Here is a 57,671-nt window from a genome sequence, read left to right on the forward strand (position 1 = left end):
CGCAACGTCGCGGCGCAAGGCCCGCGCTCCGCCCCAGACGATATTTCGCGCGACCCCGATTCCGATGGATGCGCGGACCGGCACATGATCAATCACCGGCTCCGTCGCCATGTGGCCCGGTGACAGGCGGCGGAAGCGATCTATGCGATAGAGTTCGGTCTGGATCGATTGCTCGAGGACGAGGCCTTCTGTCGCCGCCAACGTCTCCGAGATCGTTTGGCCACCGAATGTGTTCCATTCGAAGCCCGTCCTTTCGGGATTGTCCCGTAGCACGAATGCGTGTGCGCTGATGAAACTGCCGCCAGGCGCCAGCGCCTCGGCGACTTTTTTGGTGAAGCGCTGCAACTCGGCCAGATCATCGAGATAGTAGAGCACTTCCGAACAGAAGATCAGATCCATCTCGCCCGGGAGCGTGTCGGCCATGAAATCCAGTACGCCGAATTCAACATTCGGTTGATCGCTGCATCGCGCGCGCGCCCGCTCGACCGCTATCGCGGAGATATCAGTTGCAGTCAAATGACCCACTCGCGGCGCGAGCTGCCGCGTGAAATGGCCCTCTGCGCAAGCGAGCTCAAGCGCCTGTCCAATGGGGCCGGCAGGCAGAATTTCGAGCTGCCGCTCATATTTTTCCTGCTCGTAGGTCGAGGTGTAGTTCCAGGGATCCTCTGTCGCAAAATAGCTGTTCCAGAACGCCGTACGATCCTTGTCGTGTCCATCCGAGGCCGGTGAACGGCGCGGCGCCGGAAGAGGCTGCGTGGCTTCGGCGCTCGACAGAACCAGTTCCCGCGCTTCCGAGACCAATCGCGCGAGTTTGCCGAAGTGACTGTCCGGATCAGGCCGGCGTTCCGCCGTGGTCGACAGTGCCTCGGCTGCAAGCGTGTCTGACGTGCCGGCGCCGTCGTCCTTTTGCGGTGCCAAATTCAGGATCAGTTCAATCCAATGTCCCCTTGTCACGTTCCCGAGTACGCCGAACTGAACGACAGCTTCGACCTGGCCATCCATCATCAGGTAGGCATAGATTTGATCGATTCCTTCCGGAAGCTCGGTTGAGGTTGGATTTCGGGCGTCGACGCGAATTCCGAGTGTCCGCGCCAGCCTGCGAGGTGCGGCAAGATCGTCGGCATCGAGAAGCATTTGCTCGAGATGATACTGGACGCGACGAGCCGCGACCGGATCGCCCCAGACCTTGCCGAGTTCGATGATCAACGCGGTGAGGGCGCCGCCAAACCTGTCCCACCGGGCAGCCAAATGCGCTGGCACCGACAGGCTTCCCACCATCAGGCCATCGAAGGCTACCTTGGCGATCTCATGCGCCCATTTACGTCCTGCCGGGAGCGCGCGCAGGGATTGCGGATTGATCGAACTGCCGCCGCTGCCGCAATCCGATGCAGTGTTCCACAACGCGAACCACGCGAGTGCTTCCGAAGCGGATCGCCCGGTCGCCTCGGTCGCTCCATTGGCGTGAGCCAATCCTGGGCGTTTGACCCTGGGATCAGGAGAAAAGCCGCGGGCGATCACGATTCCCGCATCCGCCAGCATCTGCGTCGAATTGCGGCTGAGCGCGTTGGGGCTGGCCCGATGGAAAGCGAGCGGCTCGTCGACCATCACCCAATTTTTGCCGAGGCGTGCGACGCGCTGCCATAGATCCCAGTCTTCGCAGGTACGCAGCGACGCATCGAAACCGCCCAACTCGACGATTGTTTCCCGGTCGACCAGCACCGCGTGAGTGGCGATGGCACATCGGCGGGCGAACGTTTCGAAGGGCTGGATCGCGACCTCGGGAGCGATGCTCGACGGGGTGAATGCACCATCGGGCATCACGCGCCGTGAACCGCAATAGGCGGCCACTGCATCGGGAGCGGTTTTCAGTGCGGTCAGCATTTTCGCAAGGAAGCTGGCATCCACCCAGTCGTCGGCATCCAGGAACATCAGCCACTGGCCGCACGCCGTCGAAATCCCGTCATTACGCGCGCCGGCGGGGCTATGCGCGCAAGAACTCAACGTCCGAAATCGGGCATCTCGTTCCACATAACCGGCGATGATCGCGGGGGTGCTGTCCGTGGAGGCGTCGTCGACGATGATCGCCTCCCAGTCCAAGACCTCCTGCTCGAGAAGGCAATCGAGCGCGCGCGCCAGCGTTGCCTCCGTGTTGTGCGCAGGAATTACGACTGAAACCAATGGATTATGCGCCACGCGATCTTACCCGCGCCTGGACGTCGGTACCACAACGCTTACGGTAGCTTTGTCCTGGATCATCGAGTTTCGCTTTCTTTCGCCGGGAGATACGGCATCGGACGGCAGCACTGCTCTGTCAAGATCGGGGGGCATTAGAGGCAGCAGGAAGACTTGAAGACATGCTTGAATGGCAAGCGCTCATGCCCGACGGCTTAGATCTGAGGTCGGTGCGCCGGCGCATTTCCGCTCGCACATTCGTTCACCGCTCCGGGAGGGTCATCTAGCCCCGCGGCATTCCGCTGAAAATCAAGCCTGACCTGGCTTGCAGACGGGTTGTCCTGAGACGGGCGCCGCATGGCAGTCCTTTCCAAGGTCCTGTCGATTCATTAAAAGTAGACATCGCTAATGTAATGGCCGCAGGCCGCCTTGCGGCAATAACAGCCGTTCAACCTGGATTCTCGAACAGCCATTCTCTGTCCTAGAGAAGACCTTCCTTCTAGCGTTGGGTCCGCGTTGGAAGGTGACGGTTACAGTATGCGGGCCGATGCCAGAAAGTATCTGCACATCTAGATCAGCGGATTGCAATTAATCTAATGAAAAATCATAATTTATTCCATTCAAAGTATATATAGATTTTAGACGTGCTTTCGATAGTACGTTTCAGTGAATGATCAATTGGATTTGCCGACTGCTTCAGCTATCAAAGAAATACAAGAGCGAAATCATCGAAGATTGCGCAGCTGTTGCTAGTTCAGAGATCGAACAAGAGGCGCGCGAATCGGCTCGAGCCAAAGAGGATTTCGGCTTGTGGGCCGGGTATTTGTCTGACATAATCCCCGTTTCCGGGTTTTCCACTGGCAATTGGGGCATAGTGATGGCTAAGGAATCTTCGAGTACCGCGTCTTCAGCAAATAAAGCGGACGCAAATCTGATCGGTAATGCAGAGGGAAATGGACTGAGCTTCATGGCGGGCCAAGCTCGCGAGAGCGGAGCCCCGGGCGACGCTGTAGGTGTCGACAAGATACGGGATCTGCTGTTCGGCAACCAGATGCAGGACTACGATCGCCGCTTTTCCAAGCTTGAAGAACGGGTCTTGCAGCGCTTCAAGGATGTTGAATCCGAGGCCAAGCGCAATCTTGAAATGTACGAATCAAATGCGAAGAAGCAGGTCGATTCGCTCGCGACGCAATTGCGGAACGAAAAAGATGCGCGAGCCGAGGGCGACAAGGAGATCGACCGGAATCTTCGCGAGCAAAATCAGGCACTTGAAAAGCAGGTGCGCGCATTGTCGGATCAAGTCAGCGAGCTCGAGCGCGATGTTGCAGACCGGATCAATCGAAACGATCATTTGCTGCGTGAGGAAATCAAGCAAAGGATCGAAAGCGTTCAGATGCTGATAGAGAAGGTGTTTTCCGATCTCAGCAACGTCAAGACCGACCGCAATCTTTTGGCCGGCCTGTTTGTCGAGGTCGCAAAATGTCTCAATCAGGATCCCGTCGGCAGCAAGACCAACTCGGAGCGTGGCTGGAAAGTGAGTTGATCGGAACTTGACGTCAACCGTCGACCCAATCAGCCTTCCAAAAAAAGCAGCTTCGAACGATACAGGGATTGATCGCGAGGCTCTCGCTAAGCTTTTGGTCGAAATAGCCCGGAACGTCGATCCGGACTATCGGGCGCAATTCGAGTCGGTTCCAACCGCCGACCCTCGCATGGAAGCGCTGCGCCAGTTGCTGGTCGGCCGCGAGATTTCGGAGCTCTCACGCGTCACGGATCTGCTGGACGAACCGGCGCAGCTTGCGACGGCGGTGGGCGGCGTTCTCCCCAGTGCGGCCGCCCAAGCGCCGCATGCGCAACTCGGCGAGGCCCTCGCACCGGCCGTCGAGCGGGCCGTGCAACGCTCGATCCAGAAGAGCCCGCGTACTCTGACGGATATATTGTATCCGGTGTTTCTGCCGGCAATTCGCAAGTCGATCGGAGAAAAGATCGACCAGACCTTTCAGTCGCTAAATGAAACTCTACGACATATATTCACTTGGCATGGTCTCAAGTGGAGAGTGGAAGCTTGGAGAACCGGTGCCAGCTTCTCGGAAGTCGTTCTGAAGCATTCTCTCGTCTATCGCGTAGAGCATGTTTTTCTCATCAACCGCAATTCCGGGCTCTTGATAGCGCATGTTACGGCCGATAACGCAACCAGCGAGGATCCTCAGCTCATTTCCTCGATGCTCAGCGCAATTCAAGATTTTGTGAAGGATTCATTCAACGAGAAAGAACAGAGCGGCCTGGACACGATCCGCTTTGGCGAGCTTCGTCTCTGGTCGGAAGTCGGACCGCTTGCGACGCTGGTTGCGGTGATCCGGGGAAATCCGCCGGAGGGACTGCATGAAATATTTCGCGACGTATTGCTTCGCATCCATGACCAAAGCTCGGAGGCTTTAGAGCAGTTTGACGGGGACACCTCGCAGCTGTTCGGCGTAGAGGCGCAGCTGCAGACCTGCGTTGAGCTGAAGCAGGAGGATACAAACCAGGGATTTCCGTGGCTGGTGGTGGCTCTGGTTGCGCTGATTTTGATTCTGGGGGGTGCCTGGTTCTTTCTTTCCTGGCAAACCGGGCAGCGCTGGCAGGCCTATGTGTCGCGCTTGGTGGCCGAGCCAGGCATCATCGTTGCCGAGCAAAATATAAGCGGTGGCCAATTCTATATTGCCGGCCTCCGCGATCCGCTTGCCGCCGACCCGCAAGCGCTGTTGTCGGGAACCGAGGTCGATCCCGCGCGCGTGCATGCGCAGTGGCAGTTCTATGAGAGTCTCGAGCCTCAGTTCGTGTTGAAGCGGCTGACGGCGTCGCTGGTGCCGCCAGAGTCGGTGCGGCTTTCGGTGGTCAATGATCGCATCGTTGCCGAGGGCGAGGCCACTGGCACCTGGATCGACCAGGCGCGCGCAGCGGCTCGACGGCTTTCGGCAGGCGGACCGGAATTCGACATCTCCAAGGTTCGTGATGTGAGCCCCGAAGCACGCGCGGCGGAGCGCTGGCAAGCCTATGTGTCGCGCTTGGCGGCCGAGCCGGGCATCATCGTTGCCGAGCAAAATATACGCGACGGCCAATTCTACGTTTCCGGCCTGAGAGACCCGCTTGCCGCCGACCCACAGTCGCTGCTGTCCGGAACGCAGGTCGATCCCGCCCGCGTTCATTCGCAGTGGCAATCCTATCAGAGCCTTGAGCCGGAGTTCGTGTTGAAGCGGCTGACGGCGTCGCTCTATCCGCCGAAATCGGTTCAGCTTTCGATCGTCGAGAATCGCATCGTTGCCGAGGGCGAGGCTCCCGGCGCCTGGATCGACCGGGCGCAGGCCGCCGCCCGGCAGCTTTCAGCAGGCGGGCCGGTATTCGATATTTCCAGGGTCCGTGACCCCGAAGAACGCGCGGCGGAGCACTGGCAGGCCTACGTGTCGCGACTGGGCACCCAGCCGGGCATCATCGTTGCCGAACAAAGGATACGCGACGGCGAATTCTACATTTCCGGCCTGAGAGACCCGCTTGGCGCCGACCCGCAGTCGCTGTTGTCGGGAACCGAGGTCGATCCCGCACTGGTTCATTCGCAGTGGCAATTCTATCAGAGCCTTGAACCGGAGTTCGTGTTGAAGCGGCTGACGGCGTCGCTCTATCCGCCGAAATCGGTTCGGTTTTCGATCGTCGAGAATCGCATCGTTGCCGAGGGTGAGGCTCCCGATACCTGGATAGATCGAGCGCGCGCAGCGGCCCGACAGCTTTCGGTAGGCGGACCGGAATTCGACATCTCCAAGGTTCGTGATGTGAGTCCCGAAGCGCGCGAGGCGGAGCATTGGCAGTATTATGTGGCGCGACTTGAGGCCCAATCGGGAATCATCGTCGCCCAACAACGGACGAGCGGCGGACAATTCTACATTTCCGGCCTGAGAGACCCGCTTGCCGCCGACCCGCAAGCTCTGCTGTCCGGAACGCAGGTTGATCCTGCCCGCGTTCATTCACAGTGGCAATTCTATCAGAGCCTTGATCCGAAGTTCGTGGTGAAGCGGCTGACGGCGTCGCTGTCCCCGCCGAAATCGGTTCAGCTTTCGATCATCCAGGGTCGCATCGTCGCCGTGGGTGAGGCTCCTGCCGGCTGGATCAGCCGGGCGCAAGCCGCCTCCGAACAGCTTTCGGCGGACGGAGTGGTTCTGGATGTCTCGCAGCTGCGTGAGCTGAACCTTGCAGAACTTAATTCTTTGAGAGACGCCATCCAGACGACCGATATTTTCTTCTCTTCCGGCAAAGTCGTGCCGGGACCGGAGCAGCTGCCGGTTCTCGACAGGTTGGCGGATCAGATAAAGGAATTCGCCCAAAATGCCCGCAAGTCAGGCGTAACAGCGCGGTTCATGTTGACCGGCCATTCGGACACCACGGGCCGTGAGACGGCCAACGCATCGATCAGCGCCGCCCGCGCCGAGACAGTTCGTGCGCTTCTCAACAAGCGCGGCGTCGCTCCAGAACTGCTGCAGGTTCGGGGCGCGGGCACTTTTGAGCCGCTGGTGCCTGAAAATAGTCAGGCCGGGAGCTCCACCAATCGCCGGGTTTCGATTACTGTGAATCTGGACTAGTGGAGCCCAAGATGTTGCAAAAGAAAATCTGCATGCTGGGCGGGTTCTCTGTCGGGAAGACGAGTCTGGTGCGCAGGTATGTGCAGAGCATCTTTTCAGAAACCTACCTGACCACGGTGGGCGTGAAGATCGACAAGAAGAATGTCGTGCTCCCGGACAAAACCGTGGATCTGATTTTGTGGGATTTAGCCGGTGAAGACGATATCGGCTCATTCCGTGTCAGCTATGTGCGAGGTGCAACCGGGCTTGTGCTTGTCGTCGATGGTACGCGCGCCGCCACTCTTGCCGTGGCGCTCACGCTGCGCGAACGGGTCGAGGCCGAATTCGGCGCCATGCCGTTTGTATTGCTGTTCAACAAATCCGATCTGGCCGATCGGTGGGCAATATCGGATAGTGAGATTGACGAACTGAGGCAACGTGGATGGCAAATCTATCTAACAAGTGCGCTTTCGGGTGAACATGTTGATGATGCATTTCGTCAACTTGCTTTAATGGTCACCAAATAGATCATGCATGGATTGCCAAAAGAGGTTGGAAACTGGATTTTCAATTTCTTCTACAGCGGGCATTCTGTCGCATATCTGAAAATCGACACTCAGCTTTGCATCGCTGCGAAGGGCGGCAATGTTGAGCATTACGGGCTCTCATCGCTTCGCATCGGCGAGCCTGTTGCCGAGCAGCTTGAATTCATGGAAGGATTGCTGCCTTGCCCGGAGCTTCCGTTTCACATTGCCATGATCGAACTGCCCAGCGGGTGTGTCGCCGACCTTCATTTTTTTGCTGACGATGCCTGCGTGTGGCTGCTCTTTCTTGACGCCACTGCCGAACGCGACAATAGGCAGCGGCTTCAACAAAAGGCTTATGAAATGACACTCCTGCAAGAGAGGGAGCGTCAACTCAACGAGAAATTACAATCGACGAACGAGGCATTGAGGAAGAGCCAGGAGGGATTGGCGCGTGAATACCAGCGCGCCGAAGCCCTGCTCCTCAACATTCTTCCGGCGTCGATCGCGGAGCGGTTGAAAGCGCACAAAAAAATTGCTGACAACCACGCGGAAGTGAGTGTGCTTTTTGCCGACATAGTCGGTTTTACGGAACGAGCGCGGAGCGTCGGAGCCGTGACGACGCTCGCTATTTTAAATTACTTCTTCAAGGCCGCGGATCGGCTCTCGGAACGATATGGCTGCGAAAAGATCAAGACAATCGGCGATTGTGTGATGGTGGTCGCCGGCCTGCCCACCGCGCGATCCGACCATGCAAAGGCCCTCACACGCTATGCACTCGAGCTGCGCAAGGCGGTTAGGCGCGAACGCTTCGCAGGAGAACCGCTGAGACTCAGAATCGGAATTCACTCAGGCCCAATCGTCGCGGGCGTCATAGGCAAGAGGCGGTTCGCCTATGACCTGTGGGGCGAGACCGTTAATCTCGCCTCGCGTATTCAAACGTCCGCGGAGCCCGATGAAATCCGCATTTCGGATGCAACTCGCCAAATGCTTGGGCCAAATTTTGCTTGCGACCCACTCGAGGAAACGGAATTGCGTGGTGCAGGCCGCGTGCGAATGTGGCGGCTCCCGGCCTGATTGCCGCTTAGCAATGCCGACCCCTGGAGCCCACGCATCTCAAGCCCATATTCCGACAGTCTATTGGGCGACTTGGGACACGGCTGACATCAGCTCCTGCGGGTTTGGCGCCCCAAACATGTAACGCCCACCCTCTGGAACCTCCGTGAAGCTCCAGCGGACGATCCCCTGCCTGTCCAGCAGGAACTGACCGATCAGTTGTCCGTGTCCGGTTGCCATCATCTGCTCGTCGGCTTCGGTGACTTCGTAATGGTCCTTGTTGTTGAGGATTTCGCTGGCGGAAAAAGGATCCATAGGACCGGGCAACTCGCCTGGCACGTCGACCCGCATATCCTGTGCCGCTGCCATCGAGACCCTGTACGGCCAGTTCGTCTCGTCTTGGGTGAATTCGAGATTGGGCAGTCCAAAAGCACGATGTGAAGCGCGTTCCGGGTCGGAGGCCGCCAGCAGATTCGGCATCGGATGGTAGCGGAAATAGAGACGCGCCCGTTCGATCGGCGTGTTGACCACCGTCAGGCTCTCCACGCCCTTTTCGCGCAGTTCCGGATCAAGCCGCGCCTGGGCGGCGATGTGGCGCCGGCAAAACGCACAATGCAGACCTCGAAACAGGCCGACCAGAACCGGTCTTTGTCCGCGGAAGTCGTCGAGCGCGATCTTGCCTTCCTGGGTAATGGCATCGAGTACCACGTTCGGCGCACGGTCGCCCGGTTGAAGCGGCACCAAGTCACTAGGCGCGGACATTTCCAACCTCCAACCCCGGCTAGTCGAGAAAAGGCAGCACCACAAGCGCTTCCGGGTCGAGCCCGTGCTGGGCGCATATACCCTGCGCCAGGGAAAAGTAGCGTTCGGCCTCGGCCAGATTGTCGAGGTCGAGATTAAGCGTTGCGAGACCATCATAGCACGGAAACAGCAATTGGGGTTCGCCCGTTTCGCGGGCGACGTCCAGTGCTTCGTGGAACAAGCCGACCGCCAGTTCCGGACGGCCGTTGCACTGGTGGATCTGCCCAAGCACGATCAACGGCACCGGCAGGTGCTCGCGCTGGTCGAGCGCCCGGTCGATCTCGATGGCCTTCTCGGCAGCAGGCACGCCCTCCGTTGGACAGCGATCCGTGAAAGTACAACAAGCGACCGCCAGATTGGCGAGGAGGCGCGCCTGAAAACCCTGATCGCCAATATGGCGCGCCACCTCCAGACCGCGCCGGCAGACCTCCATCGCCTTTGCCGGATCGATGGTCGTGTAAAGCACGCCGAGATTGGTGTAGCCGCGACACGCCGCGCCCAGCAGACCGGCGGCCTCGGCCAATTCAATGCTACGCTCGACCTGACCCACGGCTTCACGGTTTCGGCCGAGGCGGGCCAGCGCAACGGCCTTGGTGTTAAGTGCCTCGGCGGTCACGAGGGTGGCGTCATCGGAGACCTGTTCCGTTGTCAGACTGCGTACGCAATCGAGCGCCGCGTCCGCCCATCTTGCCGCGAGAGCGTGATCTCCGCTCCGGAATGCCTGCCGGCCGCGTTCCTGCCAGAGATGCGCCTGCTCGATCGGGGCATCCGCTCCATCAAGGAGCGCCGCCGCTTCAGCATAGCGGGATTCCGCTTTGTCCCGCTTGCCGACGTCCCAGAGCAGCCGACCGATCTTGCGCAAAACGCGCGCCGACGCGACGCGGTCTGCTGACCCGCGGTACGCCTGCAACACCGCCTCGTAGTGGCGGTGCGCGATCTCGCGGCGGCCTGCCGGGCCGCTCAAATCGGCAATGCGCTCTGCAATTGCCAGTTTGAGCGGTGTTTGCCCGGTCGCGCCCAACGCGGTCAGGGCTCGGTCGTAGAAACGAAGGGCGTCGTCATTGGCGTATATCATGCGAGCGCGATCTCCCGCCGCCTGAAGGTAATGCGCGCCCTTCTCCCGCTCGGCGCTCTGTGCGAAATGATGACCGAGCACGGCCAAATCCTCGAGCCGTTCCGGCTTGTCGCCGCACAGTTGCTCCAGGGCGACACCGACACGGCCGTGGATGTCGGTCCGGCGTTGCAGGAGCAGGTTCTGGTAGATCACGTCCTGCAGCAATGTTTGCGTAAAGCGGTAGCTTTGCGACGAGACCGAGCCTGATCCGGCAACTTCTTCGATGATCTCCGCATCGCAAAGCAGTTCGCAGCCGGCCTCCAGCCGGCCGGGATCGGCCGTCACGGTTTTCAGAAGCGTGGCATCGAAGCGCGGGCCGATTACCGCGGCTTCCTGGGCTAACCGGCGCACCTCCTGGGGCAGCCGGTCGACACGAGCAAGCAACATTGCCTGGATGGTGGCGGGAATGCCGGTTGCGACTTCGCCCGCCACCGTCCGCCATCGCTGGCCTTCGCGCATCAATACACCGCGATCGATAAGGCCGCGAACGATCTCCTCGATAAAAAGCGGGTTGCCGCCGGCGCGCTCAAGGATCTGGTCGAGAAGCCCGCCCGCGGAGTTTACCCAGCTATCGCCGAAAAGTGCTGCCACCATGCTACGTCCGTCATGGCTGCTGAGCGGCGAAAGCCTGAGCGCTGTGTGACTGACCCGGCTTGAGTCGAGCTGATCGTTGTCCGGCGCCGGACGATGCGTGACCAGCAGCATCAACCGCGTGCGCTCCAGCCTGTCCATCACGAAACGCAGTGCCTCGAGCGATACGGCGTCGGCCCAGTGCAGGTCTTCGACGACGATCAGCAGCGGCGACAACGCAAGCCGCCGTTCGATGATTGTGCGGACCGCGTAGAGAATTTGCCGCCGCAACTGCTCGGGCTCGACATGCTGCAAGGTGGCATCGGGGTCGCCAAGGCCGAGCACATGATAGAGCAAAGGCATCAGCCGCTTCGCCTCGTCGCCCTGCAGGCCGAGATCGGTCAGCAAGGCTGCGAGCTTCCCCCGCATTTCGTCCCCATTGTCGTTTTGCATCATCCCGGCAGCGCTGCGCACCACTGCGCCCAGGGCGCCAAATGATTGTTCGCCCAGCGGTGAGCACGTGGCCTGTCGCACGGCGACGTTGCGAAAACGATCGTCGTCGCCGACCCGGGTGACGAACTCCCTCACCAGCCGCGATTTCCCGATACCGGCTTCTCCGACGAGGCGGACAAGTTGGGCCGAGCCGCCGCACGCCTGGTCGAGGCTCGCCAGCATTCTGTTGAGTTCCGCATCACGGCCTATTATCGGCGCACTGAGGCCGAGCGCCTCGAGCCCACGCGCCGCACGCGGCGCCGCAAGCGGTGCATCGAGTCGATGGACGAGAACACTGCCAGCCTTGCCGCGAAGCACGACATCACCCATCGACTCGTAAGAGAAGGCATGTCGGGTCAGCCTGTGCGTGAGCTCGCCCACCAGCACCTCACCGGGTGCGGCCAGCGATTGCAGGCGTTGCGCCGTATTCACCGTGTCGCCGGTCACCGAATAGGATTTGGCGGCGCCGATGCCCAATCCTCCAGTAACGACCGGACCAGTGTTTATGCCGATGTGGAGTAGGAGAGGCGAGCCGGAGTAGGGGGTGCTTTCGCCCAGCCGCGCCGTCCGGGCGATCATGTCGAGAGCGGCGCGAAGCGCACGTTCCGGATCGTCCTCATGCGCGACCGGCGCACCGAACAAGGCGAGCAGTGCATCGCCGATGAATTTGTCGACGAAACCACCAAAGTTTCGCACGGCCGCCGTCAATTCCTTGAACAGTTCGTTCTGCAGCGTTTGCATGACCTCGGGGTCGAGCTGCTCGCTGAGTGTCGTGAAGCCGCAGAGGTCGGCGAACAGGACCGTGACCGTCCGGCGATCGGCGTCAGAGACAGAATGCGGCCCTTCTTCGCTTTCGATGTTCGGCGCCGCAGTTCGAGAAGGTGGCACAAAGGTCCGGCTTGGTTTCGGAGCAGGCCGTTCGACGGATTTTGCGGACGCACCGACGCTTGCCCCGCATTTCGGACAGAACTCGAAATCAGGTGCGCAGACATAGCCGCAACTGGCACATGACACGGGCTGGCGCCGGCCACACTTCGGACAGAAGGCGTAACCGCCCTCAATCTCGAAACCGCAGCCTGAGCAGTCCATGGAACAAGACCTCACTAGGGGCCGTGACGGCATGATCTCGCCACGCATTTCACGGCCAGGGCAATCACAAGGATGAACCGATAGCTCTCAACCGGCAAGCGGCAGCGCAAATAGCCATCGAGAGATCGGATGGTTCCTGCGGCAGAGCGCTGCCGAGCCGGGCGGTTGCGCGGCCGTCGTTTGCGAAAGTTCCCTCTACCCGCTGTCTTCCTGCTATCTTGGAGATAAGGAGACCGACGCATGAGCGAGAACCGCAAGCTGGCCGCAATCCTGGCTGCAGATGTGGTCGGATACAGCCGGCTCGCGAGCGCGGACGAAGAGCGTACCTTGGCGAGGTTGCGGACGCTGCGCAGCGACCTGATCGATCCCACCATCGCAGTCCACAACGGGCGGGTGATCAAGCGCACCGGCGACGGGGCGCTGGTTGAGTTCCGCAGTGTGGTGGATGCCGTGCGCTGCGCCGTTGAGATCCAGAACGGCATGGTTGAGCGCAATGCCGGCGTGCCGCAGGACCGCCGCATCGAGTTCAGGATCGGCATCCATCTGGGGGATGTGGTCGAAGAAAGCGACGGCGACCTGATGGGCGACGGCGTCAACATCGCCTCGCGTCTGGAGGGTGTCGCGGCGCCCGGCGCTATTTGCCTGTCCGAGGATGCCTATCGCCAGGTCAAGGCGAGGCTCGACCTCTCGGTCAGCGATCTCGGCAGCACACAGCTTAAGAACATCGCCGAGCCGGTCCGGGTCTATTCGCTGCAGGTCGGCGCGGGGGCCAAGGCGGCCGCGACCCCGGAAACCGCGACGAGCCGGCCGGCTGCGGCAGTGCCGCCGAAGCTGTCGATCGCCGTGCTACCGTTTGCCAACATGAGCGGTGACGCCGAACAGGACTACTTCGCCGACGGCATCTCCGAAGACATCATCACGGCGCTGTCAAAACTGTCGCAACTCTTCGTCATCGCACGCAATTCGTCGTTCACCTTCAAGGGCCAGAACGTCCATGTGCAGGAGGTGGGCGCGAAACTCGGCGTGCGGCATGTGCTCGAAGGCAGCGTACGCAAGTCGGGCAACAGGGTGCGGATCACCGCGCAGCTCATCGATGCAATTTCAGGCGGCCATCTTTGGGCGGAGCGGTTCGATCGCGACCTGACCGACATATTCGCCGTGCAGGACGACGTGACGCAGCAGATCGTCGGTGCGCTGGCGCTCAACCTGACAGACGATGCCCGGCAACGGCTGGCGCCGGAGCACCCGCGCAACACCGAGGCGTATGACTGTTTCCTGCGCGGCCGGGAGCTGTGGCACCGGCTGACGAAGGAGACGAACGTCGCAGCCCGCAATCTCTTGCAACGTGCCACCGAACTGGACCCGAACTTTGCCTCTGCCCACGCTTTCCTCGCCCTCACGCACGGCGTCGATTACCTGAACAGGTGGGGAGCGTCGCCGCCGGAATCGATGGCGCAAGCCGAAGAGGCCGCAACGCGGGCGGTAACGCTGGATGACAACGATCCCTGGGCGCACTGGGCGCTGGCGATAGCCAAGCTGTACACACGACGGCACGATGAGGCCATCGACGAGGTCGAGCGCGCACTGGTCCTCAATCCGAACTTCGCCGAAGCGCACGTCTGCCGCGGCGAAACGCTGTACTATTCAGGCAAATCCGAGGAGGCCCTCGAGAGTTTCGCCCGGGGAAAGTCCTTGAACCCGTACTTTGCGGATGTGCTTCTGCACTTCCAGGCTTTGGCGTTGTTTCAACTGGGACGATACAACGAGGCCGTTGACCTCCTGCTGCAACGGCTGGCTCGCAACGCTGTGACCGACGTCTCTCGCGCGCTCCTGGCCGCCAGCTACGGCCATCTGGGCCGTTTGGAGGAGGCCCGCGCGGCATGGCAGGACATGCTTCGCGTCAATCCCGACTTTTCGCTGGAATACCGTCGCAAAGTCTTGCCTTACAAGAACCCTGCCGATTTCGAACTCATGGTCGACGGGCTCCGCAAGGCCGGTTTGGTGCAATGACCGGGTAGCGGCCCGATCAGAGGCCGGAGGCCCGGCCGATCTTGCACCATCGGGCGTTTTCGCGCACCAGTTTCAGGTCGTCGGTGGTCTCGGCAAATGTCCGCGAACGGTATTGCCGGAGCAAGTCCGCGAAGGGCGCCCCTTCCGGGAGGCCGGCAAGCTGCTCGCGGACCGAGATCTTTTCATCGATGACCCGAGTGCCCCAGGCATTTTCCCGAACCTGCAGCTCCGCAGCCAGATCGCGCTCTTCCGGCGCGTTTTCATCCAGCGCAGCCAGCAGGATCGAGTGGAAAAGCGCTACATAGCCAATCTGTCTCAAGCCGCCCACGACCCGCACGCGCGGCAATATGGCAAGGACGAGGAACGTCAGGAACAAGTCCGGCAGCAGCGCACCGTCCAGCAGCGCCTGCTTGAGATGCGGCCGCTCGAACGGGATGGAAAGACCATGCGGCCTGTCAGGCTCGATCAGCTGCCCGTTCTCGAGGACGAGCTTGCGCACGCGCTCCTCGCGGATGCCCCAGAAATAGGCGGTGGCATTGGGCAGGAATCTGCCAAATGGGCTCGATGCGGCCTCTTGCAAGGCATGCTCGAGACGCCGGCGCCTTGCGGGCTCGAAGAGCAGCCTGGAAAGAAGGCCGCCGTCATGGTCTAGATGCCGCGCCATGGCAGCAGCGGCGAGCCGGTCATCGATCAAAACCGGCAGGGCCATGCCGGAACGATCCCAACCGGCGACCAGATCCTCGTTGAGTTCTGTCAGCGCATCGGCGGCGGTTGCAAACACCTTGTCGTGGCTGGCGAGCAGTGTGCCCAGCCAGCGGCTGGCATCCGTTTCGTCGCACACCGCTTCGAGGGCGCGCCTGTTGAGGGTGACGGGACCGGCCGCGCAAACGCTTTTGCGGCACAGTTTGTGGCGCCCCATGCCAAACAGGTTGACCTTGTCGTCGCCGACATCGAGCCAGCCCGGCCCCTCCCGGCCAATTGTCTCCATGGTCATCGTCGTTCCCATGAAGCCGAAGAAGGCCGACAGCCCGTTTTCGACCGCGCCGAACCAGGCAAGCAGGAGGGCATCGAAGGTGATCCGGTCCATCAGAAGCAGGCAGTGCAGGCCGGACTGAATTACCGGTCTGTGCTCGAACTCTTCGAGGATATTGCCGATCTCCTCAGGCTGCATGATCGCACCGAGGCGCTGATGCAGGACTTCGCGCAGGATCGAGCGGGCAGCGATCGCCGGGCCGGATGCAGGCCTTGCTACCGGCCGCCACAGATGGCGGGCGTAATCGGAAACCGATGCATTCCAGTTCTGCTCGATGTCACGCACGACTTCCGGGCAGAGCAGCGACAGCACAGCCAGAATTTCCACCGGAGGCGTAGGGGCTGGGGCGAAGACGGCGGTCATCAGAACCGCAGCCGGGCCATGCTCAGAAGGTCGTGATACTGCCCGTCGGTAAAGCCGGCCTTCACATGCCGGCCTTCGACCTCGAAGCCGTGGCTGGTGTAGAGGCGGATGGCCGGCTCGTTGTCGGCATAGACGGTCAATTCGACCCGCTTCAGCGCGCGCCAATTGTCGGCAACGTCAAGCAGCGCGCCAAGTATGGCAGAGCCGATGCCCTTGCCGACAAAGGCATCGTCAAGGCCGATATTGATCTCGCCTATATGCGAACGGCGCGGCGAACCCTGGACAACCAGGTTGCCATGGCCGACGATCCTGCCGTCCAACTCGGCAACGATCCAGGTGGTTTCCTGGCCGCACTTGGCGATGCGCCGCTCCACCTGCTCCACCATCTCGAATGGCATCCTGAGCGTGCCCCAGCGGAAACCCGGCATGTTGAAGATAGCGCAAAGCGCCTCCGCATCGCTTGGCCGCACGGCTCGAAGCTGCGGCCGGATTTTCTCGGATGGCGAGGTCGTGCTGGTCATGGCGTTCCCGGCTACAGCAATTCCAGGAAAAGTGTGAGCGGTTTTCCGCCCGGAATTGCGTCAGAACCAAGGATAGAGCAATTCGCCGTTTCCTTGAAACGGTGAAGTGCTCGAACCCAATCGGCCCGGCACGATGCGCCGGACGTCACCTGAAAATCCAGCTATCTCTGCAGCCTATGATGCCGATTGCAAGCCAAAATACCGGGAGGCGGCGTAGAGTTTGAAGGCGCCGCTGATGCCGATCCAGCCGAAAAGCGCGAGCCAGCACAATGTAGCGGTCGCACTCCAGTCGATCCGGTGCACCGCAGCGTCGGTGATGACGAGGCCAAGGATGGCAAGCAGGCCGACCAGAAACTGCGCCAGGCCAAGCACCAGCAGTTCCTCGCGCGGCGCGTTTTTCCAGACGAGATAGGCGCCGCCGGCGCCGGCGAGGAAGATGGCGCTGTAGACCTGGGCGTGGAAGGGATCGACCGGCCATGGCCAGGTGCTGCTGACCCTTTGAGGGAATAGCAACATGCCGATGCCATAGAGGCCAAGGATCGCGGCTTCCGCCAACATGTAGCCGCGCCATGTGGGGTTAGGGGTCACGCCTTTTGCTGGGGGATAGGCCCTGGTCCGCCAAAGGAACAGCCCGGATACCGCCGCCGAGGCAAGATAGACCAGGAACCAGAGCCAGGCCGCTTTTCGCTCGAAGTTGAAATAGCCGAGATTGATCAACGAAACCGCCGACACGATGACGGTGAAGATGAAGGCCATGACGAGGACGAGCCTGCCGGGCGACCAGCGATTCCAGACCAGCAGCGCTGCCATCACCGCCATTTCGGCGGTGTAGAAGCCGCCGAGGAAGCGGGCACTGAACGGCGTGACAGGCCAAGGCCACCGCGGCTTGACCAGCTCAGGCGCGAAAAACAGGCCGGCGCCGACGATCAGGACGATGATGACCCCCGCCGAGAAAAGGCGCAGGGCGGCGGGAAATGGCGGGTTGTCGGGTGTCGGCACAGGAGAAAACCCCAAAGATGAACGCCTATCGACCATCATAGTGCCGCTTGCGGCCGGAGAAAATCCGCCGAATGGAAATTGAACCATCACCAGGCTTGCCTATTCGAATGGTCCGTTTCGAAGTAAAATGCAGCACTCGCACCAAGGGCAGTCCGATCAACACGCCTGGGAGGCACATTTTCTGGAGCCAGCAGGATGAATGAAGCTCAGGATCTGTTCTCGCTTCTGCGGCAATCGACCGATGTCGATCCACTGGTAATCGACGCGATCAAGCGAACCGTCGCGGACGGCAACGACCGCGAACTTTGCCGCATCAATGCGCCAGCCTTCGCCAGCAAGCATGGCCTCGACGAGGAGCGCACCATCAGCGCATTTCTCCATGCGGCGCGGGTGGGCATCTTCGATGTTTCCTGGAATGTTCTGTGCCCAGGCTGTGGCGGCGTGCTCGACACCAACGCCACGCTGAAAACCCTGCAGAAAGATGAATACACCTGCGCGCTGTGCTCCGAGGGCTATTCGCCAACCCTCGACGAGATGGTCGAGGTGACATTCACCGTCAGTCCGCGCATACGCAGGATTGCCGCCCACAATCCACACGAACTGCCGCTGGTGGAATATTTCCGCCAGATCTACTGGGCTTCGGGTGTTGATGTGCCGGATGAGGATTTCGCGAAAAAGTTGGAAGCGTTTTCGCTGGAAGATATCGAGCTTGCGCCCGGTGAAAAGGCGCTTCTGCCCATACAGCTTCCGTCCGAATTCATCATCGTCTTTGAGCCGGTCACCCATTCAGCGCAGTTCATCGACGTGAAGGGCGAACCAACAAAGGAGCGCCGAAGCCTCTCTTTGGTCTTCGACCGCGACCATGTCCAGAACCAAACGCTGGAGATGCAACCCGGCCCGTTGCGCATTTCCCTGGAAAACAGGACCGACACCCGCGTGCTGCCGACGGTTTTCATCGCCGGCCAGGCCTTGCACGATTTCCTGGGTAAACGCCGGCCCTTCCTCACCGCCAAGCGCCTGCTCACCAACCAGACGTTCCGCGATCTCTATCGCACGGATACGCTCGACATCAACCAGCGCCTGAAAATCACCAGCCTGACCTTCCTGTTCACCGACCTGCGCGGTTCGACCGCCCTTTACGAACGGGTGGGCGACCTTGCGGCCTTCGATCTCGTGCGCGCGCATTTCCAGGTTCTGCACGAGATCGTCGCGGCGGAGGCAGGCGCGGTGGTCAAGACGATCGGTGATGCGGTGATGGCAACCTTCGCGACGCCTGATCGTGCGATTGCCGCAGCCCTCCGGATGCGCGATGCCATGCGTGCGCTCAATGAAAAAAGCGGTCGCGAGGACCTGCTGCTCAAGATCGGCGTCCATGCCGGCCCTTGCATCGCCGTGTCCATGAACGAGCGGCAGGACTATTTTGGCCAGACGGTCAACATTGCCTCACGGGTACAGAACCTGGCCAACGCACAGGCGATCTTCGCCACCCATTCGGTGGTCGACGACAATCTCACCGCCGATCTGTTACGCAGGAGCGCGCTGACGCCCGTGCCCCACGAAGTCTCGCTGCGCGGCATTGAGCGGGAGATCGCGGTGTATACAATCCCCTGAGGAATTCCAGGAAAACTGTGAAACGGTTTTCCCGGGAAAAGCACGAATTGCGTTAAAACAAAGAGCTGGAGCAGCGTTTCCGTGAAGCGCTCTCGGCCGCTCACACGCGCTTGCAGAGGAAATAACGATCGGCGGGCTCCGACGTCGGCGCCGGGAGGCGTTGCAGCAGCGGGTGATTGAGCGGCGTGCCACTGACCGCGAAGCCGCCGACGCGAAGCAGGCTCGCGATCAGATCGGGAAGCCAGGTAGCGGTCACAGCATCGCGATCATCATAGCCGGTGCCGATGTCGGCATGAACAAGGGCGGCTTCGATGCCAATGAACTTGCGGCCCGTCTCGCGTATTTCGCCGAGCACGAGGTTTTCGGCGTCGGGAATTGAGCTGGCATGTGCGCCGACTTCGCGGTCGAACACCACGATCCGACGCCCGGGCAGGCGCTCGCGCAGATGGTGGAACGTCCGGCCATTGCCGAGGCCGAGCTCGAGCACAAGCCCCTCCATCTTCGCCACCTCGGCGCAGACGTGATCGAGAATGTCACGCTGTGCGGTCATTCTGCTGATGAAATTCTCGAGACGACTCATATGCTTTTGTGTGTCCTAACCAGATCAAGAGATAGGCAATGCCCGCGACAAGAACTGTTCACGAGTGCATCCCGAAGGCGACGCGCTGAGCTCGATTGCGTGTCGGCACGTATAGGGGCGGATGATGAACACTGCAACAACCGTACGGAGGCCGGCAGTGATACCGGGTGGCCGGCGGCTGGGCGCGCGGCGGAATAGCGATCTCACTTGTAGGGGTCCGCGGCGTCCCGCAAACCGTCGCCGAGGAAGTTGAACGCCAAGATGACGAGAATGACGGGGAGCATCGGCAAAAGCAGCCATGGATAGAACGCGATCACGCTGACGCTGCGCGCCTCGGTCAGCAGGATGCCCCAGCTGGTTGTCGGTGGCCTCAGGCCCAGCCCAAGGAAGCTCAGCGCCGTCTCGCCCAGGATCATGCCGGGTATGGAGATCGTCGCCGTCGCGATCAGATGCGACATGAAACCTGGGATGAGGTGCCGCCCGATGATGCGGCTGCTGCTGGCGCCCATCAATTGCGCGGCCAGAACGTAATCCTCCTCGCGCAAGGCCAGAAGCTTTGATCGCACTGCCCGCGCCAGTCCGGTCCAGTGGATCAGCCCGAGGATGATGGTGATGCCGAAATAAATCAGGATTGGACTCCAGGTTATCGGCATGATCGCCGCCAGAGCCAGCCATAGCGGAATACTGGGGATCGATTGCAGAACTTCGATGATCCGTTGGACGATCAGGTCGAAGACACCGCCGTGGTAGCCAGCCAGTCCGCCTATGACAATGCCGAGCAGGAAGCTGAAACTGATGCCGACAAGGCCGATTGTCAGTGAAATGCGTGCGCCATAGATGATACGCGAGAACACATCGCGCCCCAGCCTGTCGGTGCCGGCCAGAAAGAGCTGGCCGTTTTCAGCAGGACACACAAAATGCCTGTCACCTTCGACCAGGCCCCAGAACCGGTAACGGTCGCCCTTGCAAAAGAAACGAATCCGCTGAACATCATCCTGGTTGTCGATGTAGTTCCGCTTGAGTGTGTCCATATCCAGCGTCATCTGGCGGCCATAGACGAAGGGCCCGACAAGCTGGCCGTTGTGGAACAGGTGCACCTGCTGCGGCGGCGAATAGATGTAGTCCATGTTGCGCGTGTGCAGATTGTAGGGCGCCAGGAACTCGCAGATCAGGATCCCGAAATAGAGCGCTGCCAGAAATATGCCGGATACAAGGGCAAGCCGGTGCCGTCGGAATTTCCACCACATCAGGCGCAACTGCGACGCCTGAAAGACCTTCGACTGCTCCGCCGTCATGGCTTCGACTGATTGCAGGTCAAAGGGCGCGATGGAAACGTAGTGTTGCAGTGGGGCACCCGGAGCGGGCAGGGGCGATTGCTTGTTCATTTGGTGCTGCCGCCCTGCAAACGAATTCGTGGATCAAGCAGCGCCAGCGCCAGGTCGGAAATCAGGACACCGATCACCGTCAGGAAGGCGAGGAACATCAGGAACGAACCCGCCAGATACATGTCCTGGCTCTGCAGCGCCTTGATCAGCATCGGCCCGGTCGTTTCCAAGGACAGCACGATCGCGGTGATTTCGGCACCGGAGATGATGGCCGGCAGGATCGAGCCGATATCGGAAATGAAGAAATTGAGCGCCATGCGCAGCGGATATTTGACCAGTGCCTTGAAGGGATGAAGGCCTTTGGCGCGCGCTGTCACGACATATTGCTTGTGCAACTCGTCGAGCAGATTGGCGCGCAGCCGTCGGATCATGCTTGCCGTGCCCCCGGTGCCGATGATCAAGACCGGGATCCAGAGATGGGCGAGGATCGACTTCGCCTTGGCCCAGCTCATCGGCTCACTGAGATATTGCGGGTCCATGAGATGGCCGATGGAGGTGCCGAACCAGATATTGGCGAAATACATCAGGATCAGCGCCAGCATGAAATTCGGAATGGCAAGGCCGAGAAGGCCGAAGAGAGTAAGGCCGTAGTCGCCCCAACTGTATTGATGCGTGGCTGAGTACATGCCGATGGGAAAGGCGATGAGCCAAGTGAAGATGATCGTGACGAAGGAAACCAGCACGGTCAGCCACATTCGGTCCCCGACGACGTCGCGAACCGGCAGCTCATACTCGAAGGAATAGCCGAAATCGCCGTGCAGCATCCCGCCGACCCAGTAGAAGTAGCGAATGACGGGCGGCTGGTCGAAACCATATTCCTTCCGCATCATTTTGATGCGATCGGAATCGACCGCTTCGCCCTGGGCCCGAAGCTCGGCGACATAGCTGTCGAAATAGTCACCCGGTGGAAGTTCGATGATGGTGAACACCAGCGCCGATATGACCAGCAGCGTTGGAACCATCACAGCGATGCGCCAGACAATATATCGAAGCACGCTCAGGAGCCTCCAAGCCAGAATGTATCCGGCATGTAGACACCGAAATAGGCGGTCGGGTCATAGCCGAAGAGTGCCTTGTCAGGCAGATTGCGCAGCCGCGAGGACACCAGAATCGGCTGAAGTGTTTCGTTCACCGTACCGATCGAGAACACCTGATCGGTGTAGATCGACAGCATTGAATTCCAGATTTCGGCGCGCTCCGTGGCTTCGGTCGATGCGTTCCAGCGCTTGAGCAAAGCCATCAACTCGACCACTTCAGGAAGATCGGGCGCCTCACCCATCTTGCCATGGGACAGATAGTAGGCGCCCCAGAGCGGCCATTGCAGTTGGTCGTCGATGGTGGGGGCCAGCTGGTATGGGTTCATGTCTGCGGTCGGCACGCCATTGTCGATGCCCGACGACATCGACATCATGATCTCGCCGCCAAGAGCGCGGCTGCGGAAGATGTCGCGCTGCGAAGTCCGGATGAACAGGGCGATGCCGATCTTGCGCCAGTGATCGGTGATGAGTTCGAGCGCGTCGGTCTCCAGCGTGCTTTCGCCGGCCGTTTCCACGATGATCTGCGCCGGGCGCCCATCGGGAAGTAACCGCAGGCCGTCATCGTCACGTGTCTGAAGCCCGACCTCGTCCAGCAGGGCATTGGCCTGGTCGGGATCATGGGCGACCCAGGCCTTCGCGAATTCCGGCCGGTAGAGCGGGCTCTCCGGCAGGATCGTATCGGCGCTTTCCCGCGCCAATCCGTAGAACACGGCCATATTGATCTCGCGCCGGTCCACAGCGAGCGAAAGTGCGCGGCGCACGCGCACGTCACGCAAAAGGCCACGCCACACCGGGTCGGCACAATTCAGATTGGGCAGCACCGCCAGCCGCGAACCCTGTATGCGTTTCCACAGATGCATCTTCACGGGGTAACGCTTCTCCGCATCCTTCAGGAAAGAGTAATCGGCGAAGTCAATTCCCATGCATTGCAGGTCGCTCTCGCCCGCACCGGTCTTGGCGGAAATGATCGCCGACGAGCTGACATTCATAATGAACCGGTCGACATAGGGCAGTTGCCGGCCATTCTCGTCTATTCGATGAAAGAACGGGTTGCGCTCGAAGATGAACTGCTCAGCCGGCGGCTTGGTCCGGTTCTGCCAGGGATCGAGCGTCGGCAGCTCCGGATTCTCCGGGCGATACTGCCGCGACATGCGGATATGCAGGAGCGTCCATTTCTTTGCCCGGTTCTCCGTCATCAGGCCGGCGAGCCGGAATGGATCCTGGTATTTCTTGTGGAACTGCTTGAGATAGGCGGCCGGCAAAACAAGCGGTGTCGGCGAGGCGGCAGCGAGCTTGGGCAGGAAGTCGGGATTTGGCGCATCCCAACTGTAGCGGACAGTCAACGGATCGACGATCTCGAAACGTGGCGGCTTGCCGTCCGCCAGCAGGGCAGGGGCGAGCCCGCCTTGCGTAAGCTCATCGTTCAGCCAGACATCTTCCCAGCAATAACGAAAATCCTCCGGCGTCAACAGGCTGCCGTCGGACCATTTATGCCCTTCCCGAATCTTGAACGTGAAGACGCGATCATCCGCTACGTCGAAGCTTTCGAGAATGTCGGCTTGCAAGTTAAGCTTTTCGTCATAGCCGACCAGACGGGCATATCCGTAGATCGTCATCATCCGGATATCTTTCTGGCTGCCGATGATGGTACGCAGCGTGCCGCCATACTGGCCGGGTTGCCGGCCCATCGCGGCGAGGTTCAATACGCGCGGGCTCTTGGGCAGGCGCTCTGCGAGTGCCGGCAGCGCCCTGGCTTTCAGCTCCGGCTGAAGAAAATCCGGCTCCAGATCGCCAGCGCGCGACGTGCCCGGCAGAAGTGCCGAAGCCATGAGACCAAGGAGGGTGCGACGGCTGATCAATGGCGCAACTCACTGACATCGGCCGAACGCCGGGCCAGCACGAGGTGGCCGCCGCCAAGATCGATCGGCGACAGCACATCCTCGTCGCCCTCGTCGCGGAATTGCGGTCCCCATGCGCTGGCGTCGGAAGCGCCGCCGAGCTTCAGCGTCTTGAAATCCATCGGCCGGTCGAGATCGGGGAATGGGACCGCGGCGACCAGTGAGCGCGTGTAGGGGTGGATCGGTTTCCTGAGCAGAATTTCGCGCGGCGCAAGCTCGACGATACGTCCGCCGCACATCACCGCGATGCGATCCGCCATATAGTCTACCACCGCCAGATTGTGGGATATGAACAGGTAAGTCAGGCCCAGTTCCTTCTGCAGGTCCTTCAGGAGGTTCAGGATCTGCGCCTGGACAGAGACGTCGAGCGCCGAAACCGGCTCGTCGCAGATCAGGAGTTCCGGCCCCAGGGCCAACGCGCGCGCGATGCCGATACGCTGACGCTGCCCGCCGGAGAAACTGTGCGGATAACGCTTGATGAAGCGCGGATCGAGCCCGATCGCCTGCATAAGGCTCTTGACCGTGGCTAGTCGGGACGCGGCATTGCCCCGTTGATGGATTTCCAACGGCTCGCTCAAGATGTTTTCCACCGTCATGCGAGGTGAAAGCGACGAAACCGGATCTTGAAAGATCATCTGGATTTTCGCGCGCAGCAGGCGCAGGGCGTCTCTGTCGCCTCCCAAGACGTCGATCGGTCCATCGCGGCCATTGAAGATCACCGAGCCGCCGTTAGGCGTGACAGCCCGCATGAGGATCTTGCTGACGGTGGTTTTGCCGGAGCCGCTTTCGCCGACCAGACCCAGGCACTCACCCCGCCTGATGTCGAAGCTCACGCCGTCCACGGCGCGAACAGAGGTTTGATGATCCCCGCCGAACCAACCAGACTTGCGGATGGTGAAGGTCTTTGTCAGGTCCCTGACCGACAGCAGGATGTCGCTCGGCCCCTTCGATGCCGGCGCCGTCTGCTTGCCAAGCAGGTTCTCGACATTCACCGGCACCTCGCGCAGCGCCTTCAGCCTTTCGCCAGGCTTCAGGTCGAAATGCGGAACGGCTGCCATCAGGCCCTTCAGGTAAGGGTGACTTGGCCGGCGGAATATTGCCTCGACAGGTCCCGCTTCCATGATCTCGCCATGGTAAATGACCACCACCTCGTCGGCAACATTGGCGACCACGCCGAGGTCGTGCGTGATCAGCAGCATCGCCATGTTCAGCTTGGTCTGAAGCTCGCGTAGCAATTGCAGGATTTGTGCCTGGATGGTGACGTCCAACGCCGTCGTCGGCTCGTCGGCGATCAACAAAGCGGGCCGGCAGATCAGCGCCATGGCGATCATGGCGCGCTGACGCAATCCTCCCGAAAGTTCAAACGGATACATGTCATAGGCGCGCTTGGGATTGGGAAAGCCGACAAGGCTGAGCATTTCCTCAGTCCGCGCCTTTCGCTCCGCCCGCGCCATGGGCGTATGAATCTGCAGGGATTCGCTGACCTGGTTGCCGATCGTGTGCAGCGGCGACAGCGATGTCATAGGCTCCTGAAAGATCTTGCCGATGCGGCTGCCTCTCAACGCCCGGATTTCGGGCCCGTCACGCGGCATCTGCAGGATATCCTGCGTCGTGCCGGGCTTTTCAGGATCGGAAAACAGGATACGGCCGCGAACATGTGCTGTGTTCGGCAAAATGCCCATTACTGCCTGGCTGAGAACCGATTTTCCGGAACCGGACTCGCCCACAAGCGCGGTAACCTTGCCGGGCAGGACGCGGAGATTTGCACGTCTGACGGCATGCAACGGTCCCCCGATAATGGCAAAAGAGATGCCAACATCCTCGATCCGCAGCAGATCAACGCCTGCATTCATTCTCACACCAGCCCCACCCTGGGGCCTGCCAGGCGGCAGGCCCTGGAAGCAAGACTACCGCATTGCCAGCCTAGAGCAACTTGGATTCGAACGATCGCCAGCGGCGGAACCAGCGACCGGACTGCTTACCAAGGCGTTCGGATCAGATTGGGGCTGGCTACTGGAGCTTCCTGCGGTCGCCCGCCGACAGCCGTGCGGCATCGCGATGAAGCAGCATGACCTGCTCGGCCTCCGATCTCCGGTCGTAAATCGGCTCCAGCGCACCGTCTTCATCGAGTGCGAGAGCGCCCGACAGATCGGGTGAAAGCACCGTCAGCTTCTGCTTGATCCCGGCCAGTTCCTCGCTGCCGAGCGTCAGCCAGCTGTTGGCGCCGCAATAGCTGGCGAAGTCCTTGCTGGCGAGAACGCGGTGCGGATATTTCTTGGTCAGGGTCTGGAGGCGCTGGACCTCGTTTACAGCCGAGCCGAAGACAGAGAATGTGAGCCGGTCGGTAAGCCCGACATTGCCGAACATCACGTTGCCGACATGCAGGCCTATGCCAAATTTTATGTCGGACAAGCCTTTTTCCTTCCTTCGCAGATTGAGATCCATCATGCGCGCAGTGGCCTTGTGCGCTGCCGCCAGAGCAGACTGGCAGGCGATCTCGGACTGCGAGCGATGCCTTTCGCAAGGGTAGACGGCAATGAAGCCATCACCGATGAAACTCATGATCTGCCCGCCTTTGCGATTGAAAGGTGCTGCAATGGCATCGAAAAACTGGTTCAGCGTATCGATGTAGATTTCGCGGCCGGAAGTTTCGGCAAGCTTTGTCGACCCGCGCATATCGGCCATGACCAGTGCGGCCCGGATCGTGTCGCCCTCGCCGCGTTTGATCTGGCCGTCCAGCACGCGTCTCCCGGCGTCGCCGCCGAGATAAGTGGTCATCATGTTGTCGGCCAACTTGGTGAGCACCGCCATTTTGGTTGCGATGGCGAGATGGTTTTGGATACGCAGCAGCGCCGAAATCATGCTGTCGCTGAAACCTGAAGCACTGTCGGTGGACCAGGACCCGATCATGCCCTGACTGGTATTGCCGTTGAAGGGATGGACGAAAGCCATGTAATCGGTCACGCCCATGAGCCTGAGTTCATCGAAAACAGGAAATTCCGACGGGACCGCCGGGTCGAGCCGACGCCGCAGATGGTCGAGCTTGTTGCTGAGCAGATGGTAGTATGGGCTGGTTAGGAACCTGTCAGAATGAACGCCGTCCTGTTTGCGGAAGCCTTCCACCTCCATGCCTTGGCCGCGAATCCAGGTGAAACCAAGCGCGTCATAAAGCGGATGAAGCATCGAAAAGCTCAAATGCACCCGCTTCAGCGGCAGGCCGGCAGCAGCCAGCCGCTCGCAAAACCCCTTTACCAATGTTTCCAAGTCGTTGCCGGCCAAAGCCGATTGGGTCAGCCAATCGGCAACCTTGTCCATGAGAATGGTCGAAATTTCTGTTTGCGCTGTGCTCATGCTACCTCGAAACCCGTCGAAGACGAGCCTTCTCCTTTGATCCGCCACACCTCGAAGCAGGGAAGGAGCAGGCATAACTGCATCTATCTGCTGGCGCACATATGTGGCGAGGCTGCCGGCGGAGTGCAATCACGATCCTGACATCGGGCAAAAATTGCCCGGCTCAGACGCCGTCAGGCCTTTACCACCGTATCTCGACCCAGCCCGAGGCGGCCAAATACATTGCGTGTGTCGACGATCAGAAAGGCATATTGCGGAGAACCGATTTCGGCAAGCCGCCATCAGACAGGCACCTTCGCCTTCAGGCTTGCGGCAGCCATCGCATAGCCACCGGAGGCGCCATCGATGAAATGAACGTGATCGGGCTGTAGCGGCGAGATTACGAGGCATGTCATCAAGGCCGACTGCTGGCGGTGCAGGCCATAGCGGCAGATGCCCGCCTCTTCTGCCTGTTTCAGCCGGTTCTCGATCCGTTGCAACACATCCGCGTCAACATCGATGGTCATCTTCAAGCCGTCGTCGAACTTGCGGAAATCCGAATTACTGGCCACGTCGCGTTTGTAGACCTTCGGATCGAACTTGCCGATCGTCCAGCCAAACCTGTCGGCGACAGCCGTAAGCGTCATCAGGAAGATTACCCACAGCTTCGCCAACCACCGCCGCCCCGGCGGCGCCGCGGCGCGCGCCTCGACATCGAGGCCGGCGGGCAGCAAACTGTAGTCCGGCCCGTCCACCGGCACCGGGTGACCATCGCGTTCCTGCCTGCCGGCGAGGGCGATGATGTCGGAAGCCAGAAACTGAAAACCGCGCAAGTCGCGCGCCGGCCCTGGTACGGCTATGATCGAGACGATTTCGCCATGCCGGGCTTCGATCGGGTTCCAGCGACAGGAGAGGCCGGTCAGATCCGGCCGCGCGCCGGCCGGCGCAGGATCGATGCGGTAGCGCCCCGCTTTCATCTCGGCTTCCGCCCAACTGCCGCCGCCGCCGGCGAACATGGCATAGAAGGCCGCTTCGGAGGCCTGAAACCTCGCCACGCGGACGTCGAGGCCTTGCGCCCTTATATCCTTTATCGGCACGATTGCCGCACGCAAGGTCAGGTCCAGTTCGTCCGCCACCCATCTCTGGACAGCAGCCAGCGCGTTGCGGGCGAGTTCCAGCGCCGAGCCGGGGAACGCCACGAGCGCGCCGTCACCGCCGAAGACATAGGGAAGGTCTTGCCGACCCAGCGCATTGAGCAGCGCCGAAATGACGCTGGCGCCGGCCATATTGACGGTTTTATAGCGCCCGGCCTCGATCGCCTTGGTCGAGCCGACGATGTCGGCGGTGGCGATCGCCCAGCCATCGGGGAGAGGTCGATAGTTATCGATATCGGCAACGCTTTCGAACTTTGCGAAGACCGGCAAAGAAGCCACAAACGGGTCGGAAGCGGCAGCTATTTCCATGAGCATCAGATAGCACATTTCACTGCTTGAAGGTGAAGTCGATCGTGCTTCGAAATTGACTTGCCCTGGCTTTGCGATGATAGGGTCGCGCGATGCGAATTGCCTTCTATGCGCCGCTGAAGTCACCCAATCATCCCGTTGTCTCCGGCGACCGCCAGATGGCGCGGATGCTGGTCAAGGCGCTGGAGCATGGAGGGCATAGCGTCCAACTGGCATCCGAATTGCGTTTCTATCTACGCCAACCGGAGTCGAAAAGTTTCGATGCGCTCAAGATCGAGGCCCGAGAGGAAGCCACTCGGCTGACAAAGCTTTGGCACCGTGACGGCAAGCCCGACCTCTGGTTCTCCTATCATCCCTACTACAAGGCGCCCGACCTGATCGGACCCGAGCTGGCGTCGGCCTTTGCTGTCCCCTATGTGACAGCGGAAGCCTCCTATTCCAGGCGGCGCAACGCTGGTTTGTGGGCCGATAGCCAAGCGTTGGTGGTGCGAGCCATCGAACAGGCAGCGCTGAACATCTGCTTCACGCAAAGGGATCGCCAGGGACTGGCAGATGCCATTCCCGATGCCTCTCTAGGCATACTGTCGCCCTTCATCGACACATCGGCATTCCGGGAAAAGCCGGCACGGGGTTGCCCGACGCGCCTGGTTACAGTCGCCATGATGCGCCCGGGCGACAAAGTCGAAAGTTATCGCATGCTGGCGCAAGCGCTCGGTTCGATCGGCCATCTGCCCTGGACCATGTCGGTCGTCGGGGAGGGGCCTGCCCGTGACGAGGTCAAGGCGCAATTCGCCGGCTTGCCCGCAGAGCGTATCGAATGGCTCGGCGCGATCGAGCCGGCAGCCGTGCCGGATGTCCTTTACAGAGGGGGAATTTACGTCTGGCCCGGGTTCGGCGAGGCCTATGGTGTGGCCTATCTTGAAGCACAGGCCGCCGGCCTTCCGGTGGTGGCCCAGAACATCGCCGGCGTGCCGGAGGTCGTGCGGGATGGCCAGACCGGGTTTCTCACCCCGCCGGGCGATGTGGCGGCGTTCGCTTCCGCCATTGAAAGGCTTCTGGCCCGTAACGACGAAAGAACCCTCATGGCCGCGGAAGCCAGACGTTTCATCCTCGAAGAACGTTCCCTCGGTACTGCAGCGGCGCGGCTGGCCGAACTTCTCGAGAAGATCCCGGTCTCATGACATCTGATCCGATCTGGCAGCCCTTGGTGAAAGAGCTGGCGCGCCTGCGACGGACGGGCCGCAGGGCGGAGTTCTGGCTGCGCGACGACGACGCCGTGGATCCGACGCCGGCGCTTGATCGGCTGCTCGACCTGACCGGTGAATTCGCGGTTCCGGTCACGCTGGCCGTCATCCCGGCCCTGACTGATGGGAAACTTGTCGTCCGGCTTGACGAGGCGCCGCATGCCACGGTCGCCATCCATGGCTGGGCGCACCGAAATCATGCGCCCGAGGACCAGAAAAAGCAGGAGCTCGGCGCACATCGCCCACCCGAGGCGGTGCTCGATGATCTGGCCCGCGGGCTGTCGCGCGTAACCGGCCTGCACGGCGCACGTGCCGTTCCGATGCTGGTCCCGCCCTGGAACAGGATCGACGCCGGCGTGGTATCCGACCTTGGATCTATAGGATTTGCGGCATTGTCGGTCTTCGGCCCGCCGAAGCCCGCTCCCCTGGCGGTCATCAACAGCAATGTCGACATCATGGACTGGCATGGCACTCGCGGCTGCCGCGACCATGGCCTGTTGGTTCAGGCCATTATCGCGCAATTGCAGCAGGCATTCGACGGCGGCGAGCCGGTCGGCCTGCTCACGCACCATCTCGTCCATGATGAATCGGCATGGCTTTTCCTCGAACGGCTATTCGCGGTCACCGCACGGGCTGAATCCTGCGCCTGGCTTCCGATCAGCACATTGATCGAACGCAGCGATCCATCAGGACAGGGCTCTGGAGGAAAATAGCTCAGCGCTTTTTCTGCACTGGAAATTCGAGCGTTTGGCCGTCCCGCGCGGCAAACGCGCCGGCAAACCGGTCCTTGGCCAGTTTCTCCATCTCGTCCAGTTGCTCGTCGGTGCGTGCCGGATCGTGGTGAAATAGCGCGAGCCCCCGCGCGCCGGCCGCCTCACAGAGCTTGACGCCCTGTTGCCATGTCGAGTGGCCGTTACCGCGGCGGCGTTCCATTTCCTTCTCGGTGTAGGTGCAATCGTAAATGACGAGGTCGGCATCGTCGATGAGGCCGAGCACCGACTGATCGAGTTTGCCCGGCTCGTGCTCGGTGTCCGTGATCACCGCCACGATGCGGCCGCCCCACTCGACCCGGTAGCCTATGCAGCCGCCCGGATGGGCAAGGCTGCCGGTCCGAACCACGACCCCTTCGCGCGGCCGAAGCACGTCTCCGGACACGAAATCGCGGCAGTCGAGCTTTGCCTTGCAGACGTCCATTTTCACCGGAAACCACGGCGGCCGTATGAACTCATCGATCATCTGCCGGGTCGTCATGCGCCCGGCAAGATGCCCGGACCAAATGGTAAGCTTGACGCTCGGGTCAAAGATCGGCGCAAAAGCCGGCAGCCCGATGATGTGATCGTAGTGGCAATGGGTGAAAAGCAGGTCGAAATCGGTCATATCCGCCGCCTGAAACGCCCTGCCGGCAGGCCGCAGGCCAGAGCCCGCGTCGAACAGAAGCGTATGCTTGCCGCATCGCATCTCAATGCAGACTGTGTTGCCGCCATAGCGAGCGAATTCTGGCCCGGATACCGCAATGCTGCCGCGCACGCCCCAAAATCTGACCAGGAAAAAATCGTCGTCCATACTACTTTCGCCCATCGTAGCTCTAGGCGGTTCGTGCGTCGATCAGATCCGCGGTCGTATGGCTTAGCCGATCGGCAAGAACCCGCAATATCTCGATCGTCATTTCCGGGAACTCCCTCATAAGCCTCAGGAAATGATCCTTGCGGATTCTCAAGGCCTCCAGATCAGTTGCCGCTCTGACGGCGGCAGTGCGGGAGCTGTTGCACAATATGGCGATCTCGCCGACGATCGAATTTGGCAGCAGTTCGGCAACTTTTATCGGCCCGCTATCGGAATCGACCAGAATGTCCGCGCTGCCTGAAAGGATGACATAGGCGGCGTCCGCCTCGTCGCCCTGCCGGAAAAGAATCTGGCCGGCGCTGTATTTCACGCGATCGGATGTGAACGCGAGCAGCTTGAGCTTTGCCGGCTCAATGCCAGAGAACAAGGGAACGCGTTGCAGCATTCCGACTTCATCCTTGAGCAGCATTGTCGCAAACCTTCCTAAATTCGCGTCTGCCAGACTATGACAGAAGTTCCTTGAAGATACCGTTTCCTGCCAAAAGTGTCTCGTGTGTACCGTCTTCCACCAATTGACCCGAGTCAAAGACGATAACGCGATCGAACCCTGTGGCCATTGCCGGACTCGTCACGACCCAAACAATTGCCGGCGAATGGCCGTCGCGTCTGGCTTCCTCGAGCACGTTTCGCAGCACCTTTTCCTGAATGCGCTGGTCGAGCGCCGACAGCGGCCGGTTGAGAATGAGAAAATCGGGGCGCTTGAGCAGGGCGCGGGCAACATCGAGCTTCTGTCGCTGTCCACCGGTCAGCCGCCTGCCGCCGGCACCGACGTTGAAATCCAAGCCGACATTCAGAAGCTCGGCATAAAGCCCCAGCTCGTCAAGAATTTCGTAGACGATGGAGCGTATGCGGTCCGGCGCGTCGGGATGGTTGTTGCCCAGACGCCCGAACAGGACATTGTCCATGACGGTGGCCGCGGCGATATATTTGGCGGGGTCATACCGTTCGATCGCGTTTTGCAGCTCGGGCGGCAGGTTTTCATAGAACTGGTTGCGTGCGGCGACGATCTTGCGCATCAGCTCGTCGGTCAGCAGGCCGAAGCGGTGCCGGGGCTCGATATAGGCAAAGCTCAAAGTAATGATCATGGCGCGGTCGGCCTCCGAAACCGCCTCGTAGGAACGGTTCTTGAGCCGCTGCAGCAAGGTCTCGTAGGCGGGGATCTCCTCGGCGCTCATGAAGGCGAGCTGCTGAAAGAACTGGTGATCGGGCGGCAGGTCGGCAAACAGCTCGATCGCCTGTTCGGCGATCTCCATGCCCATTTCGTAGAGCGTGCGGTCGAGGCCGGCTTGCTTCAGCACGGAAGCGAAATAGGGATTGGCCGCCAGAGCCTTGTCGGCCAGTTCGGGGCCGGCGGCAGCGCCGAACAGCAGGTTCTGGCCGATCGTCGCTTCCGTGTTGTAAGCGCCCGGCTCGAAAGGAACCACCAGTTCGCGCAGCCCTTCCTGTTCGAGCCGGGTTCGCAGCGCTGCACGCAGTTCGACGATACGCCCGGCAAGCTTCGTGTGACGCGTTAGGTCGGCCGAAGAGCGCAAGCCAAGATCCAGAATGTCGCGCGACAGAAGAACCGCGTCGAGCACCCGGCGCACCGCTTCGAAGAGGTCGTGCGGGCCGGTAGCACCGGCGGAAGCATAGTCGATCCAGTCGCTGTGGATATCGAGATCCGGATTGCCCGACCGGCGCGCCTCGTCGATGTTCCAGCGCTGCTGGTCCGCCGCGGCGCCGTCATAAGTCACCGATGTCAGCGGTGCATGCTTCAACCCGTAGAGCAGGTTATCGCGCAGACTTGCCTGGAACAGGAAAACATCCGACGAGGCGTAGGACATGCGCCGGCCGGTCACTGCTTCGGGGAGCTCAAGCAGGTCATCGGCGCCCGAAGCGACCTTTCCGCTTTCCGGCCAGTTCAGCCGCGCGAAGGCTTCTGCCAGCGCCTCCGCTCCACCTGTCGGGGTGCTGACCAGCGCCACCGTCTCGGCCGGCTTGACCTGCATGGAGATCCGGTTGAGGAGCATTGCACCGCCATCGTCCGCCATTGACAGACCGACCGCCGACAACGGGTTTGTCATCGGACCGGGATTGTCGATCGTCAGTGCTCCGATCGTCGGCGCAATGATATCCTCGACGGTGAACTGTTCGACGACCTGCTGGTATTTGACCTGGACATCCTGCCGATCCTGATCCCAGTCGATCAGTTCCTTCATCGGTCCAGGCAGGTCCTTGTAGGCGCCGATCACGGCCACGAGTTGGCCGACGTCCAGCCGGCCCGCGATGACCAGATAGCCGCCGATCATGTAGAACAGGAAGGGCGTGAGCTGCGCCAGAAAATTGTTGAGGAACTTTACCATGAATTTCCATTGGTAAAGATCGAAGCGGATCTTGAAGATGAGCCCGAGCCGGGCAGCTATGTCGGCGCGCTCGTAGTTCGACGTATCGTGGACGTGAACAGCGCCGATGCCGTCGACGATTTCGCCAACCCGGCCCGAAAGCGCGCGTGCCGTCAACTGCCGTTGGCGCCCGAGCACGAGCAGCCGCCGTCGCATGCGCGGGATGAGCACGATCTGGATCACCACGATCACGATGGCTATCGCTCCGAGCCAGACGTTCTGGACCATGATGAACAGCATGGCCGTCAGCGCCTGGCCGCCGAGCAGCACCGGCTGCAGGAAGGCATCGCCGATGAAGCCGCCCAGCGGCTCCACCTCGTCCTTCACCATGGTCGCCACTTCGGCGGATTTCACCCGCTTGAAGTAAATCGGCGGAAAACGCAGCACACGATCGACCAGATCGAAGCGGATACGGCGCAACATGCGTTCGCCGAGGCGGCCCTTGTAGGTGTTGATGTAGAGTTTGAACAGGCCGTTGATGACGACCAGCAAGAGGAACACAATGCTCAGGGCAAGCAGCGTCGCCTTGCGGCCGAGCTGAAAGCCGGAGAACAACAGGACCTCGCCAATGAACGGCAGGTTATAGTGCAGCCTCATGAAGGGCAGGGTCGCGCCCGGTTGCTCGAACCCCTTGCCCTGGATCGGGCCGTTGACGATCAGCTTCGGCAGGTCGAAGGACATGAAATACGGGATCATCGAAAGCAAGACGATCAACAATATCCAGATCTGCTGCTTCCTGGTGTGCTTCCAGATGTAGCGGGCTAGGCTGGGTTCCATATGCGATCGTGGAGCCTTCAGTTGGAAGGGTGCTGGATGTAAAAGCACCTGCTGGCGAATGGCGTATCGGCAATTTCTTCGTCGCCAATGACAAGCTCCAAGCTGCAGTGCACGGAGGCAGTGCTGCGCTCAGCAAGATTGCGTTGTGTCGCCCGAAATCCCAACATACAAGGCGAATATGATGGATGTCACGCAACCGCGCAATGCCGGCATGGACTGGCACGAGCAAGCCTTCGACCTCACCCGAGGAATTGCGGCCTATGTCGATCGCCCTCTCGTGGCAGGGCTGGCGCGCGTCATCGCCAAGCACCCGAAGGCCGATATCGCCAACGCCTTCAACCACAAGCAGGTCGCCTGCAAGATGTGGGCGCTCGACGGGCTGTTCGAAAGCTGCGGCGGCCGGTTCGGGCGCATATGGGTTCTGGGTGGATGGTACGGCGTGTTGCCGGCGATGCTTTTCAACGACGCCCGTTTCGACATTGCGGCGATCGACAGCATCGACATCGATCCTGAAGTCGGGCCGGTCGCCCGGACCCTCAACCGGGAAGCCGGCGACCGCTTCCGGGCGCTGACGGAGGATATGTACGCACTCGACTATGCGGCCGGGCGGCCCGACCTGGTGGTCAACACGAGCTGCGAACACATAGCTGATCTGGGTGCTTGGCTTGCCCTGCTTCCGCGAGGCACGAACGTACTGCTGCAATCCAACGATTATTTCAGCGAGCCGACGCATATCAACTGCGTGGCTTCACTGGCAGCCTTCGAAGCAATGGCGGCGCTACGGGAGGTGCGGTTCTCCGGTGAACTGCCGACGAAAAAGTATACGCGCTTCATGCTGATTGGAACTGTTTGACGCGCTTTGCGCGAATCCAACCCAGGCGCGGCCCGCGTCAGGATTTCGGCGACCAGGTTCGATACCGCTGACGCAGAATCTGCGCCGAGCGATGCGCGCCTTCCAGATCGAGACGGTGCGCGGCTGGCGTCGGCGCCCCAAACGCCTGTTCGATCGCTTGCGCCAGACCTTCAGGCGTCAGGTCCTTTTCGGTCAACACCGTTGCCAGACCGAGTTCTTCGAGCATCAGGGCGCGAACCGTCTGTTCGGTTTCCCCGCCGGCCGCAAATGGAACAAGCAGCGAGCGACAACCCGCGCGCAGCACATCGCAGACCGTGTTGTAACCCGCCTGCGAGACCGACAGGCGGGCGCCGGTCAGCAGGCTGGCGAAATCCTCTCGGAACCGGAAGATGGACAGACCAGGCGTGGCATCGCGTGCGATCGTGTCAAACTCGGCTTTCGGCAGGTTTGGGCCGGTGATCAAACACCATTTCCAACCGTTTTTGGCGTTCCGCGCCGCTGCGATGGTGGAGTGAACAAGGCTCTTTCCGGCAGCCCCGCCGCCAACCGACACCAGAATGTCGAAGCGCTCGGAGGCCGCGGGCGATGGCGGCGCCGCGACGAGCCCTGTGTAGGTGACCTCAGCCCTGATCGCGCCGGCCAGTGGAAATGTCTTGTCGATGGTCGCGAAAGCCGGGTCGCCGTGGACCATGACCAGGTCGAAATGCCTGTTGATGAGATCGACTGTTTCCTCGTTTCGGCCCGGCTTGACGCGCTCCTGGAGGATATCACGGACGGACGTCGCCAGCAGCGGTCTGGGCGACGTCGCGGCGATGGCCTCGATCAACGGTAACAATTCGAAACGCATCTGCCGGCGTCCAAACGGAAACGCCTCGACAATGACGATATCAGGCCTGCAATCCCGGAATGCCCGCAGCAGCATCTCTGAACGCCGTTTCTTGAAAGCATCGTCGATGGGGATGCCCTGCAAGTCGACAAGCCCGGAAAATCCCTCATCACCGGAGGTGACAGGTGGCAGGGTTACGGACTTTACCCCCGGTCCCGGAAACCCGGAGACCGGCGCTCCGCCGGTCACGACGGTTACCTCAAACCCGTCATCGACCAGAGCCGCCGCGACGCGGCTGGTGCGTGCGAGATGGCCGATACCGAGCAGGTGCTGGACATAGAGGAACGCACGCAGCTGCTTCAACCGGCGGCCCGCCACTCGCGCTCGAACAGTTCCTTGAGCTGTCCAATGCTCGCCATATGATCGAAATTGCCGCGCACGCGCGCCTCCGCGGCGTCACCGAGGCGAGCGCGCAGCACGGGATCACGGATCAGGCGCTCCAGCGCCTGTGCCAGGGCAATCGGGTTTTCTGTCGGAACCAGCAGCCCGGTTTCATCCGACGACAAGAGCTCCGGAACGCCGGAAATATCGGTGGACACGCAGGCAAGCCGCTGGCTGGCCGCCTCCACCAGAACATTAGGCAGACCGTCCCGGTCGCCATCCGCGGTGATCCTGCAGGCCAGGGCAAAGATGTCGGCGCGGCGGTAGTGCTCAAGCACCTCCTTCTGCGCCAGCGCACCTTTCCAGGAGATGCGACCATCCAGTCCGAGCCTTTTCGCCAGCGCCTTGAGCCGTTCCAGTTCCTCGCCGCCGCCGATATGCTCGAAACGCCAGTCCAGATCGCCAGGCAACAGGGCAAGGGCTCCCAGCAAGGTGTCGTAACCTTTCTTTGCGACGGCGCGCCCGACACTCAGAATGATGACCGGTCCGCTCTGGGCCGAGCCGTCATGTTGCTTTCGCGCCGCACTGAAACTGCCGAAGCGGTCAAGGTCGAGCCCATGATAGCTCAAATGCACGGACGAGTTGCCATTGGCGAGTTTTTTCAGGTGGTCGAAGCCGGTTTTCGTGCAAGTGACTGTCCAACGCGCCGAGGAAAGCTTGCCGGCCAGATCCCAGTCCGCCGAAGTCCAGATATCCTTGGCATGGGCCGAGCAGCTCCACGGCTGGCCACGAAGCTGGCTGGCATAGCGTGTCACCGATGCCGGCGTGTGCACGAAATGGGCATGCAACCACCCCGCGTCTTGCGGCCATTCGGCCGCCAGCACGAGCGCTTGCCCGAAGCGGCGTGCGCGATTGCGCGTAAAGTCGCGGGGGATATCGGCGGCCAGCGATCGGAGCGCGCGCCAGAAACCCGGCCGCGGCAAACAAGCAAACAGCGAGCGAAGCACGCGCAGCGGCTCGTCGTGCAGATATTCCGGCAGGTAGTGGACGGGCGCTTTGATCTCGTCATGCACGGGGTGGCGTTTTGCGTCGGTGGGCCGCCTGAGTGCGACGAGTATCAAGTCGAACCCCGCGCGTTCGAGGCCGAGCAGTTCCTGCGCGATAAAAGTTTCCGACAGCCGTGGATAGCCCTTCAGAACCACGACGATCTTGCGATGTTGCAAGTCAGATGGTTCCTTCAACAACCGAAAGGTGATGGCCGGCCCGCCGGTCCAGCAGTTCCGCGACAATCTCGGAAATATGCGGCAGCCCTTCCAGCGTCAGATGCGGATTACTCTGTGAGGGGCGGGACCGGTCCGGCAGCGCCACCAGTGCATCGGCAAACCGCTGGGAGTCCTTGGCTTCCTCCGGCAAAAGCATCTCGATGAGGCCGAGTTCGGCTGCGCGCCGAGCGCGGATCAGCTGTTCCTGGCGGGGCTCTATGCGCGGCACGATCAGCGCCGGCTTATCGAAAGACAGTATCTCGCAATAGGTGTTGTAACCACCCATCGCCACTACCGCCTTGGCGCCGGCAATCAGGTCTTCCATGCGATTGTCGAACTCGATGATCTTGATGTAGGGGATCTTGGACCCCTTCCTGAGCAGCTTGTTGCGCTTGCGCGCCGGCATGTAAGGCCCGAGCACGATCAGCGCCCTGTGCTGCAACTGCGGATCCTGATGATAGGCATCGATGACGTCGTGGATCAATTCGGCACCGTCGCCGCCGCCACCGGTGGTAACGAGGATATAGTCGCCCTCGGGCCGGTGGCCAGGCAACTCGTTCCGCTGCAGGCTCCGTTGCAGGAAGCCGACGAACCTCATCTTTGCCCTGACAGCCGGCGGCACATCCAAGCCGGTCAACGGATCGTAGAAATCCGGCGGGCCATAGGCCCAGACCTTGTCGTAGAACAGGCCTATCTTGCGCATCACATCCCTGCGCGCCCACTCTGCCTCGAGCAGGTGCGGCGCATCCATCACCTCGCGCAGGCCAAGCACCAGCGTGGTGCCCCGCGTCTTGAGGTAGGACAGCGTATCCTCAATCTCACCGCGCAGGCCGAGCGGTTCCTTGTCGACGATGAAGATATCCGGCCGGAAGGTCTCGGCCGTATGGCGGATGATCGACTGGCGCATCCTGAGCGTCTCATGCAGATCGATATCCTTTTCCAGCGAGGTGTATTCGCCGTTGCGCAACTTGATGACGCTGGGGATCTTCACGAAGTCGACACGGGCCCGGTAGTCGAAGGCGCCAGCGATGGTCGCACCCGAAATGATAAGCACCTGAAGTCCGCGGAAATCCTCGACCAGCGAATGCGCGATAGTCCGGCAGCGCTGCAAGTGGCCGAGCCCGAACGTGTCGTGGCTGTACATGAGAATTCGAGCGTTTTCTGCGTGCTGGGTCATTGTTGAACGTCTCTTAGAATTCTCGCCTTGAGGACCGTGAGCGGCGCGCCGGCTTCGAAAGCATCCTGGTTCTGAAAAATGAGGCCGCCATTTTCGATCTGTATTGCTTCCGTGGTGTGCCTGTCAGGCAGGCTTTCCGATTGCCTGAGTCCGAAACTTGATGGATTGACGAATATCGCCTCGGCGGGAGCGGGCCGAGACGCCCTGTTGGTGTCTGGATCGAAGGGGAACGTGGTATCCAAAAGATCGGCAGAAATCATCCCTCTTGATTCCAAAAAGTTCCGGTGTCTCCGAACTCCATTGATTTCGGAGCGGTGAAGGCGAATTATCCTGCCCATATAGCCAATTGATCGGTCGCCGGAAGTCGCACGGCCCATTTTGTTGTAGAACTCATTTCGCGCGCCATTGCTCTCGGTCTTGGGGACCAAAGGTGCTGCCCATCAATCTCTTCACGGGCGGTCTGATTGTCATTCATCGACCAGAACTGAGCCATTTGTCGCCTAGGCTAGCTGGAATTTCAGCAAGAATCGAGTGGATGCCGTCGCTCACAACGCAGCGCCCGCGGGAGGGCGTGTGCAAGACCAGGTGCTTGTGGATCGCCATGGCCTCCAATTCTCTCTTGGGCTGGCAGTTCGATGACCCGGCGCCGGCTGCCTTCGAGGACTGGGTCCGTGATCCGCGCGTCTATGCGAACTTGGGCGCGAGGTGGGCGGCTGGCGTTGCGCCATAAACAAAAAATGCAGCTGGATCAACGGCTTGGATGTTCTGGAAACAATCGGCTGGGCATCATTCCAGTTTCGCGGTCCGCCTATGCCTGCCACTTTTAGGCTGTCTCGGAACCATACGGGCACGGAAAGATTTCCGATTTTGGCTCACGAAAACCTCAGTAAAATCAACATTCCGGATACATATACCGGCCCCAAGGCTGCCGGCTTTTTGCGCCAAGCACCGTCAACAGCGGTCCGATCAGGCCGTCTCGCGCACGAAATGGGTCGGCGAAACGGCATTCATGGGTAGACGGACCGGAACAAAATCAACGCCGCGTACCGCGCTGGGAATCTCATCCGACATCGGTTCGCGTCCAACCGGTCGTCGCGCCGGATCGGCGACGGGAACCGCCGAAAGCAGTTTGAGCGTATAAGGGTGTTGAGGATTGCCGAAGACCGATCGGCGGTCGCCGATCTCGACGATCTCGCCCAGGTACATGACGGCAACGCGATGCGCGATGCGCTCGACCACGGCCATGTCATGGCTGATGAACAGGATGGCGATTCCCATCTCGCGCTGCAGGTCCATCAACAGGTTGATGACCTGAGCCTGGATCGTGACGTCGAGCGAGGCGACCGCTTCATCGGCGATGAGGAGGCGGGGATCGAGCGCCAAAGCCCTGGCGATGCAGATGCGCTGCCGTTGACCGCCCGAGAAGGCATGAGGGTAGCGTTCGAGATGTTCCGGCGGCAGATGCACTTTTGCCAGCAGGGCCGCCGCCCGATTCCGCAGCTCACCGCCGCGCGCTATGCGGTGGACGCGCATCGGGTCGGTCAGGGCCTGCCCGATCGTCATTCGCGGATTGAGCGAGGAGAACGGGTCCTGGAAGACCATCTGCACCTCGCGCCGGAAGCCCGCAAGGGTTGCCCGCCCCGCGCCGATCATCTGCTTGCCGTCATAGCGAATGGCGCCGGACAAGGGCTTGTCCAACTGCATGATGCTGCGCGCCACGGTCGACTTGCCGCAGCCCGATTCCCCCACCAACGCCAGGGTCTCACCGGGGAAAATATCGAAGGAAACGCCCTCCACCGCATGGACCCGGCCGGCTATGCCGCCGAAGATACCGCCCCGCAGGTCGAAACGCGTAACAAGCTCGCGGACCTCGACCAGCGGCTTTCTGTCCGTTGCGAGCGGTGCGACGCTCATGCCGAAACCTCCGGCTGCGAGACTTCGGCATTGTATATGACGAGCGGGAATTTCTCGGGCCCATCCTTGTCGGCCATGCTGCCCAGCCTCGGCACCGCCGAGATCAGCGCGCGCGTATAGCGGTGTCGGGGATCCACGAGAATCTGGTTCACCGAGCCCGATTCGACGATCTCGCCCTTCAGCATGACACAGACGCGATCGGCGATTTCCGCGACCACACCCATGTCATGGGTGATGAAAAGAACAGACATGCCGATCTCGCGCTGCAGTGCGCGGACAAGATCCAAAATCTGCGCCTGGATGGTGACATCGAGCGCGGTGGTCGGCTCATCGAGGATCATCAAGGAGGGGCGGCACGCCAGTGCAATGGCGATCATGACGCGCTGGCGCATGCCGCCGGACAACTGGTGCGGATATTGGTCGAGCCTGAGGGCGGCGTCGGGCACGCGCACGAGCTTGAGCACGTTCAGCGCGATGTCGCGCGCCTCGCGCGGCGACTTGCCCTGGTGTCTCGTGATCACCTCCGCAATCTGGTCGCCGACGGTGAACACCGGATTGAGGCTCGACATCGGGTCCTGGAACACGATCGAGAACTCAAAGCCGCGGAGCCCCTCCATGCGCTTTTCGGAAAGCCTTGTCAGGTCGGCTACGCCGCCGTCCTTGAGCCTCATCAGGATGCGGCCGCCCGTGATCCTGGCGCCCTCATATTCGGTCAGGCGCATTACGGTCATGGCGGTGACCGATTTGCCCGAACCTGACTCGCCCACCAATGCCACCGTCTCGCCACGCTTGATCTGGAACGATACGCCCTGAACAGCCGGCACCACCTTTGTCCCCCTTGCCCCGAAGCAGACTTCAAGGTCCTCGACCGAGAGGATCACATCGTCGGGAAGGCTCGCTGTGGCGGCGGACTTGACGGTCAAAAAGGCACTCCAGGCGCAATGGTCGCGACACTCGGTATCGAACGCAGCGAGCATGTGGGCTGTCAATAGGGCCCATCACCCGGTCGCCTGGAAGCCATGCCTTGGAATGGCCCGGAATGCCTCGCCAGACGGCATCGGCCCTGCGATTGTCAGGCTTCCCGGCGCTCCACCCGAAGTTATGCAATCTCTGCATCGCTCTGTCGGATTTCGCATTAACTCGCCAATGGACCCTCGATCCGCTCAGCGCATGGTCAGTGTCGGATCAACCAGGGTGCGTCCGCGCGCCTGCTCGGCGGTTCGCGAGAGATATTTCCACAGCGCTTCGCCGTCCCGGCTGCGCGAGCCCACACGGCGGAAAATCCTGATCTCGATCTCCAGGGACAGCTGTTGTCCGCCAATCTGGATGAGTTCGCCCTGGGCGATCGATTTGTGAACGCAGATCTGCGGCAGCCAGACCACGCCTTGCCCGGCGATCGCCATCTGCTTCAGGCCTTCGGCAAGCGAGGACTGGTAGACGATGCTGAGATTGAGAGGACGCCGCCAGCGCGACTGGATGAGCGAGATCAGTTTGCCGAGATAGCCGTCGCTCCAGGAATAGGCGAGGTAGGGAATCCTGGTGCCTTCCGGCACATCGACATCGAAGAGCGGCGCTCCCGTCTGGTCGACACCAGACACCAGAACGAGGCGATCCCTGCCGATTTGAAGCGATTCGAAGGGTCCGCCCTCGAGGACCGGCGGACCGTCAGGGTGATCGTAGGTGATGGCGAAGTCGCATTTGCCGGACGACAGGTGCTCAACGCATTCCAGGAAGTCGCCCGTGTGCATGCTGCTGCGGACCGGCGCATTTGGCATTTCGGGATGGCTGATCCACTTGGGAAAAAAATAGATAGCCAGCGTATGAAGCGCGGCGAAAGTGAGAAGCCGTGAGCTGGCGCCGGCGGCGTTGCGGCAGTCCGTGCGCAGGCGGTACATGTCGCGAAGCATTTCCTGGCAGCGCGGAACGAAAATGGCGCCCGCGCTGGTGAGGTGCACCGGATATGTGCTGCGGTCGATAAGTTCGGCGCCGACCCAAGCCTCCAGCGCCTTGATGCGCCGGCTGAAGGCCGGCTGCGAGATATTTCGGGACGCCGCGGCGGTCGAGAAATTCCGCGTCGCTGCGATCTCGAGGAAGTCTTCAAACCACGCCAGCTCCACAGTCGACCTCATGCATTATTCGCATAACCGATCCTATCTACGCATTGGACAGTGGCGCAAGCCTGCTCCTAGCTTTCGCACGCAACGATAAAAAGACCTCGAGTCAATTGTGGGAACATATTCATGAAAATGAAACGTGCCTTGGCATTAGCCTTCTGCATGGGCATAGGCGCTTTTGCGTCGTCCGCCGTTGCAGAAACCAAGAATCCCGGAACGTTTGTGTTTCTTTGGACTGACGATGTTCAGTCGTTCGATCCGGCCTACATTGCAAACACGCCGAGCTCCTACGGCGTGCTCAACGTCTACAGCCGCCTGTTGAACTACAACGGCTCCCAGATTTCCGAATTCGTGCCTTCATTGTCGTCGCAAGTGCCGAGCCTCGAAAACGGCCTGATCAAGCAGAACGCGGACGGTTCGGTCAGCTACACCTTCCCGATCCGGAAGGGCGTCCACGCCCACAAGGTCGGCATCAAGGGCGACGACGGCAAGATCACCTGGCAGTACTATGACGGGCTCACTGACGAGCAGAAGGCCAAGATCGAGCCCGGCTATGGCGAGATCACGGCCGAAGACGTGCGTTACTCGCTGCTGCGCGCCATCCTGATGGGCCAGTCATGGATGTCCAACGCCATCACCGAGGTGGTGACGGCGAGCAAATACACCGACGTCGCCAAATGGGTCGAAGCCGAAGGCAAGGTATCGGACATCAAGGATGCCAGCCCCGAAGCGCTACGCAAGGTCTATGACGAACTCGCGTCGCAGATCACCGTCGAGGGCGACAATGTCACGCTGAAGCTGCCAAAATCCTTCCCCGCCACGCTTGGCGTTCTGGCGCTGCCGTTCGGTGCTTCGATCGTCGACAAGGAATGGGTCGCCTCGGTCGGCGGGTGGGATGGCAACGGGGACAACTGGAAGAAGTACTACCGTCCCGAACTCGGCGACGATCCGCTGTTCGCCCAGGAGAACGGGACCGGTCCGTTCATGCTCGACGAATGGGATCGCACCGATCGCCGCATCACGCTGAAGCGTTTCGACAATTACTTCATGGGCAAGGCCTCGCTCGAGCGCGTGGTCATGCGCACGGTTCCGGAATGGACCACGCGTCGCCTGCAGTTGCTGTCCGGCGATGCCGACTTCGTGACGACGCCCGTCGAGTTCCTGGACGAGCTCGCCAAGACGGATGGTGTCAAGGTCATCGACGGCCTGCCCAAGGTGTTCAGCCGTGGCCTCTATTTCGCGTGGCCGCTGGATGATGCCGACAACCCCGCCATCGGCAGCGGCAAGCTGGACGGCAACGGCATCCCGCCGGACTTCTTCTCCGACATCGATGTCCGCCAGGGCTTCAACTACGCCCAAAATTACGATGCGCTGATAAAGCAGGCCCTGCTCGGCAAGACCGTGCAGGCGCGCGGCCCGACCGTGCGCGGCATCATGGGCTACCGCGCCGACTCGCCGATCTACAGTTACGATCCGAAAAAGGCCGCGGAGCACTTCAAGAAGGCCTTCGGCGGCAAGCTGTGGGATACCGGCTTCACCTTCACGGCCTATGTGCAGGAAGGAACGCCGCAAGGCACGGCGGCACTTTCCGCGCTCCAGCAGGGACTGCAGCGGATCAATCCGAAGTTCAAGATGAAAATCCAGTCGCTGCCCTGGGCCTCGATCTCGGACAAGCTCAACAACCGTGAAAAGCCTGCCTCGCCGCTCACCTACATGGGCTGGGGACCGGACTATTCCGACCCGGGTGGTCCGCTGGGTGCCGCGACCTACTATCTGTCCCCGACCGGTCTTGTCGGCGGCATGCTCGGCCAGGGCTACCGCGACCTGATGGCGGAGAAGTTCAAGCCGCTTCTCGACCAGGCCTGGGCCTCGAGCGATCCCGCCGTGCGCGAGCCGATCTATGCCAAGCTGCAGGACATGTCCTACGACTATGCCACCACGCAGTTCCTCTGGGAGGACTTCGGGTACATCGTCACCCGCAGCAACATCGACGGCTACGTGCACAACATGATCCTCTACGGCGCCTGGGATTTCTATCCCGTCACCAAGAAGGCCGATTAAAGAGCTTCGGGTTTCACCGGGCGCCATCGTCGCCCGGTGAAACGGCTATTCCTCATGGTGCGGATGCTGATGTGCTGAACTACGCTTTGCGGCGGCTCCTGATGTTGCCCGTCGTTCTCTTCGCCCTGTCGCTGATGCTTTTCGCGCTGCAGATGTCGCTGTCGCCGACACAGCGCCTGGCGGCGTACGCGCCGTCCCCGGACTTCCTCAAGGGCGGCCAGGACAGCATTCGCAGGATGATCGAGCAGTATGGGCTGAACGATCCCTTCTACATTCAATACGGACGCTGGATCGGCAACATCCTGACGGGCAATCTGGGCTGGTCCGAGACCGCGCGCCAGCCTGTTGCCCACGCGCTGGCTTCCCTGCTGCCCGCGACGCTGGAACTGGTCCTGCTGGCGTTCATTCCTGGCTTTCTGCTCGCCATCTACCTGGGTTCGCGGGCCGGCATCCATCTCAACCGCTGGCCGGACCATGTGATCCGCATCTTCACCATCCTGGGCTGGTCGTTCCCGGTCTATGTCTTCGGACTGCTGATGCTGCTGATCTTCTACTCCGCGCTCGACTGGTTCCCGCCCGGGCGCCTCAGCCAGTGGGCCCAGGCCGCCGTCACCTCGCCCGGCTTCACCCGCTACACCGGCGCGAACACGATCGACGCGCTGCTCAACGGCAATCTGGCCATTTTCTGGGATACGCTCAGGCATCTCGCTGCCCCCGTCATCACCCTGACCTACGTCAATCTTGCCAACATGACGCGCGTCATGCGCACGTCGATGCTGGAAACGCTGCGCCAGGACTATGTCCGCACGGCACGCGCGAAGGGCATGTCCCGGCGCGTGGTGGAACTGCATCATGCCAGGCGCAACGCGTTGCTTCCGGTCACGACGATCGCCGGAATGGAGCTGGCCGCCATGATGGGTGGCGTCGTCATCACCGAAACCATCTTCGACTATGCCGGCCTCGGCCAGTTCGCGGCCAAGACTGCCGCCAATCTGGATTTTCCGGCGGTGCTGGGCTTCGGCCTCTACTTCGCGGTCGTTCTCGTGGTGCTGAACCTGGCCGTCGACCTGATCTATCCGCTGCTCGATCCGAGGGTGAAGAGGCGATGAGAGCCCTTGGCTATCTGAAGCGTAACCCGATCTCGCTGGTTGGTGTGCTGCTGTTGCTGGCATTCGTGCTGATCGCGATTTTCGCGCCTGTGCTCGCACCGCCGCAGGAATTCCAGATGTCGGTCTACGACACGCCGAGAGCGGGCTTCCTGGCAACGCCGCAACCGCCGTCGCCCGAGGCCATCTTCGGAACCACCGAAGGCCAGTACGACATCTACTACGCCGTGATCTGGGGCACCCGCACGGCCTTCAAGATCGGCCTCGGCGTCGTCGCCATCTCGGTGCTGATCGGCACGATCATCGGATCGCTCGCGGCCTTTTACGGCGGCATCGTGGACGAAGTGCTGATGCGTATCGTCGACGTCTTCATGGCGGTTCCCTTCCTCATCGCCGCCATGGTGCTGACTGCCCTGCTCGGCAAGGGGCTCGGGCCGATAACCGTCGCGCTGACGACGTTCGGATGGATGGGTTACGCGCGTGTGGTGCGCAGTGAAATTCTGCGGATCCGCGAGATGGATTTCGTCAATGCGGCGAGAAGCTACGGCGCCGGCGATTTCCGGCTGATCGTGTTCCACATCCTGCCCAACGCGTTCTTCCCCGTGCTGGTTCTGGCTACCATGGCCACGGGTTCGATGGTGCTCACCGCGTCCGCCCTGAGCTTCCTCGGAGTGGGCACGGAGGAAGGCTACGCCGACTGGGGGCAGTTCATCGCCTATGCGCGCAACTGGATCGTCGGCCAGCCCGGCAACCCGTTCCAGTACTGGTACACGCTTGCCTTCCCGGGAGCCGCGATCTTCCTGTTCGTGCTGGCGTGGAACCTCGTCGGCGACGCTTTGCGCGACATTCTCGATCCCCGTCATACAAATTGAAATCAGGGAGTATCCCCGTGTCTTCGCTTTCCCCCCACGCCATCGAGCTTCTTGAAGACCTTATCCGCCACGAGGTGGAGGACAAGGCGATCCCGTCGATCTCCTATGCCCTGGTCGACAGGGACGGCCTCATGACGCACGGCCACATACAGCGGCACGATCGCCATTTCGACATGAAGGACGACACCTGTTTCCGCATCGGCTCGATCACAAAGACCTTCACGTCGGTTGCCATCATGCAACTCGTGGAGAAGGGGCTGGTCGACCTTGATGTCGATGTCTCGGAGTATCTGCCCGGTTTTCACCCGGTCAATCCGTTCGCCGGGCGTGAAAGCGGACCCCACGGCTCGCAGATCAGCCTGGCCAAGCTCATGAGCCACACCGCCGGGATCGTGCGCGAACCCAAGAGCGGACACTATCTGGATTCACACAAGCCGCCGCTGGCCGACACCGTCGCCGAGCTTGCCACATCCACGCTGAAGCAGGATCCCAGCGCCGGCATCATGCATTATTCCAATGCCGGCATCGCCGTGGTCGGCATGGTGATCGAGCGGGTGACGCGAAAGAGCTACGCCGACTACATCACCGAGAACATTCTGAGGCCGCTGGGCATGAACGACACGTCGTCAGGCATGGCCCCCGGCATCCGCGAAAGGCTGGCGCCGGCCGACATGTGGACGTTGGACGGGGATAGCCCCGCGCCGGTGTTCAACCTGGGCGGATCGCCCGCCGGCAACATATTCTCCACCACTTCCGATATGGCCAACTATACGCGGTGCCTGCTGCGGGGCGGCTTCGCGCCCAACGGCGATGCCATCGTCAGCCCCGCATCGCTGCGCAAGATGTGGACCCCGATCGGCAAGCGCCCCGAAGGCCACAACAAGGACCTCAACGGGTATGGGCTGTGCTTCGGCGTCGGCGACATGGACGGGTGGACCTCCGTCGGCCATGGCGGCGCGGTTTATGGCTATGCGTCGCAGATGATGCTCCTGCCGAGGGCCGGCTTCGGCGTCCTGATCTTCGCCACGCTTGATTTCGCCAATCAGATAGCCTCCCGGCTGGCGGGCGATGGCTTGCGCATCGCCCTCGCAGATTGCGGCATGGGACGCATGCCGCTTCGCGGCCAGGCCCCGCCGCCCATCACCGAAGACCAGTTCGCAAGCCTGCCCGGCCTCTATCGTCACGAGGCGGGCGGCGAGGTCGTCGAGGTGAAGAACAAGGACGGCAAGCTCTACCTGATGGGGGAGGGCGTGCCGCTGCAGATCCGCCCGGTCTCGGGCAATGACTTCGTCATCGACGGACGCATCTACGGTCGCGGCGCCGACTATGCGCACATGAATCTCTCCTTCTCGAAGGCCAACCAGCTAGACTGGAAAGGGGCGACCTGGTCACGTGTCGATAGTCTGCCGGTCGAGAAGGTGCCGCCGGAGATCGCGCCGCACCTGGGCGAATACGGGCCGGACTTCAACATCACCTATCTGACCTACAGCCATGGCCAGCTGAAATGCCTGATCGAGTATTTCTGCACCCATAGCTGCGAGCCGGTGGATGCGGGCCGGTTCCGCATGCACGGGCTGCTCTACGAGGAGGAGATTCTCGAGCTGGGTGCCATCGACGACAATGGACGCCGCGGCATCCGCGTCGGCCCCATGTTTCTGGAGCGCCGGCAGGCCGAAATGGCGGCCTAAGACGCCCGGGCAGCCATCGCCGCGCGGGCCGCGTCAACCGCACGGGCCCGGACGCCATTCAAGCCGCGTGCGCGGCGACTTTCTCTGAAATCGAAAGGCAAGCACATGAAAGTCTTTATCAGCGCCGACATCGAAGGCACGGCCGGCATCACCAATTGGGACGAGGCGCGCAAGGGCAATCCCGACTATGCCGAGTTCCGGGAATATATGACCGACGAACTGGTCGCGGCCTGCGAAGGCGCCAAGGCGGCGGGCGCGACCGAAATCGTCGTCAAGGACGCCCATTCGACGGCGCGCAACCTGATCCTGTCCAAGCTTCCAGCCTATGTCCGCATCGTGCGCGGCTGGAGCGGCCATCCGGATGCGATGATGTTCGGCATCGATGACACCTTCGATGCCGCTCTCTATACCGGCTACCACAACAAGGCCGGCACCGACACGAACCCGCTGGCGCACACGCTGACCGGCACCGTTTCCAGGATGCTGATCAACGGGGAAGTGGCATCCGAATATACGCTGAACGCGCACTGCGCCGCCCGTTACGGCGTGCCGTCGGTCTTTCTGTCTGGCGATGCCGGCATGTGCGGCGAGGCGAAGGCGCTGGTGCCCGAGATATCAACCGTTGCCACCAGCGAGGGGTTCGGGCCGGCCACGTCTTCGCTCTCGCCTCAAGGCGCCGTGAAGGCCATCCGCGAGACGGTGGAAGCCTCGCTTTCGCGCGATCTGTCGAAATGCCTGCCGAAGCTGGCCGACCGGTTCGAGCTCATCGTCGAATACACCACCCCGATCGAAGCCTACAGGGGAAGCTGGTATCCGGGGATAGAGCATCCCGCCCCGCGCACGCTTCGTTTCGAGGCGGACAATTTCTTCGACATTCAGCGCGCGATACGGTTTGTCGTCTGACCATTGAGCGAAACAGGCGCGGCCCGTCCGATCCATGGCGGGCCGCCGCCGACAAATACTTGCCCCCGACAGAGCCATCGCAATCGCGCTGCGACTGTCCTGCGTCGGTGGTTGATCAGAAATAGGTCTTCAGCGCGCCGACGATGTCATAGGCGTCATCGACCAGAAACAGTATCTGCCATTTGTCGAAGGTTGTGCAGGGATGCGACACGCCGAGCCCGATGCGATCACCGACCTTGACCGAAACCGTCGCCGGAAAGCGCATGTAGGCGTGCTGGTCGTTGCTGGCGAAAATCTCGCAGCCCGTCAGCGTTTCCGGCAAACCGCCGTCGCGCGACATGAGCAGCGGCACCGGCAATCCGGAGTCGGTTCCAAAGTCTCGCTTGCCGGCGGTCAGGATGGCCAGCCCCGGTTCAGGGCAGGACTGGACATGGGTCCATACTTCCAGCGCGTTGACCAGACCTTCGTTCTCGCCGGTCGCGGCGAGGATGCGCTTCTGCTCTGCCTGGTAGATGCCGCTGTCATGGCTGACATAGCAGCCGCTGCGCGTCATGACCTGCGCGCCGCTGCCGGCGAGGCGATCGAGGACGATGTCGTAGAACGACGAACCGCCGGCCGTCACGATCGGTGGCGCGCGCTCGAACAGGTTCTCGCCGGCGCATGCTTCGTAGAGCGCGCCGATCTCGTCAACGAAATCCGCGACTGCCTGTGCCGGGCCGCCGTCCTTCGGCTTGATCAATCCCTCGAAAGCCTCGACGCCGCAGAGCCGCAGTTGCGGCGCCGCATGCGCGGCACGCGCCACCTCGAGCGCCGTGTCGTTGTCGCGGCAACCGGTGCGGCCGCCCGGATAGCCGCGCTCGACCAGCACCTGGATCGGCCGCGAGGCCGTTCCGGAGCGGCCGACCGCCTCGCTCGCCAGGCGCACGGCGTCGAGGCTGTCGATCAGCATGTAGAAGTCGAGGCCGGGCGAAGCGTTGAGCTCGGCGACCAGAGCATCCAGTTCCAGCCGTCCGACAAGCTGGTTGGCGAGCACGATGCGATCGATGCCGAACCGACGGCAAACCTTCAGCTGGTGCAGCGTGGCGACGGTCACGCCCCAGGCGCCGTCGCGCAATTGCCTCTGCATGATCTGAGGGCACATCGTCGTCTTGACATGCGGCGCGATGACCGCGTTGCGCTTGGCGAGGAAACGCTGCATCCATCGCGAATTGTGGTCGAGCGCGGACTCCCTGATGACCGCTGCCGGCAGGGGCACATCTCCGCGCAGGAGGTTCCAGCCCATCGAACCGACATCATGAAGACGGACCGCGACGCCTGGCGGAATGGCCTTCGTGGTTTCGTCCAGCACCAGATCGTCGAGCGGGTGAAGATGCATGTGAATTTCCGATTCTGTGCCACCCGCCGGATGTCGCGTGAACGCGGTCTGGCGCAGCTCTTTACATGGTCCAGGTGCTTGCGGAAATCATATAATAGTTTGATGATGAGAAAAGATTTTTCTTAAACGAAAATTGGGTTGAGGACGAAAGAATGCGCATTTTCATAGCGGGGATGGACACCGAGACCAACACGTTCGCGCCCATCCCGACCGGCTACCACAGTTTCGAGGAAATGGGCATTGCGCGGGGCGACGCCACCTCGAAGGCATTGAACGAGCCGTCCTGCCAGCTGTTCGTGTGGCGTCAGCGCGGCCAAGCCGACGGGCACGAGATCGTGGAAAGCCTGTGCGTCTGCGCCGAGCCCGGAGGCATAACCATCCGCAATGTCTACGAGCAGTTCCGCGACGAGATCCTCGACGAGCTCAAGGCCGCCATGCCGGTCGACTGCGTGCTTCTGGCGCTGCATGGCGCTTTCGTCGCGGAAGGCTATGACGATACCGAGGGTGATCTTCTCGCGCATGTCAGGGCTGTCGTCGGCCCCGACATCCCGGTCGGGGCAGAGCTCGATCTGCACTGCCACACAACCCAGAAGATGGTCGACAACGCCACCGCCATCGTCGCTTACAAGGAATATCCGCACACCGACATCATGGACCGTGCCGGCGAGCTCTACCGCATTGTCGTCGACGCGGTGGAGGGCAAGGTCAGGCCGGTGATGGCGCTCTACGACTGCCGCATGATCAGCACCTTCCGGGTGCAGGAGCAGCCGATGCGCGGCTTCGTCGATGGCATGATCGCCGCCGAGGCCGAGCCTGGCATACTATCAGTGTCGCTCGGACATGGTTTTCCGCATGGCGACGTCGAGGATGTCGGAGCCCGCATGCTGGTCGTCACCAACGATGACAAGTCGCTTGCCGAGCGCACAGCCGAAAGGTTCGGCAAGCAGCTTTTCGCATTGCGCAACGACCTGATCCCGAAATTCCTCGGCATCGACGAGGCGCTCGATATCGCGCTCGCCGAGCCGCAAGGGCCGGTCGTCATCGCGGATGTTTCGGACAATGCCGGCGGCGGCGCGCCGGGGGACTCCACCTACATCCTGCGCCGGCTGATAGAGCGCGGCATCGGGAACGTGGCCAGCGCAATGTACTGGGACCCGATCGCCTATCGCTTCTGCGTCGAGGCCGGGGTCGGCGGTACCATAAACCTGCGGGTCGGCGGCAAGTGCGGCGTGTTCTCGGGCATGCCTGTCGATCTGCGCGTTACGGTAAAAGGCCTCGGTCGCGAGCTGACGCAGCTGTTCGGCACCATGCCGTGGCCGCTCGGGGATGCGGCATGGGTTACCACCGACGGCGGCATCGACCTGATCATCAACACGGTACGCACGCAGGTCTTCCATCCCGACTGCATGACCGCGCTCGGTCTCGATCCAAGCGAGCGGCGCATCGTCATCGTCAAATCCAATTACCATTTCCAGGCTGGTTTCGCACCGATCGCCAAGCGCATCCTGTTCTGCGCGCCGCCCGGTGCGACCCAGCCCAACTTCGCCGCGATCCCCTACACAAAGCTCAAGACGCCCTATTGGCCGAAAGTGGAAGATCCATTCGCGGCCGACGCGGCTTAGAGCGGTTCAGCGTTTGAAAGAATCGCCCGACCCGCTCTAGCTTCTTGTTTTTACGCAATTCCCAAGGGGAAGCGCTACGCGCTTCTCCCGGGAAAACCGCTACGCACTTTTCCTGGAATTGCTCTAAGCAATCGCATCATTCGGGGAGGAAAATACCGGTCGCGGCGCCGTGCGCGGCACCGCCGTATCGGTTGCGCGCGTGACCAGATGACAGCGGACTGCTCGCAACCCGTCGGCGGGTGCCAAAACCTGCGGCAGTTCGCAGCCGGTCGTCGCGGAAGGGCAGCGCTCGCGGAAGAAGCAGCCGGTCGGCAGTGTTCGGTTGCTCGGCAATTCGCCGGCGCGTGGTGCGATCGAGGTCAGTGGACGGTCGAAACTCGGAACGGCATCGAGGAGCGTCTTGGTATAGGGATGTCTGGGAGCGTCAAGCACGTCAAGCGTCGGGCCTTCCTCGACGATCTGGCCGAGATACATGACGGCGACACGATCGGCCACGTGGCGCACCAGCGACACGTCATGCGAGATGAGCACGTAGGATAGCTTGCGCTCCGCCTGCAGCGACAGCAGCAGATTGACGATCTGCGCCTGTACCGACACGTCCAACGCCGAGGTCGGCTCATCGAGGACCAGCAGCGCCGGTTCAACGGCGAGTGCCCTGGCAATCGCGATGCGCTGGCGCTGGCCGCCCGAGAACTCGTGCGGATAGCGATCGACATGCTCCGGCCGCAAGCCGACCGAGACGGCCAGTTCGGTTGCGCGCCCGATCAGTTGTTTGCGGGTGTAGCCGCCGCGAATGTGCAGAGGTTCGGTGATCAGGCGCCAGACCGGAAGACGCGGATCGAGCGACGATTGGGGATCCTGAAAAATGATCTGCAATTGGCTGCGCCGTGCGCGGTCCCGTTCGGTTCCCCTGAGTTTGATGGCACCGGCGGAAATGTCGGTCAGGCCGAGGATCGCCTGCCCAAGCGTGGTTTTTCCGCAGCCGGATTCCCCGACAATGCCGACCGTCTCGCCTTCGGCCACGCTGAACGAGACGCCATTGACGGCATGGACGTCGGCGCCGCCGAACCAGCCCGAGGTGACACGGTAGCGGACTTCCAGGTCTTCGACGGAGAGGAGCGGAGGCTGGGTCACGCGGCTTGCGTCTCCTCGATACGGCGCCAGCAGGCGGCGCGGCGGGCCGGCTCCATGGCAGCCAGCGGCGGTACCGAGACGCAACGATCATTCGCCTCGCGGCAGCGCGCTCGAAAGAGGCAGCCGGCAGGCGGGTCAAGCAGGTCGGGCAAGGTACCGGGGATCTGCTCCAGCGGCTGCTTGGGTGGCGCCAGCCCCGGCAGACAGCGTATCAAGGCGCGGGTGTAGGGATGGGCTGGCGCTGCCAGCACCGACTCGGTCGTTCCGGCTTCCGCGACCCGTCCCGCGTAAAGCACGTAGAGCCGGTCGCAAAGCTGCGACACCACGGCCATGTCATGCGATATGAAAACAACGGCCGTTCCCGTGCTCATCGCCTTGTGTTTGATGAGGCCCAGGATCAGCGCCTGCACCGTCACGTCGAGTGCCGTCGTCGGCTCGTCGGCGATAATGAGCTTGGGTTCGCAGGAGAAGGCCATGGCGATCAGCACGCGCTGTCGCATGCCTCCGGAAAGCTCGAACGGATAGGCCTGCATGATCCGCTCCGGCTCGCTGATCAGCATGTCACGCAGCAGCCCTGAGGCTTTGCTCGTCGCGGCCGCTTTGTCGAGACGCTGGTGACGGCGGATGACTTCGACGATCTGCTCGCCGATCCGTCGGGTCGGGTTGAGGGCGTTCATCGGTTCCTGGAAGATGGTCGACACCAGCCGCCCGCGCACGTGCTGGAGTTCACGCTCGCTGAGCGTCATCGGATCGTTGCCGAACAGACGGATGCCGCCGCCGGTAATGTGCGCGCTGCCCTTGGGCAAAAGCCGCGTCGCCGCCATCATGGTCACCGATTTGCCGCACCCGGATTCTCCCACGATGCCGACGATCTCGCCGGCACGGACATTGAGGCTGACCCCGTTCAGCGCCTTGATCGGCCCGCGATAGGTGCGGAACTCGAGCGAAAGGTCGGAGATTTCGAGCAGGACATCGCCGGACGGTTCGGTCATCGGCCACCCAGCCTGGGATCGAGCATGTCGCGCAATCCGTCACCCAGCAGGTTGAAACCCATGGCGCTGATCAGAATGGCCAGGCCGGGAAAGGTGACATACCACCACTGGTCGAGGAAATAGTTGCGCCCGCTCGACACCATGGAGCCCCATTCAGACGTCGGCGGCTGGGCGCCGAGGCCGATGAAGCTCAAAGCCGCCGCCGTCAGGATGGTGCCACCAAGATCCAGGGTCGCCTGAACGATGATGGGCGACAGGGCGTTAGGCAGTATGTGCCAGCGCAGCATATAGGCGGGCGAAGCCCCGAAGCTGCGCGATGCCTTCACATAGGTGCGGTTGCGCAGCGACAGCGTCTGCCCACGCGCCAGCCGCACATAGGCGGGCACCCGCACCACGGCGACGGCCAGCATGGCGTTGAACAGGCTCGGTCCCAACGCCGCGGCCAGCGCCATGGCGAGGATGAGTGCCGGCAGCGCCAGGAAGACATCCATCAGCCGCATGATCGCGGTGTCGACGATGCCGCCGACAACGCCGGACAGGCAGCCGATGATCGAGCCGATAAAGGTCGAGATGATGACGATGGCAAAGGCGATGCCGCAGGACGCGCGCGCGCCGAAGAGCACCCGCGAAAACAGGTCGCGCCCGACCTCATCGGTGCCGAAGAGGTGCTGCGGGCTGGGCGCGGCAAGCCGTGCTGCAAGTGAGATCTTGTCGGGCGGGTAGGGCGCCAGCAGGGGCGCGGCCATGATCACAAACAGCACCGCCAGCGCGATCGCGGCGCCGACCAGAGTGAGAGGACTTTCCTTCACGCGATACCACAACCGTCCCGCGCGAAGCCGCGCAGCCGGCCGGGGCGATGTGACGATGCCATCCGCCGCCATCAGCCGAGTTCCCTGATCTGTGGGTCGAGCACCATATAGGTCAGATCGACCGCGAGATTGATCAGCACGTACCCCAGCGAGGCGACGATGGTGAAGCCCATGATCGCGGGAAAATCGAGCGTCTGGATCGATGACACCACATAACTCCCCATGCCTGGCCAGGCGAAGATCGTTTCGGTCAGCACCGCGCCGTAGAGCAGATCACCGAAGGCGAGGCCAAGCAGCGTCACCGACGGGATCAGGGCATTGGGCAAGGCGTGCCGCAGGATGACCGCCGATCGCGACAAACCATTCGCACGCGCGGTGCGCACATAATCCTCCTGCAGGACATCCAGCATCGAGGCCCGAATCTGGCGCGTGATGATGCCGAGATTGGCGAAGGCGAGGACAAAGGCCGGCAGGATGAGGTGATAGAGCGACGACCAGAAGGCTTTCAGGTCGCCGGCGACCAGCGAGTCGACCAGGAAGAAGCCGGTGATGCGCGGCGGCGCGGCGATGCCAAGCGTGATGCGGCCGCTGCCCGGCAGGATCGGTATCTTGACGTAGAACAGGAGGATGAGCGCCAGCCCGAACCAGAATACCGGCATTGAAATGCCGGCAACCGACACGACACGCGCCGCCTGGTCGACCGGTCCGTCCTTGTAGATTGCCGAAAGCACACCGAGCGGCACGCCAATCATGATCGCCGTCACCAGCGCGGCGATGCCGAGCTCGAGCGTGGCGGGCAGGAACAGGGCAATATCGCCGGCCACCGGGCGCCGTGTCCGCAAGGACTGGCCGAGATCGCCCGACAGGAGTTGCTTGACGTATATTACGAACTGCTGGGTGACGGGCTTGTCCAGACCAAGCTCCTGGCGCACATGCGCCAACGTCTCGGCTGAAGCCTTGTCACCGGCGATCAGCTGCGCCGGATCGCCGGGGATCAAATGCGAAATCGTGAAGGTGATGACCGCGACGCCAGCCACCACGAAGACCAGCAAGACGAGGCGCCGAAGGATTGTTGAAATAAGCGACATGCCTTCGGCGCCGATTTCTATTCGGACTTAGACATATCGGCGATGTTGTAGACCTGGATCAGCATCGGATTGTAGACGTACCCCTTCACCGAGGATCGCATGGCGAAGATGTCGTTCTTCTGGAACAGAAGGACGTAAGGTGCATCCTCGTTGGTGATTTTCTGCGCGTCGATATAGAGCTGCTCACGCTTCTTCTGGTCGACGGTCGCGAGCGCCTGGGTGATCAAATCGGTCACTTTCGGGTTTTCATAGAAGGCCCGGTTGCCGGGGGCTCCCATCTTGGTGGGGTCGAACCAGATGTTCATGAACATGAACGGATCGGCGAAATCGGGCGTCCACGCGCCCGTCGCGATGTCGTAGTCGCCCTTGGCGACCAGTTCGCGCTTGGTCGTGTCGGCGACATTCTTCATATCCATCGTGACGCCGATTTCGGCGAGCGAGGCCTGCAGCGCAAGCCCCACCGGCTCCCAGGCGGAGTCGGCCTGCGAATAGGTGAAGCTGATGTGCAGATTGGAAACACCGGCGTCGGCAAGCAGTTGCTTGGCCTTCTCCAGATCGTAGCTGTACTGCATGCCCTGCGGGTCATGGCCCCACATGCCGTCCGGGACAGCCCCGCGCATCTGTTCGGCCTGGCCCTGCATGACGCCATCGACCAGCCCCTTGTAGTCGGCCGCATAGGATATGGCCTGACGGACCTTCGGATTGTCGAAGGGCGCTTTCTTGTTGTTCAAATAGAGATAGACGACATAGAGGCTGGGATTGCTCTCGATGACCACCCCGGCGCTTGATTTCATGGCCTCGGCCTGGTCGACCGGAACCTGGTCGATCAGGT

44 protein-coding genes (2 of these 44 running past the window's edge) are annotated in these 57,671 nt (G+C 61.4%); 15 read left to right on the top strand and 29 right to left on the bottom strand.

Going from position 1 to position 57,671, the window contains the following annotated elements:
* A protein-coding gene (locus EN861_RS29840; RefSeq protein ID WP_135867314.1) for a trifunctional glycosyltransferase/class I SAM-dependent methyltransferase/polysaccharide deacetylase crosses the window boundary here: on the bottom strand, positions 1-2,193 show its 5' portion. It extends 720 nt beyond the left edge of the window; the window shows 2,193 of its 2,913 coding nt (coding positions 1-2,193); it begins with the start codon at positions 2,191-2,193; the stop codon falls past the left edge of the window.
* Between the two features lie 649 nt (positions 2,194-2,842).
* Here EN861_RS29840 and EN861_RS29845 point away from each other — a divergent pair.
* The 4 genes from EN861_RS29845 to EN861_RS29860 are packed head-to-tail and all read left to right on the top strand — an operon-like array spanning position 2,843 to position 8,362.
* Positions 2,843-3,715, top strand: a complete 873-nt coding sequence (locus tag EN861_RS29845; RefSeq protein ID WP_245464459.1) for a hypothetical protein — start codon at positions 2,843-2,845, stop codon at positions 3,713-3,715.
* A 7-nt stretch (positions 3,716-3,722) separates the two neighbouring features.
* Positions 3,723-6,782 carry an OmpA family protein gene (locus EN861_RS29850; RefSeq protein ID WP_135867315.1) on the top strand — a complete coding sequence of 1,020 codons (3,060 nt, stop codon included), beginning with the start codon at positions 3,723-3,725 and terminating at the stop codon, positions 6,780-6,782.
* Between the two features lie 11 nt (positions 6,783-6,793).
* Positions 6,794-7,288, top strand: a complete 495-nt coding sequence (locus EN861_RS29855; RefSeq protein WP_127279821.1) for a Rab family GTPase — start codon at positions 6,794-6,796, stop codon at positions 7,286-7,288.
* Positions 7,289-7,291: 3 nt separating this feature from the next.
* A complete protein-coding gene (locus EN861_RS29860) occupies positions 7,292-8,362 on the top strand; it encodes an adenylate/guanylate cyclase domain-containing protein (RefSeq protein WP_135867316.1) in 1,071 nt (356 codons plus the stop codon).
* 60 nt (positions 8,363-8,422) lie between these two features.
* Here EN861_RS29860 and EN861_RS29865 read toward each other — a convergent pair whose 3' ends face one another.
* A complete protein-coding gene (locus tag EN861_RS29865; protein WP_127870400.1) occupies positions 8,423-9,103 on the bottom strand; it encodes a redoxin domain-containing protein in 681 nt (226 codons plus the stop codon).
* 19 nt (positions 9,104-9,122) lie between these two features.
* Positions 9,123-12,407 carry an adenylate/guanylate cyclase domain-containing protein gene (locus tag EN861_RS29870; RefSeq protein ID WP_135867317.1) on the bottom strand — a complete coding sequence of 1,095 codons (3,285 nt, stop codon included), beginning with the start codon at positions 12,405-12,407 and terminating at the stop codon, positions 9,123-9,125.
* A 240-nt stretch (positions 12,408-12,647) separates the two neighbouring features.
* Between EN861_RS29870 and EN861_RS29875 the strand changes: the two genes are divergently transcribed.
* Entirely contained in the window at positions 12,648-14,417 is a 1,770-nt protein-coding gene (locus EN861_RS29875; protein ID WP_135867318.1) for an adenylate/guanylate cyclase domain-containing protein, read from the top strand.
* Between the two features lie 16 nt (positions 14,418-14,433).
* Here EN861_RS29875 and EN861_RS29880 read toward each other — a convergent pair whose 3' ends face one another.
* The 3 genes from EN861_RS29880 to EN861_RS29890 form a co-directional block, all read right to left on the bottom strand.
* Positions 14,434-15,813: a hypothetical protein gene (locus EN861_RS29880; protein ID WP_135867319.1), complete on the bottom strand. Its 1,380-nt coding sequence runs from the start codon at positions 15,811-15,813 to the stop codon at positions 14,434-14,436.
* The gene (locus EN861_RS29885) at positions 15,813-16,334 is read right to left on the bottom strand and encodes a GNAT family N-acetyltransferase (RefSeq protein WP_127280037.1); all 522 of its coding nucleotides are present in this window, start codon (positions 16,332-16,334) and stop codon (positions 15,813-15,815) included. The genes EN861_RS29880 and EN861_RS29885 overlap by 1 nt, the downstream gene beginning before the upstream one ends.
* A gap of 174 nt (positions 16,335-16,508) precedes the next feature.
* On the bottom strand, positions 16,509-17,333 hold the full coding sequence (locus EN861_RS29890) for a hypothetical protein (RefSeq protein ID WP_135867320.1): 825 nt from the start codon (positions 17,331-17,333) through the stop codon (positions 16,509-16,511).
* 195 nt (positions 17,334-17,528) lie between these two features.
* On the opposite strand from EN861_RS29890, the gene EN861_RS29895 reads away from it, so the two are divergent.
* On the top strand, positions 17,529-18,944 hold the full coding sequence (locus tag EN861_RS29895; RefSeq protein ID WP_135867321.1) for an adenylate/guanylate cyclase domain-containing protein: 1,416 nt from the start codon (positions 17,529-17,531) through the stop codon (positions 18,942-18,944).
* Positions 18,945-19,044: 100 nt separating this feature from the next.
* On the opposite strand, the gene EN861_RS29900 is transcribed toward EN861_RS29895, so the two are convergent.
* The 7 genes from EN861_RS29900 to EN861_RS29930 all read right to left on the bottom strand — a co-directional run bounded on the left by EN861_RS29900 (position 19,045) and on the right by EN861_RS29930 (position 28,655).
* On the bottom strand, positions 19,045-19,524 hold the full coding sequence (locus EN861_RS29900; RefSeq protein WP_135867322.1) for a class I SAM-dependent methyltransferase: 480 nt from the start codon (positions 19,522-19,524) through the stop codon (positions 19,045-19,047).
* A 203-nt stretch (positions 19,525-19,727) separates the two neighbouring features.
* Positions 19,728-20,909: an ABC transporter permease gene (locus EN861_RS29905; RefSeq protein ID WP_135867323.1), complete on the bottom strand. Its 1,182-nt coding sequence runs from the start codon at positions 20,907-20,909 to the stop codon at positions 19,728-19,730.
* Positions 20,906-21,904, bottom strand: coding sequence for an ABC transporter permease (locus tag EN861_RS29910; protein ID WP_127275921.1), 999 nt, complete (start codon positions 21,902-21,904; stop codon positions 20,906-20,908). The genes EN861_RS29905 and EN861_RS29910 overlap by 4 nt, the downstream gene beginning before the upstream one ends.
* A gap of 2 nt (positions 21,905-21,906) precedes the next feature.
* A complete protein-coding gene (locus tag EN861_RS29915) occupies positions 21,907-23,805 on the bottom strand; it encodes an ABC transporter substrate-binding protein (RefSeq protein WP_127275922.1) in 1,899 nt (632 codons plus the stop codon).
* On the bottom strand, positions 23,802-25,697 hold the full coding sequence (locus EN861_RS29920) for an ABC transporter ATP-binding protein (protein WP_135867324.1): 1,896 nt from the start codon (positions 25,695-25,697) through the stop codon (positions 23,802-23,804). Before EN861_RS29920 ends, EN861_RS29915 begins: the two co-directional genes overlap by 4 nt.
* Before the next feature lie 157 nt (positions 25,698-25,854).
* Entirely contained in the window at positions 25,855-27,195 is a 1,341-nt protein-coding gene (locus EN861_RS29925) for an adenylate/guanylate cyclase domain-containing protein (RefSeq protein WP_127275931.1), read from the bottom strand.
* A 281-nt stretch (positions 27,196-27,476) separates the two neighbouring features.
* On the bottom strand, positions 27,477-28,655 hold the full coding sequence (locus tag EN861_RS29930; protein WP_127275924.1) for a DUF3095 domain-containing protein: 1,179 nt from the start codon (positions 28,653-28,655) through the stop codon (positions 27,477-27,479).
* Positions 28,656-28,729: 74 nt separating this feature from the next.
* On the opposite strand from EN861_RS29930, the gene EN861_RS29935 reads away from it, so the two are divergent.
* Positions 28,730-29,818 (top strand): glycosyltransferase family 4 protein, encoded by a 1,089-nt coding sequence (locus EN861_RS29935; RefSeq protein ID WP_127870124.1) that lies wholly within the window; start codon positions 28,730-28,732, stop codon positions 29,816-29,818.
* The gene (locus EN861_RS29940) at positions 29,815-30,594 is read left to right on the top strand and encodes a polysaccharide deacetylase family protein (protein WP_135867325.1); all 780 of its coding nucleotides are present in this window, start codon (positions 29,815-29,817) and stop codon (positions 30,592-30,594) included. The genes EN861_RS29935 and EN861_RS29940 overlap by 4 nt, the downstream gene beginning before the upstream one ends.
* Position 30,595: 1 nt before the next feature.
* Here the strand turns inward: EN861_RS29940 and EN861_RS29945 are convergent, their stop codons facing one another.
* Genes EN861_RS29945 through EN861_RS29955 form a run of 3 tightly spaced genes read right to left on the bottom strand, consistent with a single transcriptional unit; the run spans position 30,596 to position 34,662 of the window.
* Positions 30,596-31,444 (bottom strand): MBL fold metallo-hydrolase, encoded by an 849-nt coding sequence (locus EN861_RS29945; RefSeq protein ID WP_127870126.1) that lies wholly within the window; start codon positions 31,442-31,444, stop codon positions 30,596-30,598.
* Between the two features lie 22 nt (positions 31,445-31,466).
* Complete coding sequence (locus EN861_RS29950; RefSeq protein WP_127870127.1) at positions 31,467-31,913, bottom strand: cyclic nucleotide-binding domain-containing protein; 447 nt, start codon at positions 31,911-31,913, stop codon at positions 31,467-31,469.
* A gap of 34 nt (positions 31,914-31,947) precedes the next feature.
* On the bottom strand, positions 31,948-34,662 hold the full coding sequence (locus EN861_RS29955; protein ID WP_127870128.1) for an ABC transporter ATP-binding protein: 2,715 nt from the start codon (positions 34,660-34,662) through the stop codon (positions 31,948-31,950).
* A 181-nt stretch (positions 34,663-34,843) separates the two neighbouring features.
* Between EN861_RS29955 and EN861_RS29960 the strand changes: the two genes are divergently transcribed.
* Entirely contained in the window at positions 34,844-35,515 is a 672-nt protein-coding gene (locus EN861_RS29960; protein WP_135867326.1) for a class I SAM-dependent methyltransferase, read from the top strand.
* 37 nt (positions 35,516-35,552) lie between these two features.
* On the opposite strand, the gene EN861_RS29965 is transcribed toward EN861_RS29960, so the two are convergent.
* The 7 genes from EN861_RS29965 to EN861_RS29995 form a co-directional block, all read right to left on the bottom strand.
* Positions 35,553-36,704: a glycosyltransferase family protein gene (locus tag EN861_RS29965; RefSeq protein ID WP_135867414.1), complete on the bottom strand. Its 1,152-nt coding sequence runs from the start codon at positions 36,702-36,704 to the stop codon at positions 35,553-35,555.
* Positions 36,701-37,945, bottom strand: a complete 1,245-nt coding sequence (locus EN861_RS29970; protein ID WP_135867327.1) for a glycosyltransferase family 4 protein — start codon at positions 37,943-37,945, stop codon at positions 36,701-36,703. The genes EN861_RS29965 and EN861_RS29970 overlap by 4 nt, the downstream gene beginning before the upstream one ends.
* Position 37,946: 1 nt before the next feature.
* Positions 37,947-39,161, bottom strand: coding sequence for a glycosyltransferase family protein (locus tag EN861_RS29975; protein WP_127870132.1), 1,215 nt, complete (start codon positions 39,159-39,161; stop codon positions 37,947-37,949).
* Positions 39,158-39,589 (bottom strand): hypothetical protein, encoded by a 432-nt coding sequence (locus EN861_RS29980; protein ID WP_127870133.1) that lies wholly within the window; start codon positions 39,587-39,589, stop codon positions 39,158-39,160. The genes EN861_RS29975 and EN861_RS29980 overlap by 4 nt, the downstream gene beginning before the upstream one ends.
* 538 nt (positions 39,590-40,127) lie before the next feature.
* The gene (locus EN861_RS29985; protein WP_135867328.1) at positions 40,128-41,075 is read right to left on the bottom strand and encodes an ATP-binding cassette domain-containing protein; all 948 of its coding nucleotides are present in this window, start codon (positions 41,073-41,075) and stop codon (positions 40,128-40,130) included.
* Positions 41,072-41,998: an ABC transporter ATP-binding protein gene (locus EN861_RS29990; RefSeq protein WP_245512147.1), complete on the bottom strand. Its 927-nt coding sequence runs from the start codon at positions 41,996-41,998 to the stop codon at positions 41,072-41,074. Before EN861_RS29990 ends, EN861_RS29985 begins: the two co-directional genes overlap by 4 nt.
* 240 nt (positions 41,999-42,238) lie before the next feature.
* Positions 42,239-43,204 carry a LysR substrate-binding domain-containing protein gene (locus tag EN861_RS29995; RefSeq protein WP_245464375.1) on the bottom strand — a complete coding sequence of 322 codons (966 nt, stop codon included), beginning with the start codon at positions 43,202-43,204 and terminating at the stop codon, positions 42,239-42,241.
* A 207-nt stretch (positions 43,205-43,411) separates the two neighbouring features.
* Between EN861_RS29995 and EN861_RS30000 the strand changes: the two genes are divergently transcribed.
* The 5 genes from EN861_RS30000 to EN861_RS30020 all read left to right on the top strand — a co-directional run bounded on the left by EN861_RS30000 (position 43,412) and on the right by EN861_RS30020 (position 49,819).
* The gene (locus EN861_RS30000) at positions 43,412-45,250 is read left to right on the top strand and encodes an ABC transporter substrate-binding protein (protein ID WP_245512148.1); all 1,839 of its coding nucleotides are present in this window, start codon (positions 43,412-43,414) and stop codon (positions 45,248-45,250) included.
* A gap of 101 nt (positions 45,251-45,351) precedes the next feature.
* A complete protein-coding gene (locus tag EN861_RS30005) occupies positions 45,352-46,359 on the top strand; it encodes an ABC transporter permease (RefSeq protein WP_245511725.1) in 1,008 nt (335 codons plus the stop codon).
* A complete protein-coding gene (locus EN861_RS30010; RefSeq protein ID WP_056570727.1) occupies positions 46,356-47,228 on the top strand; it encodes an ABC transporter permease in 873 nt (290 codons plus the stop codon). The genes EN861_RS30005 and EN861_RS30010 overlap by 4 nt, the downstream gene beginning before the upstream one ends.
* Positions 47,229-47,245: 17 nt before the next feature.
* Positions 47,246-48,916: a serine hydrolase domain-containing protein gene (locus EN861_RS30015; RefSeq protein ID WP_135867330.1), complete on the top strand. Its 1,671-nt coding sequence runs from the start codon at positions 47,246-47,248 to the stop codon at positions 48,914-48,916.
* Between the two features lie 105 nt (positions 48,917-49,021).
* On the top strand, positions 49,022-49,819 hold the full coding sequence (locus tag EN861_RS30020) for a M55 family metallopeptidase (RefSeq protein ID WP_135867331.1): 798 nt from the start codon (positions 49,022-49,024) through the stop codon (positions 49,817-49,819).
* 115 nt (positions 49,820-49,934) lie between these two features.
* On the opposite strand, the gene EN861_RS30025 is transcribed toward EN861_RS30020, so the two are convergent.
* Positions 49,935-51,194, bottom strand: coding sequence for an amino acid deaminase (locus EN861_RS30025; RefSeq protein ID WP_135867332.1), 1,260 nt, complete (start codon positions 51,192-51,194; stop codon positions 49,935-49,937).
* A 152-nt stretch (positions 51,195-51,346) separates the two neighbouring features.
* Here EN861_RS30025 and EN861_RS30030 point away from each other — a divergent pair, with 152 nt between their 5' ends.
* Positions 51,347-52,816 carry a M81 family metallopeptidase gene (locus EN861_RS30030; RefSeq protein WP_135867333.1) on the top strand — a complete coding sequence of 490 codons (1,470 nt, stop codon included), beginning with the start codon at positions 51,347-51,349 and terminating at the stop codon, positions 52,814-52,816.
* Positions 52,817-52,939: 123 nt separating this feature from the next.
* Here EN861_RS30030 and EN861_RS30035 read toward each other — a convergent pair whose 3' ends face one another.
* The 5 genes in view from EN861_RS30035 to EN861_RS30055 are tightly spaced (at most 17 nt apart) and all read right to left on the bottom strand, a layout consistent with a single transcriptional unit that may run on beyond the window.
* Positions 52,940-53,950, bottom strand: a complete 1,011-nt coding sequence (locus EN861_RS30035; RefSeq protein WP_127277263.1) for an ABC transporter ATP-binding protein — start codon at positions 53,948-53,950, stop codon at positions 52,940-52,942.
* Positions 53,947-54,942, bottom strand: a complete 996-nt coding sequence (locus EN861_RS30040; protein WP_127277261.1) for an ABC transporter ATP-binding protein — start codon at positions 54,940-54,942, stop codon at positions 53,947-53,949. Before EN861_RS30040 ends, EN861_RS30035 begins: the two co-directional genes overlap by 4 nt.
* Positions 54,939-55,823 (bottom strand): D,D-dipeptide ABC transporter permease, encoded by an 885-nt coding sequence (gene ddpC, locus EN861_RS30045; protein WP_127277259.1) that lies wholly within the window; start codon positions 55,821-55,823, stop codon positions 54,939-54,941. The genes EN861_RS30040 and ddpC overlap by 4 nt, the downstream gene beginning before the upstream one ends.
* A complete protein-coding gene (locus EN861_RS30050; protein WP_127277257.1) occupies positions 55,823-56,839 on the bottom strand; it encodes an ABC transporter permease in 1,017 nt (338 codons plus the stop codon). The genes ddpC and EN861_RS30050 overlap by 1 nt, the downstream gene beginning before the upstream one ends.
* Positions 56,840-56,856: 17 nt before the next feature.
* A protein-coding gene (locus tag EN861_RS30055; protein WP_127277255.1) for an ABC transporter substrate-binding protein crosses the window boundary here: on the bottom strand, positions 56,857-57,671 show its 3' portion. Its footprint extends 733 nt past the window's final position; only the last 815 of its 1,548 coding nucleotides appear in the window; its start codon lies off the right edge, out of view — the gene reads right to left on this strand; the stop codon is at positions 56,857-56,859.

The sequence above is a fragment of the Mesorhizobium sp. M8A.F.Ca.ET.218.01.1.1 genome (assembly GCF_004791165.1).
In the GTDB taxonomy this organism is placed as follows: domain Bacteria; phylum Pseudomonadota; class Alphaproteobacteria; order Rhizobiales; family Rhizobiaceae; genus Mesorhizobium.

What these genes read in the sequence shown, in the direction of transcription:
- EN861_RS30040 (WP_127277261.1), bottom strand. Translation starts at nt 54,942, where the DNA reads ATGACCGAACCGTCCGGCGATGTCCTGCTCGAAATCTCCGACCTTTCG.
- EN861_RS30050 (WP_127277257.1), bottom strand. Translation starts at nt 56,839, where the DNA reads ATGTCGCTTATTTCAACAATCCTTCGGCGCCTCGTCTTGCTGGTCTTC.
- EN861_RS29985 (WP_135867328.1), bottom strand. Translation starts at nt 41,075, where the DNA reads ATGAGCGTCGCACCGCTCGCAACGGACAGAAAGCCGCTGGTCGAGGTC.
- EN861_RS29960 (WP_135867326.1), top strand. Translation starts at nt 34,844, where the DNA reads ATGGATGTCACGCAACCGCGCAATGCCGGCATGGACTGGCACGAGCAA.
- EN861_RS29920 (WP_135867324.1), bottom strand. Translation starts at nt 25,697, where the DNA reads ATGAATGCAGGCGTTGATCTGCTGCGGATCGAGGATGTTGGCATCTCT.
- EN861_RS29900 (WP_135867322.1), bottom strand. Translation starts at nt 19,524, where the DNA reads ATGAGTCGTCTCGAGAATTTCATCAGCAGAATGACCGCACAGCGTGAC.
- EN861_RS30030 (WP_135867333.1), top strand. Translation starts at nt 51,347, where the DNA reads ATGCGCATTTTCATAGCGGGGATGGACACCGAGACCAACACGTTCGCG.
- EN861_RS30020 (WP_135867331.1), top strand. Translation starts at nt 49,022, where the DNA reads ATGAAAGTCTTTATCAGCGCCGACATCGAAGGCACGGCCGGCATCACC.
- EN861_RS29975 (WP_127870132.1), bottom strand. Translation starts at nt 39,161, where the DNA reads ATGACCCAGCACGCAGAAAACGCTCGAATTCTCATGTACAGCCACGAC.
- EN861_RS29860 (WP_135867316.1), top strand. Translation starts at nt 7,292, where the DNA reads ATGCATGGATTGCCAAAAGAGGTTGGAAACTGGATTTTCAATTTCTTC.
- EN861_RS29880 (WP_135867319.1), bottom strand. Translation starts at nt 15,813, where the DNA reads ATGACCGCCGTCTTCGCCCCAGCCCCTACGCCTCCGGTGGAAATTCTG.
- EN861_RS29945 (WP_127870126.1), bottom strand. Translation starts at nt 31,444, where the DNA reads ATGGACGACGATTTTTTCCTGGTCAGATTTTGGGGCGTGCGCGGCAGC.
- EN861_RS29855 (WP_127279821.1), top strand. Translation starts at nt 6,794, where the DNA reads ATGTTGCAAAAGAAAATCTGCATGCTGGGCGGGTTCTCTGTCGGGAAG.
- EN861_RS30025 (WP_135867332.1), bottom strand. Translation starts at nt 51,194, where the DNA reads ATGCATCTTCACCCGCTCGACGATCTGGTGCTGGACGAAACCACGAAG.
- EN861_RS30010 (WP_056570727.1), top strand. Translation starts at nt 46,356, where the DNA reads ATGAGAGCCCTTGGCTATCTGAAGCGTAACCCGATCTCGCTGGTTGGT.
- EN861_RS29885 (WP_127280037.1), bottom strand. Translation starts at nt 16,334, where the DNA reads ATGACCAGCACGACCTCGCCATCCGAGAAAATCCGGCCGCAGCTTCGA.
- EN861_RS29995 (WP_245464375.1), bottom strand. Translation starts at nt 43,204, where the DNA reads ATGAGGTCGACTGTGGAGCTGGCGTGGTTTGAAGACTTCCTCGAGATC.
- EN861_RS29955 (WP_127870128.1), bottom strand. Translation starts at nt 34,662, where the DNA reads ATGGAACCCAGCCTAGCCCGCTACATCTGGAAGCACACCAGGAAGCAG.
- EN861_RS29870 (WP_135867317.1), bottom strand. Translation starts at nt 12,407, where the DNA reads ATGGACTGCTCAGGCTGCGGTTTCGAGATTGAGGGCGGTTACGCCTTC.
- EN861_RS29865 (WP_127870400.1), bottom strand. Translation starts at nt 9,103, where the DNA reads ATGTCCGCGCCTAGTGACTTGGTGCCGCTTCAACCGGGCGACCGTGCG.
- EN861_RS29875 (WP_135867318.1), top strand. Translation starts at nt 12,648, where the DNA reads ATGAGCGAGAACCGCAAGCTGGCCGCAATCCTGGCTGCAGATGTGGTC.
- EN861_RS29950 (WP_127870127.1), bottom strand. Translation starts at nt 31,913, where the DNA reads ATGCTGCTCAAGGATGAAGTCGGAATGCTGCAACGCGTTCCCTTGTTC.
- EN861_RS29895 (WP_135867321.1), top strand. Translation starts at nt 17,529, where the DNA reads ATGAATGAAGCTCAGGATCTGTTCTCGCTTCTGCGGCAATCGACCGAT.
- EN861_RS29845 (WP_245464459.1), top strand. Translation starts at nt 2,843, where the DNA reads ATGATCAATTGGATTTGCCGACTGCTTCAGCTATCAAAGAAATACAAG.
- EN861_RS29935 (WP_127870124.1), top strand. Translation starts at nt 28,730, where the DNA reads ATGCGAATTGCCTTCTATGCGCCGCTGAAGTCACCCAATCATCCCGTT.
- EN861_RS29925 (WP_127275931.1), bottom strand. Translation starts at nt 27,195, where the DNA reads ATGAGCACAGCGCAAACAGAAATTTCGACCATTCTCATGGACAAGGTT.
- EN861_RS29905 (WP_135867323.1), bottom strand. Translation starts at nt 20,909, where the DNA reads ATGAACAAGCAATCGCCCCTGCCCGCTCCGGGTGCCCCACTGCAACAC.
- EN861_RS30005 (WP_245511725.1), top strand. Translation starts at nt 45,352, where the DNA reads ATGTTGCCCGTCGTTCTCTTCGCCCTGTCGCTGATGCTTTTCGCGCTG.
- EN861_RS29940 (WP_135867325.1), top strand. Translation starts at nt 29,815, where the DNA reads ATGACATCTGATCCGATCTGGCAGCCCTTGGTGAAAGAGCTGGCGCGC.
- ddpC (WP_127277259.1), bottom strand. Translation starts at nt 55,823, where the DNA reads ATGGCGGCGGATGGCATCGTCACATCGCCCCGGCCGGCTGCGCGGCTT.
- EN861_RS29930 (WP_127275924.1), bottom strand. Translation starts at nt 28,655, where the DNA reads ATGTGCTATCTGATGCTCATGGAAATAGCTGCCGCTTCCGACCCGTTT.